Source organism: Kribbella sp. VKM Ac-2568, from assembly GCF_004345365.1.
Classification (GTDB): Bacteria; Actinomycetota; Actinomycetes; order Propionibacteriales; family Kribbellaceae; genus Kribbella; species Kribbella orskensis.
The window spans coordinates 169,694-226,118 of sequence record NZ_SLVF01000013.1 but is presented as its reverse complement, the minus strand read 5'-3'; the positions used below and the strand labels follow the sequence as shown (position 1 = coordinate 226,118).

The window sequence follows — 56,425 nt, the reverse complement described above, 5'->3', positions numbered from 1 at the left end:
CCGATGAGAACGACGACTCCCCGGGGAAGCGCCCAGGAGTCACCCGTCGGCGCCGGAGCCGGCGCCGACGTCGCCGCCGGCAGCTGACCGTCAGGTGGTTCCAAGGAGCCTGCAGTCATTCTCGAAACCCCTTTCCCGACCGGTCCCGGGCTTCGAAGATCGCTCACATCGCGACCGGCAGCATCACCCGCCCCGGATGATCCTGGCGGTGGCTGTCTCCTCGAGAGCGGTTCGGCGCCGCTGCCCCGGGTCATCCGGTTGGGGTGAGGCGTTCGGCGGACGGCTGCGGGAGGCTGCCGGTGATCCCGTGTCATCGACATGTCCGCCACCACGGCGACGACAGACAGCGGCGCCGTGAGGAGGCCGGATGGAAGACGGGTCGAGTGCTCGCGCGCCGAAGTCGGACCAGGGAAGGCAGCCGTCCGACTACGCCGGGGCGATCTACGGATCGCTGCTGGCCGCATCGGTCGTCGCCGGCACCAGCCCGGGCCATGAGCCGGCACCCGTAGGCCAGTTGATCGTCCTGCTGCTCGCGACCGGCGTGGTGTTCTGGCTCGCCCACGTCTACGCGGCGATGGTCGGCGAGCGGTCGGCCGAGTTGCTGTCCCTGAGCAAGTACCGCGCCTCTGCGAGGCGGGAATGGCCGATCGTGCAGGCCGCAGTACCACCCGCCGCCGCGGCGGGTGTCGGCGCGCTTCTCGGTCTGTCGGACGCGGGAGCCGCGTGGCTGGCGCTCGCGGTGGCGGTGGGATCCCAACTGGCCTGGGCCCTGTACGTCGCGGCCAAGGCGGGGGCCACCCGGTGGGGCATGGCCGTCTCCGGCCTCGTCTATCTCGTGCTGGGTCTCCTGATCGTCGCACTGAAGGCACTCTTGTCGCACTAGTCGTCCGCCAAGGGTGACGCGGGCCTGGCAACCGCGGTCCTAGGGTCGATGGGCACCCGACGTTCGTCGAGGGCCGAGCAGGAGGGGTGGGCTCACAGATGACCCAAAACCACGGCATCGAGCCGCAGGCCGAATCGGGCTGGGCCATGACCGGTGTCGCGTTCGCCGCCGCGATGATGTTGATGATCGGCCTGTTCCAGGTGATCGCCGGCCTCGCCGGGATCATCAACGACGAGTTCTTCGTGCCCGTCAGGGGTTACGCGTTCCATCTGGACATCACCGCCTGGGGCTGGCTGCACCTGGTCCTGGGCCTGGGCATGATCGTGGTGGGCATCGGTCTGTTCTCCCGGGCTGTCTGGGCGGGCGTGATCGCCGTGTTCCTGACGGTGCTCAGTGCCATCGACAACTTCTTCTTCATTCCCTATGCGCCGTTCTGGTCCCTGCTCCTGATCGCTCTCGACGTCTGGGTGATCTGGGCCCTGACACGTCCGCGCGCGCTCCGCACCTGACGGCGGGGTCACCATGTCCGTGCCCGCGGCCCGCCTCGGTGATCTCGGCCGGATCCTCGCCACCTGGATCACATCGGTCCTGGCTCTCGCCTTCGCCGCGGCCGTGCTCCCCGGCCTCAAGTTCAGTTCGTTCCCGCAGTTGCTCCTCGCGGCGGCGGCGACGCTGGTGGTCGGTGCTCTGGTGCGTCCACTGCTGGTCGTCGCCAGTGCGGCAGTGGGCTGGCTCGCGGTGCTCCTGCTCGCGGTGCTCGGACAGGCAGTGATTCTCGCTCTGACTCTCACCCTGATCCCAGGGGTTGAAGCCGACTCGTTCTGGGTGGTGCTGGCGGCCGCCTGGATCGCGGCGGCCGCGGCGACGGTCGTGGCGTGGTTGTGCACCTCGGGCACGCCTGAGGCGTTCACCGCTGCGCTGGTACGCCGGACCCGGCGGCGACGCCAGGAGGTCAAGGATCCGGAGGCTCCCGGTGTCATCTTCGTCCAACTGGACGGAGTGCCCTTCCCGGTCATGCAGTGGCAGCTTCTCGCCGCCACGCTGCCCACCGTGGGTCGCTGGATCCGCAACGACGGGTATCGCCTGGTCGAGTGGACCCCGGTGCTCCCGCCGACCACACCGGCCAGCCAGCTGGGGATTCTGCACGGCCGCATCGACGGAGTACCGGCGTTCAGATGGTACGACCGGCAGCTGGGGCGGGTGCTGGTGGCCAACCGGGCCGCCGATGCCACCGAGATCGAACGCCGCGCCTCCGACGGCCGCGGTCTGCTGGCCGACGGCGGGGTCAGCATCTCGAACCTCTTCAGCGGTGACGCCGAACGAGCAATGCTGACGATGAGCAAGATGCAGCTGGCCCGTGGCACGGCAGACACCCGGCGCCGCGTCGCCTGGTACCTGGCCAGGCCCGACGGTTTCGCAGGCAGCTTCTTCGGCGCGCTCGCGGAGATCGGCCGGGAGCGGTTCGAGGCACGCCGTCAACGTCGTCGCGACGTTCAACCACGCCAGCACCGCGGTTGGCTCTTCGCCGGCATGCGCGCTGTCACGAATGTCGTACTGCGCGACCTCAACACGGCTCTGGTCGCGGAGGAGATGATCCGCGGCACCCGGGTCGTCTACGTGGACTACGTCGACTACGACGAGGTGGCTCACCACGCCGGCGCCCTTCGGCCCGAGTCGTTGGCCGCCCTGGACCGGCTCGATCACGTACTCGCCTGTCTGGAGGCTGTCGCCGCGGCAGCACCCCGGCGGTACCGGCTGGTCGTCCTGTCCGACCACGGCCAGTCCCAGGGAGCGATCTTCGCCGACAAGTACGGCGTCGACCTCGCCGCTGTCTGCTCGCAGCTGACCACAGCCCGGGTCGAAGCGGTCGAGCAGTCCGTCGAGGGCTGGGGGCGTGTCAACGGTCTGCTGGCCGATCTGTCCGGAGCTGACACCAACACCGGACGGATGGCCAACGGCGCCGCGCAGCGCGTGCAGCGCCACTCCGCGCCACCGGAGGTGACGGCCGGCTCGGAGCTGGTCGTGCTCGGTTCGGGCAACCTCGGCCTGGTGTACGCCGCATCGGAACGCCGGTTGACGATGGAGGACATCACCGATCGCTGGCCTCCTCTGATCCCCGGACTGGTGAACCACGAGGGGATCAGCTTCATCGCGGTGCTGAGTTCGGAGTACGGCCCCTTGGCCGTCGGGCCGGACGGCGTGAACCAGCTCTCCGACGGGAAGGTGACCGGCGAAGACCCGCTGGCGCCGTTCGGGCCGCTGGTTCGGGCGGACCTGCTGAGGGCGGCGTCGATGCCGGAGGCACCTGATCTCTACGTGAACAGCTCTGTCGACCCGGACAGCGGGGAGGTCTCGGCGTTCGAAGGTCTGGTCGGCAGCCATGGCGGACTCGGCGGGTGGCAGGGACGGGGACTGCTCCTCGCCCCGTCCGATCTGGTAATCCCCGACAAGCCGATCCGCGGCGCGGACGAGCTCCACCGTGTGCTGGTCGGCTACCTCGAGCAGCTCGGACAGCGCAGCGGGATCACCCGCGACGCAGCCGAGGTCTGAGATGCCGGCCGAGCGGGTTGCCGCACTAGCGGAAGGCCGCCCAGGAGGCGGGCACGTCCGCACCACCCTCTTCGGCGGTCCGGGTGTCGAAGCGCACGTAGCCGGCGTGCGGCATGACCTTGCCGGCGACCAGCGCGTGGCCCTGCTGGAAGGTCGTGGCCCGATCGAGCAGTCCGGTGGGCACGAACAAAGGATCTGGCTCGTACTGCGCTGGCTCCATCTGTCACGTGTATCACCGTGGGTCCGACCAAGGCTCACCCATAGCGGATGAGCAACCACAGCGGCCAGGAAGCAACACTCGACCCGGAGGCGTGACGATGATCGACCAGAGCGCCGGGCAGTGGTTCCTCAGTCCGGAGGAGCGCGGCAACCCCGGCACGGATATCGACCGGATGGGGGACGTGGACGGCTCCTGGGTCGAGGGCAACCTGGTCCGGCCGCTGATCCACGGCGCGACCTACTTCCGCCGGCTGTACGAAGAACTCTGTGCGCTCCGGCCCGGAGACCACGTCTACTTCACCGACTGGCGTGGCGACTCCGACGAGAAGTTGCTGCCCGAGGGCCCCTCGGTCGGCACTGTGCTGGCCGATCTGGCCAGGTCGGGGATCGAGGTCAGGGGGTTGCTCTGGAGATCGCACTCGGACCACCTGAAGTTCAGCGCCCGGGAGAACCAGCGGCTGGGGACGAAGCTCAACCGGGCCGGCGCCGAGGTCCTGCTCGACCAACGCGTCCGGCGGATGGCCTCGCACCACCAGAAGCTGTTCGTCATCCGGCACAAGGGCCGACGGGAACTCGACGTGGCGTTCGTCGGCGGTATCGACCTGTCGCACCAGCGGCGTGACGATCGCGAGCACCGCGGGGATCCGCAGCAGGCGCCGATGGACCGCCGGTACGGCGACCAGACACCGTGGCACGATGCGGCGCTGGAGTTGCGGGGACCGGTGGTCGGCGACCTGTTCCGCACCTTCGTCGAACGGTGGGACGACGGGCACCCGCTCGATCGGCGGACGCCGTACCGGATGATCGTGCAGCGGCTGGCCCGGATGCCGCGCCATCCGAAGTCACTGACCGAGGAGTTCCCCGATCCGCCCAAGACCGGGCCGCACGCAGTACAGGTACTGCGAACCTATGCCTACAAGCACCCCGGCTATCCGTTCGCGCCGCTGGGGGAGCGGAGCATCGCCCGTGCTTATGGCAAGGCCTTCGGCAACGCGCGCAAGCTGATCTATCTGGAGGACCAGTACCTGTGGTCCGAGCTGATCGCCCAGGACATCGCGGATGCCCTGGAGCGTTCTCCCGAGCTCCGGGTGATCATCGTCGTGCCGCGCTACCCTGCCAACGACGGTGCGCTGAGCGGGCCGCCGGCGCATTTCGGTCAGTTGCGGGCGGTGCGGATGCTGCGGCGTACCGCGCCGGGGCGGGTCGGGATCTACGACCTGGAGAACAAAGCCGGGGCGCCCATCTACGTGCACTCCAAGATCTGCATCGTCGACGACATCTGGTTCACCTGCGGCTCTGACAATTTCAACCGCCGCTCCTGGACCTCTGACAGCGAGCTCACCTGCGCGGTGCTGGACACTACTCCCGACGACCGGCACTCGGTTGCCGACGGCACCCGTCGACTGGCTCGGGACCTGCGGCTGGAGGTGTGGTCCGAGCACCTCGGCCTGCCGCGCGAGGATCTGGCCGGGCTCGATCTGGACGCCGGCTTCGAACTCTGGCGGTTGACCGCGGCGAGCCTCGATGCGTGGTGCGCCGGTGGACGGAAGGGTCTACGGCCACCCGGGCACATCCGCCCGCACGAGCCGGGACACCTGACCCGGCTGCAGGCGCTCTGGGCGCAACCGCTCTACCGGCTGATCTACGACCCGGACGGCAGACCGCGCCGGATGCGTCGCCGAAGGGAGTTCTGAGATGAGTGTCGAGGTGGTCTTCTGGACTGTGGTGCTGGCGCGGTTCGCGCTGCCGTTGCTGATCCCGCTGTTCCCGTTGCCGGCGATCATCGGCTGTCTGCTGCTCGACGGTGTCGACCAGACGATCTTCCAGACCTTCGGCTACGACCCGCCGTTCTACCAGAGCTACGACAAGGCGATGGACGTCTTCTACCTGTCCGTGGCCTATCTGGCCAGCCTGCGGAACTGGACCAACCACGCAGCGGTCCAGGTGAATCGCTTCCTGTTCTTCTACCGCCAGATCGGCGTGGTCGCCTTCGAGCTCACCGGTCTGCGGTGGCTGCTGCTGGTGTTCCCGAACACCTTCGAGTACTTCTTCATCGCCTACGAAGGAATCCGGACCCGGTGGAATCCCGCGCGGTACGGGCTCAAGTTCTGGGTGGTCGTCGCCGGTGCCATCTGGATCTTCGTCAAGCTGCCGCAGGAGTACTGGATCCACATCGCCCAGCTCGACCTGACCGACACGATCCGAGACGTCTCCTGGTTCCTCCCGGTGCTCGTGCTCGCCGTGCTCGTCCTCGCCGCGATGCTGTACTTCGTCGTCCGTCCGCGACTGCGACCTGCTGACTGGTCCTGGCGGTTCCGCGCGGACCCGCTGCCGGTCGAGATCGACGAGGCCCACGAGCGGGCGGCGTACCAGGCCGCACATCGCAAGGTCTTCGACGGGACGGCGCTGGAGAAGACGTTCCTGATCGGGCTGATCAGCGTGATCTTCGGGAACGTCCTGCCCGGGGTCGAGGCGAGGCCCTTCCAACTGTTCCTGGCGATCGCGTTCTTCGTCGTCATCAACTCGGCGATCGGTCTGTGGTCGGCAAAGCGCGGCTATTCGTGGGACTCCGTCCTGATGTCGTTCGGGGTGGTCTTCGGGACGAACGTCGTGCTGGTCGTGGTCACCGATGTGCTGACGTCGCGCCGGGAGGACCACATGTCGCTGGTCGACACGCTCTTCTTCGTCCTCCTCTTCAGCGTCCTGACCACGCTCTACGACCGCTACCGCCCGGTCAGCGACTTCCGTGCCGCCGCCGCTGAGCGGAAGGAGGCGGAGCACTGACGGTGCCGGACCTCAAAGGGCTCGCGCAGCGGCTGGAGGAGACGTTCCCCGGCCGCTGTGCCAGGTCCTTCCTGCGCTTGAGGGGTATCGACAGGGCGATGGTGATCTCCTCCCAGGCGCTCACCGCCCTCATTCCCTTGCTGCTCCTGGTGTCGACGCTCGCGCCGGCGAGCCGCCGCGACGTGGTTTCAACAGCGCTCATCCGGAGATTCGAGCTCAAAGGCGACGCCGCCGACGCCGTCCGGGAGGTGTTCGCCCAGCCTGTCGGTGCGTCGAGCGTCGGTGTCCTGAGCATCGTGATCCTGGTCTTCTCCGGGGTCTCCCTCGCCCGCCGGATGCAGCGGATGTACCAGGACGCCTGGCGGCTCGAGCCTCTTCCGGGTGTCCGCGGCTCGTTCAACACGTTCCTCGGCCTGGGCGCCCTGCTGCTGGATATCGCGTTGCTCTACCTCGCGCGCTCACTTGTGCGGGCGCTGCCACTGGAATGGCTGCTCGGCGTTCCTGTCTCGCTGGTGACCGGCCTGTTGCTGTGGACCTTCATCCCGTGGCTGTTGCTCGACGGCCGCGTTCGCTGGCGGAGGCTGATCCCCACCGGAGCCGTGGCGACCTTGTGCAGCGGTGTCTACGGCGTCGCGTCCACCATCTACATGCCGCGGATGATGGAGAGCTACAGCGAGCGGTACGGCCTCTTCGGTGTCACGTTGGCACTGGTGGGGTGGCTGCTGTCCATCGCGCTCATCGTGGTCGGTGCGACCGTGGTGGGCGCCGAGTTCGATCGCAGCCAGGGGTGGTTCGCCCGCCGCGTGCGCTCCTGGCTCGGCGTGGAGGCGGAACCCGAAGACCGCGCCGTCCAGGTGTGAGCCCCGCGGAACTTCCCCCGCCAGGGGTGATGCCGCGCCACGATGATGCGCAGATCATGGTGGGGTGGGTACTACAGAGCAATCCGTGAACCCGCCTGACGCGCCGCCGACGAGCCGAGACGCGATCCTCGTGCTCGACGCGGCAGTCGGGGCCACCCTGCTGGCTGCGGCCACCGCGCGGATGGTCGGGCGCCGGGCCCGGGGAGTCGTCAAACCGGTCGCCGTGGTGTTCCTGCGGCCGCCGATGCTGACGGAGCGGTACCAAGCGGGCACCTACCTGGACGCCCTCGCACGACAGGGTGTCCGAGGGCGCGGCGAAGTGGAGCGCCAGGTTTCCGCGTTGCTCGACAAAATGGTCCCCCCGCTGGTCGCCGCAGTAGTCCAGCGGATCGACCTGGGGCAGCTCGCCGAGGGCGTGATCGCGGAGATCGACCTCGCCGAGATCATCCGCCAGTCCACCGGTTCGGTTGCCTCCGAGACCGTCCGCGGGGTACGCATGCAGAGCATCTCCGGCGATGAGGCGGTCGGCAACGCAGTGGGTCGGCTGAGGGTCCGGTTCAGCCGGAAGGCAACTCCCAAACCTCCGACGGCTGAGCAGCCTCCGGCGGAACCCGCGTCGGCGGCTGAACCCGAGATGACCGCCACGTAGAGATGACGATGGACGAAGTCGTCCCGATCGTCCCGCGGGAGGCCCGCCCCTACCAGGGACGGCGAGCCGGCCTGGTGACGCGGCTGATCGCCGGCGTGATCGACGGGGTGCTGGTGGTGGTCTCGTTGCTGGTCGGCTATGTGGGCGTCAACGGACTGATCTTCCTGTTCGATCCCCGCGGCTTCCAGTTCAGTGAGGCCTCGCCGATCCTGAGCGTCGCGGCGGGCCTGGTCCTGCTCGTCCTCTACCTCACCGTCGCATGGTCCACCATCGGACGGACCTACGGCTGCCAGGTTATGGGGCTCCGGGTCGTCAGCCGGCGGGGAGAGCGGCTGCGGCCGCTCGTCGCCCTGCTGAGGGCCGTCCTCTATGTCATGTTCCCGATCGGGCTGTTCTTTTGTGCCGGCGGCGTCGGGCGCCGCTCACTGCAGGACCTCGTACTGCGGACGTCGGTCATCTACGACTGGCTGCCTCGTCATCCGTGACGGGGGGATCACCTGCTTCGGCCGGTGTCGACTACGCCTCGGGCCGTGACGGCAACAGGCCCAGCTCCCAAGCTCGCCGGACGGCTTCGTTGCGTCGCGAGGCGCTCAGCTTCCGCAAGATGCTCCGCACGTGGCTGCGGACCGTGTTGACCGAGACGTACATGGCACCGGCGATCTCTTCGGTGGTCAGCAGCTCGGCGAGGTACTCCAGCACCTCGTGCTCCTTGCTGGTCAAGGAGGCGGTGACGACCAGTTCGGGTCGGATCCGGCTCGACGGATCGACAGCGTGGTCGCGCCGTGGTCCCGGCGCGCGGAGCCAGGGATGACGCCTCATCAGTTCGCCGGTTGGCTGGAGCAACCTTCGCAGCGATGGCGGCGCCTCCGAGAACGGACGGCGGAGGTGCTCGGGCGCAGCCAGTCTCAAGGCGCGCTCGACATAGAGCCCGCTGCGGCCGGTGTCGCCGGTGCTGATCGATAGCGCGGCCTGAACCAGCCAGCTGTCGACCTGAGTCTCCAGGGGTGCGTGCTGCGCGGCCGAAGGTGGCAGAGCCGGACCCTGCTCGCCGGTCTCGGTAGCAGCTCGTTGCAGCACCAGGATCGATTCGACCTGGTCGCGGCCGGCCGAATGCTCGATCACGGCGATGGCCTCGCGTGGCAGGTTCTGAGCCACGAGCAGCTTCGCCTCGTCCACGATCAGGGACTGGCCGAGCCAGCCGTCGTGCTGTACGCCGTAGCTGTTGCTCGCGGCCCGCAGTTCGGCGCTCGCGAGACCGGTCTCTCCACCGGCATGGAGCAGTCGGGCGCGGACCAGGGCAAGCGCAGCTGCCACCACGCGGGCGTCCTGGGTGGGGGTGGTGGCCGCCGCGGCGCGGTCGACCAGCTCCTGGGCTCCCGCCAGATCGCCTTGGTCCGCGCTGACCCAGGCTTGGGCCACGATCGCGGACTGAGGTTCCTGTGGCTGCACCCCCGACTCGGCCAGCGCGATCGCATGCGCAGCGACCTCAGCAGCCCGTCTGAGGTGTCCCCACACCGCCTCCACCAGTGCGGCCATGCCGAGGAAGTTCGCCAACGCGTCGTGCGCCCCCGCCCCCTCGGCGACTTCGATGCCTTCGGCAAAGGCTGCCAGGGCAGCCCGGAAGTCTCCGCGCTGGAGCAGGACCCGGCCCTTGCAGCCGGCGACGAGCAACCTCAGCTCCGGGGGCGCGACGACCGGGCCCGGCGATACGGCTCTGAGGGCCGACTCTGCCGCGAGGGTTGCGTCCAGTCCGCTGTCGACGTTCTCTCCGAGGCTCGCCGCGACCGCCTGCAGCATCGTGATCGCCAGCTCGGACGATGGTGTCCGGGTGGGAAGGTGGTCGAGCGACTCCCGGGCCCTGCGGAGTTCCGACGTACAGCGAGTGACATCGAAGTCGCCGAGTGCTCGGGCCGCCCGCACGACCGCGGCCTCCGGCCCGTCCAGGTCGTCGGGCAGGTCCGCGAACAACGCTGCGAGGAGCCGGCGTCGGCGCCCGACGAGTAGACCCCCGAAATCGAGGTCCTCGACCAGGTACCGGGCCGCGTCGCTCCACCGACGAGCTGTGATGGCATGCCGGATCGCCTCGAGCTGCTGACCATGCTCGGAGAACCAGACCGCAGCAGCGCGGTGCAGGCCGGGGACCAGGTTCGGCCGCTCGAAGAGCAGCTGGGTGCGAAGGAACTCCCGGAACAGCGGCTGGTAGCCGTAGCAGTCGTCGGTCCCGGGCACAGGCTGGATGAACGCGTTGCCATGTGAGAGGAACTCCATCGACCGCAGGTCGCAAGGGCGGCCGGTCAGCGCTTGGGCCAGTGCGGGCCGGACCTCGTCCACGATGGAGGTCCGCAGCAGGAACTCCCGCAGCGCCGGCGGCTGCGCGTCGAGCACCTCGGTCATCAGGTACGCCGCGACGTTGCCGGCGTCGCCGCGGAACTCACGGATCGCGTGCTCCGCGTCCCTCTTGCCGGCCAAGCCCATGGCCGCGAACATGAGGCCCGCGGGCCAGCCATCGGTCCGTCGCTGGAGTTCGACCACCTGCGCGGGAGCCAACTCGAGTTTCTGATACCGCATCAGCGCTGCGGCCTCGTCCACCGTGAACGCCAGATCAGCGGCCCGGATCTCTGCAAGGGTGCCCCCCAAGCGGTAGAGGTGGAGGGGGAGAGGTGGATCCGACCGGGTCAGGAGGATGAACCGGACCTGCCCCGCCGTCCCGCGAATGAGGCGATGGAGACTGTCTCCGAGCTCCGGGGTGACGGTGAGATCGCCGCAGTCCACCACGACTACCAGCGCGTCCTGCTCGCCGAGGGTCGTTCGGCTCGGCGACGGTTCGCCAGGCTGGTCTGCCGGCGCGAACAGCACGGGGCCGTCGGATCCGGTCGAGCCGCTGCCGTGCAAACCGCCGAGCACGGATTCCAGCAAGGACGCGGGGTGCTCACTGGTGACGTCCAGCGCGATGTGCCTGATGATCGTCCGCTCTGTGGCGAGCGCCTCCCACGAGGCCAGCAGAACGGTCTTGCCGTACCCGGCCGGTGCGCTGACCAGTGTCAGCGGTCGCTGAACTCCCTCGGTGACGCGATCCAGCAGACGACGCCGCAGTACTGTTCCTGGCGCGATCACAGAGATCCTGGAACTCGCCTGCTCCTCGAACGGCGCCGACGATGCGGTACGGCCCGTTTTCACCCCCGCGTGCTGATCGCTTGGCATTTCCCCTCCTAGCGATTCGCGGGCGCGACCGATCATCTGAGGGGTGGTGCACGGCGAGTCCGCATATCGACGACACCACGGATTCGTCTTTAAAACCAGCGTTTGCCGTCCGATTGCCGGACGTGTCCCGACCTCGCGACAGCGGTACGTACACCCGCTCGGTCGTCGAAGCGCTTCGCCCCTGCGAGGCCAGTTCACCCCGGAGGGATGAAGCCGCGCCACCCGCTGTTTGCGACCGTCGAACGTACACGCTGGGAACGGAGTGGGGCGATGGCCGAGGCGACGTACGAGATTCGCGTGACGGGCGCCGTGCCGGAACAGGACCTCCGCGACATGGGCGCGGTGACGCTGGCCGTCGACCAGGTGAACACCGTGCTCTACGGCATCCCCGATCAGTCGGCGCTCTACGGTCTGCTCGCACGACTGCGGGCCCTGGGCATCGAGGTCGTCGAGGTGCGCCGGATCCCGGATGCGTCGCCGGCGGCATCGATTCCCGTCGTGCCTGGAGAGGGAGAACATGAGAACGAGTGAGGTACACAAGTCGTCGTACGAGGTCGTAGTGCTCGGCGAACTGGGGCCGGCCGTACTCGCCTTCTGCGCCCGGCCACCGACTCACAGCGAGACGTCACGCGCCTTCCAGCTGCGACTCCACGACGGCCAGAGCATCGCTGACCTGGCCGCGATGCTGCAGGCACACGACCTGGTCATCCTGAGCATCCGGCTGGTCTCACCGCGCGAGACCAGGGCTGCCGAAAGCGTCTCCGCCTGAGCTCATCCGGTAAGGGTGATGACGCCATCCACGGCTCACGGCAGGGTGGCGCACAAAGAACACGCTGGGCCCGCGAGGGTCTGGTAGAGGGGATGGAGAGCCATGCCGGAGACAGAGGTTCACGGACCCATCGACTTCGTACTCATGGAGTTCACCGGCGATCGGCTGACCGGCCGGGCGGCCGAGGAAGTCGTCAGTCTGATGCAGCGCGGCATCATTCACGTCTACGACGTGATGATCGTCGGCAAGGACGCCGACGGCGCCGTCTATGCGGTCGACCTGGCGGAATCGTCCGACCGCGCTGGTGGTTTCGCGGAACTGGAGGGGGCCCGGACAGGCCTCCTGGCTGACGACGACCTCAACGCAGCGGCCGGCGCGATGCAGCCGGGCACGCTGGCGGCGCTGATCGTCTACGAGAACACCTGGGCGATTCCGTTCGTTGCCGCGGCGTTGGAGTCCGGCGGCACCCTGATCGCCGGTGGACGCATCCCGGCGGAGGACGTGATGGAAGCACTCGAAGCCATGGAAACCGTGGAAGCGACCTGAGGAGACTGACATGCCAGGACTGTTGCGAGGAATTGCGCGAACCGCGGCCGTCGCGGGGACGGCGACCGTTGTCGCCGGCCGGGTGCAGCGTCATCAAGCCTCGAAGTTCGCCCAGCGCGACGCCGAGACGGCAGCACAACGTGATCAGGCGTACGACGAGCAGGTCGCGCCGCAGCAGTACGACGCACCGCCGCCGCAGGAAGCCGCGCCGCCACCTGCGCCGGCTGCCGACCCGTTGGAACGGCTGAAGACCCTGGGTGAACTGAAGGAGTCGGGTGTGCTCACCGAGGCGGAGTTCCAGGCACAGAAGGCCAAGATCCTCGCCGGCTGAGTGGCTGACGCGCGGGGCCGGCGAGGGCATCACCTTCCACCCATCTCCTGACCGGATGACCGAGGAGCAGGAGCGTTTGCCATGACAGAGGAAGCGGGCCGCGCTGCCGAGGAGACCAAGGGCAATCCGCGGCTCGCCATCCTGCTCGCGATGGCGATGTTCGTGCTGGTGGTCGACACGTCCCTGATGAACGTCTCGATCGCCTCGGTGGTTCGTGACCTGGACACGACGGTGAGCGGCGTCCAGTCCGCGATCGCGCTCGAGGCGCTGGTGTCTGCCGCGTTCATCCTGATCGGGAGCAAGATCGGGGATCTGTTCGGGCGCAAGCGGGCGTATCTCCTGGGCCTGACCGGCTACGCGATCGGCGCACTGGCGATGACCGTGGCGCAGAACCTGCTGACGATCATCATCTTCTGGGCCGTGGTGGGTGGCATCGGCGCCTCGCTCCTGCTGCCGGCGATGCAGTCCCTGATCCACGGGAACTTCGAAGGAGCTGCTCAGATCCAGGCCTACGCCCTGGTCGGGGCCGCGGCCGCGCTGGCCGCGGCGGTCGGACCGCTGCTCGGTGGCTTCATCACCACCTACCTGTCCTGGCGCCTGGGGTTCGCGCTCGAGGTCGTCGTGATCGCGGTCGTGGTCCTCGGTCGGGGACTCATCCACGACGTGCCGTACACCGGATCTCGGCGTATCGACGGGGTCGGTGCGGTCCTTTCCGCGGTGGGCATGGGCGGTGTCGTGCTGGGCATCCTGGTGTGGCAGGAAGGCGGCGAGTCCGTCGGCGCGATCATCCTCATCGGCGTGATCGGTCTCGTCGGTCTCGTCTACTGGCTGAGGCGCCGCAAGCGGCAGGGGAAGCCGACACTGCTCGAGCCGGATCTGTTCAAGTCCGCGGTCTTCCGCTTGGGCATCAGCCAGCAGTTGCTCCAGCAGATCGCGCTGGGCGGCAGCATGATCGCCCTGCCGATCTACCTGCAGATGGTGCTCGAGTACGACGCGATGCAGACGGGCCTGTCCCTCGCCCCGCTCTCGCTCAGTATGTTCGGGACGGCGATCCTGGCGGAGCGGAAGGCCGGGGACCGGCTTCCGAGCCATATCATCAGGTGGGGATTCGCGCTCCTCACGACAGGACTGCTGCTGATCATCCCGATCGTGCCGCGGGCAGACTCTGGCTGGTATCTGGCGGGCCCGCTGGTGCTCGCCGGTGTCGGGTTCGGTCTCCTGGTGTCCCAGCTCAACAACTACACGCTGGCCCCGATCTCGCAGGAGCGCGTCAGCGAGGCCGCCGGCGTGAACTCGGCAGCGGGCTCGTTCGGCTTGTCGTTCGGGTTGGCGTTCGCCGGCGCCATCATGCTGGCCACCCTCTCCTTCGCCTTCACCCACGAAGCCGAGTCAAGTGCCGTCCTCGGACCGGCCGAGCAGGAACGTGTCGCGATGGGGCTGGAGGAGGACGCGCAGGTGATGAGCAACACCGAGCTCGAAAAGCTACTCGTCAAGGAACCCCAGGCGATTCAGGACGAGATCATCCGCATCAACACCACCGCACGACCGTTGGCCCTTCAGGTGGCCCTGGGCATTCCGATCCTCGCCGGTCTGATCGGCCTGCTGAACTCCTTCCGGATGGTGCGCCTGCCCGTCCTTCCACCGTCCGGCTCCAGCGACGTGATCACTTAGCCACCGGCACTCATTCCTTCCGACGGCTGATGTTGGTCTGCACAGCCCCGAACAAGGCTCGGGCGACGAGACCGACCATCACGAGGCCGCCGATCATCTGCACGGTGACGACAGTGCGAGCTGGTTCCGACGTGGCCACGATGTCGCCGAAACCGACCGTCGTGAAGACGGTCACGGTGAAGTACGCCGCGTCCATCCGGCTCATCGGCTCGGAGAAGCTCTCCGGCTGGGTCGCTCCCATCAGGTGGTAGGTCGTGGCGAAGATCACGAGGAACAAGGGCACGGAGGTCGCCAGTGCGCCGATCGCCCTGATCCGGGGGTACGGCGACCGGGTGATCGCGCGGAGCTGCCAAGCGATCAGGAGCGCCACGACGACAAGTCCGATGACCAGGCCAAGGCCCGAGGCCGCCGTCAGATTCCTCATGGGCAGCAGGAAGTAGCCGACGACGATGGCCACGGAGACGAGGAGGGAGCGCAGCAGTGACCTCACGGCGAGCCGTCGCCGGGCTCTCACCGGGAGCTCTTCGTAGCGGAGGTCGGTGTCTGTCACAACCTCAGTGAAGCGCGGACCGAACACGGTCGGCTCATCCATCGGGGGTGATGCTGATCGGCCGGTCCGCGGTGTTGGCTGGGATGCTCAGGGAATTGAGCCGGATGGGGGCGGCTCGAGACGACCGGAGGGCCTCATGAGTGCACGAAGCGCGATGGCAGAGACGATGACTGCGGTACCCGCACCGAGGCGAGCCGACGCCAACGGCGGACCGGTCACCGCGGCCCGTCACCTGGCGCCTTCCGAACGGGCCCGCCGCGGACTTGAGGCGCGCGTCACGCTGCCGCCGCGCAAGCAGGCAGAACTGGTGCTCCCTGCGAACCGTCCTGATCCCGTCGCCCTGATCGAGGAGCAGGCCCGGTCCCGGGTCCCCGAACTCGTGCCGGTGCGGCACGGCAGGATGATGGTGTCGCCTTTCACCTTCTTCCGGGGCAACGCCCTCGGGATGGCCAGCGACCTCGGCGCGGGCCCGGTGTCCGGCCTCGGAGCGCAGCTGTGCGGTGACGCCCACCTCTCGAACTTCGGGCTCTTCGGATCCGCTGAGCGGCGCCTGCTCTTCGACATCAACGATTTCGACGAGTCGATCGCCGGTCCGTGGGAGTGGGACGTCAAACGTCTCGCCGCGAGCGTCGCGGTGGCCGGTCGTGGCAACGGCTTCTCGCGGAAAGAGCGCCACAAGTGCGTCCTGGAGACGGTGCGGCGCTATCGCGATGCCACCGCGGAGTTCGCCACCATGCGCTCCCTGGACGTCTGGTACGCCCGCGCGGACGTGGACGAGGTCCAGGAGACGCTCCGCAACAAGATGAGCTCCAGCCGCCGCAAGAGTCTCGACCAGACCACGCTCAAGGCGCGCGGCAGCGGGAACCTGAAGGCCTTCGCCAAACTGACCGAGATCACGGACGACGGGGTGCGGATCAGGGCTGATCCTCCCTTGATGATTCCGATCGCCGATCTCCTGCCCGAGGTCGGCCGCGAAGAGCTCGAGACCCAGATCAAGGGGCTGCTGATCCGCTACCGCGGGTCTCTGCCGGCCGAACGCCGGGTGCTGTTCGACCAGTTCGAGTTCGTCGACATGGCCCGCAAGGTCGTTGGAGTAGGAAGCGTCGGCACCCGGTGCTGGATCGTGCTCCTGCGCGGTAGGGACGACGGTGATCCGCTGTTCCTGCAGGTCAAGGAGGCCGGTCCGTCGGTGCTCAAGACGAAGGTGCCGATGGCCTTGCGGCAGCGGTCCGCACCCAGGAACGAGGGGGAGCGGGTGGTGGTCGGCCAACGGCTGATGCAGGCCTCCAGCGACATCTTCCTCGGCTGGCAGCGCGTCGGCGGTATCGACGGACGGCTCCGTGACTTCTACGTGCGGCAGTTGCGCGACATGAAGGGTTCCGCCGTGGTGGAGCGGCAGGACCCGCGCACCATGATGATGTTCGGCCAGCTCTGCGGCTGGACCCTGGCCCGCGCGCATGCTCGTTCCGGGGACCGGATCGCCCTGGCGACCTACCTCAACAGCGACGACGCCTTCCCCGACGCGATGGTCGAGTACGCCGAGGCGTACGCGGACCAGAACGAGAGCGACTACCAGGCCTTCCTCGACGCCATCAAGAGCGGACGTCTCGAAGCCGAGACCGGACTGTAGTAGGCGGAGGCACAAGTAACCCTGGCCCGAGATCAGGCCAGGGTTGTTTGTGTGTCCGGCTCAGGCAGGAGCACTGGGACCAGGTCCGCCGGCCACGGAGGCTGCCGCTGGTGGACGCCCCAGGAACTCGATCACCGCGATCAGGAACAGGACGATCACGGCGATGACCACGACGACGGAAACCGTGGGCTGTGACCAGAACGTCAGCACGAGGGCGCCGCCGATGATGCTGGCGATGAGCAGCATGCGCTTGTGGGCGAAGGTCCAGGCGCCGAACCGGCCGGTGTTCAGCCCAGCCGATTCGGCGTTGCCGCGCAGGGCCCCGATGCCCCTCGTGAGCCCTGCGCGAGTCTTGACGGCGGAGACGGACGGCCCGGTGAAGAAGGCCGCGAAGGCGACGATCAGCGCGAGCACCCCGACAGCTCGCAGGCTGTAGCGCAGGTAGCGCACGATGGTGTCGAAGACGACGCCGCCGGTCTCGCGGGAGATCACATCGGACGGCAACGCGTTCAGGTAGAGCGCCCGGCCGAGGGCCAGGCCGACCCCCAGCGCGAGCATCGAGCCGGCGAACCCCAGCGCGCCGATCAACAGGGCGCGGCGGTGGTTGCGGGCGACGTACACCCCGGCGGCGAACAGGAGCAGGCAGATGATCGGCAGCCAGACGCCGAGCGTGTTGAGCAGGCGGTAGAAACCTTGTGCCTTCGTCACTCCGTCCGACTGCACCAGGACGATCGACTTGTTCACGACCGGGATGTTCTCGGCCACGCCGAAGCCGCGCGCCACCAGCCGTTCCTTCACCTGAGCGATGATCGGGGCGAGGTTCAACGTCACCGTGTCGTTCTGGGCGCTGAGCGCGCCGCCCTGATTGCCTTCCAGCAGGTTGACCAGTTCCGAGTGCGCGGTCTCGTTCGCCTGTCTCCACACGGCGGCGAAGTCGGGGCTCGCGACGAAATTGGCGACCTGGTCGCGGATGAAGCTCTGCACCCCGCTGACGAGCGGTCCGCTCAGCGCTTGCAGATTGGCCGCCACTCTCGGCGGCAGGCCCTGCTGGGAGATCGCGTTGAGCGCCTCGTCGGTGATCCCCTCGATGTCGATGGCCGCGAGGATCTCGTTGGTGACGGCGTCGGAGATGGTGGTCTGAACGGACGGGTCGTCCGCCAGCGGGGCGACGGTCTTGAGGTACTGGTCGGTGTCGCTGACCTGCCTGCTGGCCCAGACGGCCGTCGCCGACAGAGGTGCGAGCAGGCAGGCCAGCGTGATCAGGATGGCGGACGCGACGGTACGCCAGATCACCCGGCGTTCCCTGGGCTGAGGAGAATCCTGCGTCCGCGGCCGTGGACCTGTTGCGAGTTCGAGTTCGAGTTGCGCGACACGTTCGCGCAGCCGCCGTACCTCGTCTTCGTCCGTCATCGCCGGATCTCCTCTCGGGTGGGACAGGTCAGACCGCGAGAGCCTTCGCCTTGAGCGTGTCGAACTCCGACTGCGAGATGGTGCCCTTGTCGAGCATCGCGCTGGCCTGCGCGATCTGGTCGGTGGGACTCGCCTTGCCGGCCACCTGCTTGATGTACTCCTCCTGCTGCTGCTGGGCAGCGAAGTGGCTGGTGGCGGTCCTGCGCGCCATGTCGCCGCCGTGCACGATGACGTAGATGAGCGCGACGAACAGCGGCACGAAGAGCAGGCCGATGAGCCAGAGCGCCTTCACCACGCCTGACATATCAGAGTCGCGGAAGATGTCCGCGATGATGGAGAACAGCATCATCAGGTAGGCGGTGAAGGCGAAGGCGATGATGATGAACCAGACAACATCCCAGAATGACATTGCAACGTCCTCTCTGCGAGCGCTGAACGCGTCGGATCAACACTCGCGCTTCGGACGGAGAACGGCCTCACCTCTACCGGATGATCTTGGCCGCCTTTCAGGCGGTCGCCGGAGTCGCGGGGGATGGGTTGACCTGTCCGCGGCGCACGATCAGGCCCATCGCCACGAAAACGAGACCCCAGCACAGCGCGATCAGGCCGAGCCAGACCGCGATCCCGACGGTGCCGCGGCCGGGGTTGGCGACGAAGAAGATGCCCAGCAGGAGCGAGAGCGCGGCGCCGAGCAGGAGGAGCCAACGAGGGGTGAGCCGGTAGCTGCTGAAGGCGGCGAAGACCTCGAACACGCCGCGGATGATCAGCCAGATGCCGAAGATCAAGGTCAGGGTGTTAGCCGCCACCGAGGGACTGAAGATCGCGAAGAGCCCTACGATGATCGCGATGACGCCCATCACAGCCAGTCCGAGCCGGCTTGTCTGCGTCTCCGACCGGAACGCCTCGACCAGCGAGCTGATGCCGTCTATCAAGGCCCAGAATCCGAACAGCACCATCAGTGCTATCGCGGTCTCGATCGGCCAGATGATCGCCAGCAGCCCGAAGACGATCCCGATCACCCCGCGAACCACCAGCATTTTCCAACTCTCGGCGAACAACTCGCGATCCATGGCACGACCTCCCAGGCCTCCACGCAACAAGACGCACGTCACCCCTCATAGTTCTCCGATTCGGTGCTGCAGACAACGGCCGGCCGCATTTCCCTCGCGGCTGAACCCGGCAGGTTGCGCCTGCCGGGTCAGCCGCCGGTCGGCAATCTCGTTGCTCCGGGCAAGCTCGAGTTGACAGCGACGGGTCAGTGGCGAGGTTGGAGGTAGCTGTGGACTGTCAGTTGGCCGATCTTGGTGCCGTGCTTGACGCCTTCGGTGGTGGCGTGCTTGAAGTGGAAGCCGACCAGGATCCGGGAGTGGGCGTTCTCGTTGGAGGCCTGGGAGAAGCTGGTGTAGTGGCGGATCGCCGGGTTGGCGTCAGTGCAGGTGCTGCCGGGCAAGGCGGTGAAGCTGCACAGAGAGAAGCTCATCCGGTCCGTCTTGAAGAAGCCACGCAGTACTGCGGCCGCGGCGCCGCCTTCGACGCTGTGGCCCGAGTCGTGGTCCGGGATCGGCGGGGTGGGCACCAACGGGGTCCAGGTCGGGTCGGCCGCTGTGTTGGGGTTGCCGTCCGTCGCGGCCAGCTGGATCGCGGTGACCGGGCGCCAGAACAGGAGCTTGTACTTCACGTCGAAGGTCGAGATGTAGCCGTCTGTCAGGGCCATGTCGAGCAGGCCGAACAGGCGGGCGCTCTGCCAGAGATCCAGGTGCCGGGTCGTCGCCAGCTGGCGGGCGAGGCGGTTCCACAGCAGAGGAGAACTCTCCACCCAGAAGCGGGCCATCTGCGTCTCGTCAGCGGTGCGCGCGCTCGGCGTGGTGATGCCGTCGCCACCGAGTCGCTTCACCTCGTTGAAGTCGGCGGTGTACCGCTTCGAGCCGAGCGCGAAGGGCGGCTCCACCGGGAACTGTCCGGCGGACCTGAGCGCGAACGGCTTCACCTCTCCCCAGGTGGGTGCGAAGGCGAACGGGAAACCGGGAGTGAACCGGTACTCGCCGGGGTTGACGCCCTGCGGGAAGCCGGAGTCGATCAGCAGGATCGTTGAGGCGCGGTCGTCAGCCCGCTTGGCCAGGATCGTGTAGGCCGACTTCTTTCCCAGTTCGATGCCTTCTTGCTTCGCTGTGCTGTCGGGAATGGCAGCCAGTGCCGCGGTGTATGCGGTCTCGACGCCTGCGATGGCGGCTTGGGTGTCAGTGAACGGCGGTGTCAGATCCGTCAGGGCAGCGACCAACGAGGTCCTCGCGGCGGCAGCGATCGCGGCCTCCGGAGATGCGTGCCGCGCGCGGCCTTGGAAGGCGTAGGGACGCGAGCGAGGAGAGATGGCGTTCAGCGCATCATGGATCGCGATGTGCATGATCGCGTACATCCGGGACTCGTGCAGTGGGTTGAGGGTCGGTGCGAGCGTGGCCGCGATCGCGGCGGTCGCGGCGGTCTCGTTCCACCGGACTACCGCGTTGCCACTCATCGCCGCATTGCCGCTCGTCACCGCGGGACTCTGCGGTACCGCAGAGACGGCGGCTCCGGTGGTCGGCGTGAGGAGAGCGACTACCAGAACCGCTCCGATCGCGAGTTTGGTGCGGGACAGGGCAGTGCGAATTCCGGCCACGATGGGCCCCCCTTGAGATGTGCCCGGAGCATCGGACCACGGGCATCGTTTCGACGCTACGAGTGACCCATGGACGGGTCAACGCGTCGCGGTCGGGCAATCACTCACGACTTCCGGCCATCTTTCGAAGGCAGGGAGTTGCTCAGGCCGTCGAGGATCAGGTCGAGGCCGAGTTCGAACTCGTCGCCGAAGTCGTAGCCGGGCTGGAGGTAGTACTTCGTCGACATCTCGGTCAGGTGCGGGTACTCGCCGGCGGCGATCTGGTCCATGATCGGACCGGCGACCTCGGCCCCTGACTCCGGATCCTGGAAGGGCAGAGCGGCCTCCTGCAGCGCGAACCCGTAGGTGTAGCTGTCGATCAGGGCGTAGGCGTGGGCGGTCATCGCGAGTGAGAAGCCTCCGTGGAGAAGCGTGCCGAGAACCGCGTCGTGGTGTCTCAGCGTTGCCGGCCCGGGCGTGGTGCGGGTCTCGAGCAACCCGATCGCCCAGGGGTGCTTCCTCAGCACCTGACGGGCCGAGACCGCCCGCCGGTGGATCTCCATGCGCCAGTCGCCGCCCACCGACGGCAGGTCGATGTCGGTGAAGACGAGGTCGACGATGCCGTCGAGGATCTCGTCCTTGGTCGCGACGTAGTAGTAGACCGACATGGGCTTCGCGCCGAGGGCCTCGGCGAGTGAACGCATCGTCAGCGACGCAATGCCGCCCTTGTCTGCGACCTCGATGGCGGCACGCAGTACCCGCTCGCGGCTCAGGCGAGGACGACGGCCGGCTGGCTCTGGCATGTGACTCCTGACCCCTAGTGGTTTCGTACTTAGTACTATACCTTGGCCGTACTAAGTACGAAACCCGGCGCGCGGCTGCGGCCAGCGCGTCCTCTGGAGGGGATCCCGATGACGAACGACACCGTTCCACCGCCGACGCAGCCGACGACTCCTGTCACGCCACCCGCGGAGGGCAGCCGGTCGCTTCGCGGCGCAGCCATCACGGCGGGCGTGGGGATCCTGGTGATGGCCGCGCTGGCGCCGTTCGGCGTCTTCTTCGCCGTCGACGGACTCGTGACCCAGGGGGATGCGGCGCAGACCGCCGCCGACATCACGGCGTCCGAGGGCCTGTTCAGGGCCGGTATCGCCAGCCTTTTCCTGGTGATCGCACTCGACGTGGTGATCGCCTGCGCGCTCTACCGGGTGTTCAGCCCAGTGAACAAGGGCGTCTCGCTGCTGGCGATGGCGTTCAGGCTGGTCTACTCGGGCATCTACCTGGTTGCCGTCGGCCACCTTCTCGCAGTACTCCGGCTACTCGACGGCGACGCTGGTCCCTCGGTGTTCAGCCCGGATCAGGTGCACGCGCAGGTTCTCTCGGAGATCAACGCCTTCAACGACGTCTGGGCCCTGGCGCTGGGACTGTTCGGCCTTCACCTGTTGACGGCCGGCTACCTGGCCTTCCGATCCGGATATGCCCCCAGAGTCCTGGGCGTCCTGCTCGCCATCGCCGGTCTCGGCTACGTCATCGACACCTTCGGGGCCATCGCGGTCCAGGACTCCTGGACCGACGTCTCGTCCTTCACCTTCCTCGGCGAGCTCTTGCTGGCGTTATGGCTGGTGATCCGCGGCCGGCGGGTGAGCGTTCGGTCAGCTCGAGGGCTGCTTGCGGAAGACGAGTAGCTCGGTCCTGCCGCCGCTCAGCGGTTCGAAGTGCTGGCCGAGGAGCGTCAGGCCTCGCTCGGCGAGCAGGTCGATGGTCCAGGCGCGGGGCGTCACCATGTAGATGGCGGCGCTCTCGCTGACCCAGGTCCGCGTCGCCTGCTCGTCCATACAGTCTTCGGTGACGATGTCGAACGCGACGATGCCGCCGGGGCGGACGACTCTCGCCATCTCCTCGAGGTAACCGACGGTCGTCACGAAGGGCACGTAGGTGAACAGTTTGTGCGAATGCACCAGGTCGACGGTCTCCGAGCCGGTGGCCGCCAGCGTATGTCCGTCGGCCGGCCGCGTGACAAGGTTCGGCAGCGACTGGAGGTAGCGGATCCAGTCGGGCGCGGTCTCGTAGATCTCGTAGGCGTCAGGACGCAGCGCGGCGATGACAGGCTCGGCGTACCGTCCCGATCCGGGACCGATCTCGCAGATCCGGCTGACATGATCACCGAAGTCGCACAGCCGCAGCATGGCCTCCACCGCCACTCCGGTCGACCCGGGCTCGGCACTGAAGCGATCGATGTACTCGCCGAGCGGGAGGCCCGCCCGGTTGGCACCCGCGATCGTCCGTCGGGCCGACAGGAACGGCTGGATCGCCGGGTCCGTGCTCCTGCCGTGGGTCACCTGCACCCCGAGTGGTCGCAGTGCTCGGTTGACTCCATTGCGTGCATGTGTCGCCAAAGACATCTCATCGCCCCCATGAGCCCCTCGTGCGATCTGCAGGCAGCAGATCGGCGGTACACGCAAGCCCCCTCGCGCGTACCGCCACCCACAGTACGGCGCACGCAAGGCGTCTGGCGATGTAGTCGCTGTCTGACACTGGCTGTTCGCAATCGGTTCAGCACAACGAAGAAATTTGTTGCTCGCGGCAAGCAGTGAGATACCGGCCGTGTGCGCCCGATGATCGGACAAGTCGGTTGCGGGAGGGCGAGGCTTTCAGAGACTGGACGGATGCGGACAGTGTTCAGGGCTGTGGCTGAGCCGGTCGGGACGCGGACGGCGTACCGGAACGAGGTTGTGGCGGACCGACTGGCCGGTCTCGATATTCGGCTGGACGACCTGCCAGACGCGCGGGATGAGCTCGTGGTGGGGGACGTGGGCCCGCTACAGGTGGTGGTCAGGGCGCCGGAGACGACCCCGAACCGTTCCTCGTACCGGCTGTGCAGGCTCGACCTGGCTGTCCGGTGAGCTGCGCCGGGGGAGAGCGACGTACAGAGGGGGGTGACGTACAGGGATGGCGTCATGTGACGGGCGCGAGGGTGGTCCCGGCGTTCCTACGGTGGCCGTACCACCGAGGGAACAAGGAGAAGCACCTGATGGATCTGAAGCTCGAAGTACTGGTCATCCCGGTCAGCGACGTCGACAAGGCGAAGGCCTTCTACGAGCAGCTCGGCTTCCGCCTGGACGCCGACTACCCGGTCGGCGATAGCTTCCGGGTCGTGCAGGTCACGCCGCCGGGGTCGGAGGCCTCGATCATCTTCGGCAACGGTGTGTCCGCCGGCGAGCCTGGCTCGGCGCAGAGCCTGCACCTCGTCGTCACCGACATCGAAGCGGCCCGCGAGGAGCTGCTGGCCCGCGGCGCGGAGGTCAGCGAGATCTGGCACGACGCCGATGGCGTCTTCCACCACTCCGGCGAGGCGAACCGCGTTTCCGGCCTGCACCCTGAGCGTGCCAGCTACGGTTCTTTCGCGTCCTTCAGCGACCCGGACGGCAACGGCTGGACCATTCAGGAAGTCGTCACCCGGGCCCCTGGTCGCTGACCGGACGAGGATGAGCACTGAGACGAGCGGGAACGAGGAGTCGGGCATGGAGTCGGGTATGGACAGCGAGTACGACGTCATCGTGCTGGGTGCCGGTGCGGTCGGGGAGAACGTCGCCGACCGTGCCGTCCAGGGCGGGCTGACAGCCGTCATCGTGGAGAGCGAACTCGTCGGCGGCGAGTGCTCCTACTGGGCGTGTATGCCGTCCAAGGCCCTCCTCCGCTCCGCCCAGGTACTCCGCGCCGCGCGGGCAGTCCCCGGCGCCGCCGAGGCGGTGACCGGTGAGCTCGACGTCCAGGCCGTGCTCGCCCGGCGCAACTGGTTCACCAGCAACTGGAAGGACGACGGCCAGGTCCAGTGGCTCGACAGCGCCGGTATCTCGCTGGTCCGCGGCCACGGCCGGATCACCGCTGCGAAGGAAGTCACCGTCACCGCCGGGGACGGCAGCGCGACCGTGCTCACCGCACGCCACGCGGTCGTCGTCTCGACCGGTTCGAACGCGTTCGTCCCGGACATCCCGGGCCTGCGGGAGGCGAGTCCGTGGACCAGCCGGGACGCGACGAGCACCCAGTCCGTGCCGGCCAGCCTCGCGATCATCGGCGGTGGCGTCGTCGCCGTCGAGATGGCGACCGCGTTCGCCGGTTTCGGTACGGCGGTCACGGTGATCTCGCGGAGCGGGTTGCTCACGAACTTGGAGCCCTTCGCCGGTCAACGGGTGGCCGAGGCGCTCCGGGCGCAGGGTGCCACGGTCCTGCTCGACACCAAGACGAACCAGGTCACCCGCACCCCGGACGGTGTCGTCCTCGAACTCGTCAACGGAACCACCGTCGAAGCCGAGCAGGTGTTGGTCGCGACCGGCCGTACGCCGCGAACCGGTGACGTCGGCCTGGAAGCGATCGGACTCGAGCCAGGCTCCTGGCTGGAGACCGACGACACCATGCTCGTCCCTGGCTTCGACTGGCTGTACGCGACCGGCGACGTCAACAACCGCGCGCTGCTCACCCACCAGGGCAAGTACCAGGCACGCGCCGCGGGTGACGTCATCGCTGCCCGCGCGAAGGGTGCACCCGTCTCGGACGCTCCGTGGGGCACGCACGTGGCGACCGCCGACCACCAGGCCGTTCCGCAGGTCACGTTCTCCGAGCCAGAGGTCGCGTCGGTCGGCCTCACCTCGGCGGCCGCGCGCGAGGCCGGCTACGACATCCGCGTCGTCGACTACGAGATCGGCCAGGTCTCCGGCGCGAAGGTCCGCGCCGACGGCTACCGCGGTACTGCGCGGATGGTGGTCGACGAGCGGCGCAAGGTCATCCTCGGCGTCACCTTCGTCGGTCCCGACGTCAGCGAGTTGCTCCAGGCCGCCACCTTCGCCGTCGTCGCCGAGATCCCGCTCGACCGCCTCTGGCACGCGGTACCCGCCTATCCGACCGTCAACGAGATCTGGCTCCGCCTCCTCGAGACCTACGGCCGCCCGGCCTGACGCCGGTGGTATCGGAAGCGAGTTGGGGTCTTTCGGCACCCAGGTAGGTGACCACGGCCTCTGCCTGGGAGACGGGTGGCGGGGACACGTTGGGAGGTGGTCCACCCTCGCAGCGGAAGGAACATTCGTGGCCCCAACGACCCAGCGGCCGGATTTCGCCGCAACCACCTGGGAGCGATCTGCCGGCGGGGCGGCAAGGGCTTCCGTTCGACCAGTGATCCACGTCGGCATCGATGGATCCTGGCGTGCAGCGGGCGCGCTCGAGTGGGCGCTGCAGGAGTCCCTGTTGCGGCACGAACCGCTCCGCGCCGTGCACATCATCGAGCAGACGCACCACACCCGGTACTACGAGCCGGCCGAGATCGCGCAGACAGAACTGGACCTGGTCGAGGATGTCCGGCAGCGGATGCGGGACAGCGGGGACGACCTCGACCACCGCGCCGATCTGGTGGCTGGTTCACCGGCTGTGAGTCTGACCCGGCTGGCCTCGGGGAGCCGGATGCTCGTGGTCGGGCGCCGTGGCACCGGGACCTTCAAGCGGCTGCTGCTCGGATCCACCTCGGAGGCGGTCGCGAACCTCGGCGACGCGCCGGTGGTCGTGGTCCCGGCCGGCTGGCCGGCTGCGCCGAGCCGCAGCCCGGTGATCGTCGCTCTGGACGACTCGGGCGAGAACGACCCTGCGATCGAGTTCGCGGTGGAGGCTGCCGTCGAACGCAACGTGCCGCTGCGGCTCGTGAACGTCTGGGACATGCCCGCCGTCTACGGCTGGGACCCCGCCATTGACGCCACCCAGGGAGATGACTGGGCGGACGCTGTGCAGGGTCACTTCGAGCCGCTCGTCGATCGGTGGCGCCGCAAGTACCCCGAGCTCGACATCGACCTCGACGTCCGCCGTGCTCACCCGGTGGACGGTGTGCTGGAAGCGGCTCAGGAGGTCCAGGCCCAGCTCGTCGTACTCGGCGGACGTCATCGTCCCCGGTTGTCCGTCCTGGTACTCGGCTCGGTCGCCCGGGGAGTTCTGCAGCATGCGATCTGCCCGGTCGCGGTTGTCCACCATCCGGAGTCCCAGGAGCAGACCTTGTGACGCGCACGCGGGTCGGGTCGGGAGCGGTGGTCGTCGAGGTCGACGGATCCGCTGAAGGACTGCGAGTGCTCGACTACGCGGGCACGGAGGCGATCCGGGGTGGCGCGGAGTTGGTGCTGGTGGCATCGCGTCCGGTCCACGATCCGCACCTCCCGGCGGACTCGGCACGGCAGCCTTGGCCGCCGGCGGAGCGGTCCGTCGCACGCCGGGTGCTCGGGGTGGCGGACTGCCCGGTCGCGATCGTGCGACGACTCCGATGACGGTCACCAGGGGCCACGTGGGGGTCGCTTGCGGACTGACGGTGGGTGGTGCGGTGTTCACCCGGTTGTACCGGCCGTGGCATCTGCGGTGGGGATCCACGGACTCCGAGGTCGACGCCACGCTGCCGGGGGACGAGATCGTGGACGCGCCCACCTTCGCGGCAACGCGAGCGGTGTCGATCGACGCACGGCCAGCCGATGTGTGGCCGTGGATCGTCCAGCTCGGCTTCAACAGGGCCGGCTGGTACAGCTACGACCTTCTCGACACAGTGGGCCGCAACGGCCCGGTGAAGATCGTGTCGTCGTTGCACCATCTTCGTCTCGGCGACCTGGTGCCCCTCGGGCCTGGTGGGGGAGGCCTGTACGTGACGGGTCTCGTCCCCGGCCGCTGGTTGCTGTGGGGAGACAAGCACGGCTACACGACCTGGCTATGGGCCATCGAGCCCGTGGGCATGTCCTCCAGCAGACTGCTGACGAGGGTTCGTAGCCACTATCGCTGGACCCACCCGGAGATCCTGTTCAGCCTGCTCCTCGCGGAGCCCTTCGACTTCCCGATGATGCGCAAATGCCTCCTCGGCATCAAACACCGCGCCGAGTCCCCCCACCCGCCAACCGGCTGATTCGCGTTCGTCCGGGCGTCCATGGGGGTCTCCGCAGTAGGCGTCGGTCCCGACCGGACAGGGCTTTCGGCACCTTCGCGGGTGACCACAGGCCCTGCTGCCAGGCGGCTGCCGGGCAGCAGTATTCGAGGTGTCCTAGCGAATCTGAAGGAGCGACCATGACCCTCACCCCCAACCGCCACGGCAGCCCGGTCTCCACCGGGACCTCGGCAGCCACCGGCACCGCGCCGAACCTCGGCGTCGCCGCCGGCCGCGCGGTCGCAGTACTACGGATCGCGTACGGATTCACCTTCCTGTGGGCCTTCGTCGACAAGGTCTTCGGACTCGGCTTCGCCACCAAGTCCGGCAAGGGCTGGCTCGACGGCGGCAATCCCACCGCCGGATTCCTCAAGGGGGCCGAAGGCCCGTTCGCCGGGTTCTACCACTCACTGGCAGGTGACTTCTGGGTCTCGCCGCTGTTCATGATCGGCCTGGCCGGGATCGGTCTCGCCCTGATCCTCGGTGTCGCGGTGCGGCTCACGGCCGTCGCGGGAACCGTTCTGTACCTGATGATGTGGAGCGCCGCTCTGCCGCCGACGACCAACCCGCTGATCGACGACCACATCATCGGCGCCATCACCCTGGTGGCTCTCGCCCTGCTCGCCGCCGGCCGCACCTGGGGCCTGGCGGACCGCTGGAACAACCTCGACATCGTCCGCCGCTACCCGTGGCTGCGATAACAGCAGCGACCCACCCACAGCAGTAAGCACCGACAGCGGCCGGACATCCGGCCGCTGTCGGTGGTTTCGACCGAGTTGGTCTCAGGCTCGGGCGGGAAATCAGTGGTGACGGCCCTCGGCCAGCAGGGCCAGGCGACGGAGGGTCTCGTCGTTGCGGGCGTGCAGGATCGGGTCGGCGACCGCCTCGGGGATGAGGGCGGCCGGGCCGTTGAGGGCCTTCTCCCGCATCACCAGGTGACATTGGCCGGCCCGATCCGTCGCCTCGAACTCCACCTGCCCTTCGCCGGTCGGCCAGGCGCGCACCTTCAGCCGAAGGAACCGCAGCGGTTCGTACTCCTGCACGGTCGTCGTGTCGTTGAGCAGCAGCGGCCAGGCGCCTACCGAGTGGTGAATGCTCCGCCCAGCCTCCGGCCACCCCGCCTCCACGTCCCGGATCCGCGAGGCGCCGACCACCCACGCCGCATAGCTCCACCCATCACTCAGTACCGCGAACACGTCCGCCGCCGAGGCCCGCACCAAACGCTCGTTCTCGCTCATCCCCACCCAGTACCCACTCCCCACGCACCGTCGACGCCCGGCGCCGGCTCCGGATCGGGGTGATCCTGGGCCGGGCCGCGAGTCGGCGGTCCGTCAGCCTGTCAGGGCGGCGAACATGCCGGGCTCGTAGGAACCCGCCGGGTTGCGGACGATCACGTTCATCCGGTTGGCGGCGTTGATCAGGGCGATCAGGCCGACCAGCGCGGCGATCTGGTCGTCGTCGTAGTGCTTGCGCACCTGGGCCCAGGTCTCGTCGGACACGCCCTGGTGGGTGTCGGCGAGCCGGGTGGCCTCCTCGGCGAGCGCCAGCGCTGCCCGCTCCGCATCGGTGAACACAGTCGCCTCACGCCAGGCCGCGACCATGTTGACCCGGACCGGGGGTTCACCGGCGGCCGCGGCCTCCTTGGTGTGCATGTCGACGCAGAAGCCGCAGCCGTTGATCTGGCTGGCGCGCAGACTCACCAGTTCCTGGGTGGCCTTGGGCAGCGTGGATTGAGCGATCACCAGGCTGGCGTTGGCGAACCGCTTGCCGAACTTGGCGGCGAGCTCGTTGTCCATCAGGTTGAACCGAGCGCTCATGACTTCGTCCTCACTCGTGGTGTTGTGCAATGGCACTGAACGAACACGAGATGCCGGCGACCCGGTCCTTGTGACACCGCGGGCCACGTGACGTGGGCCACAAACACGTGTCTGTCCCGGTGTGTCACAAAACGGCCGTGACCGGTGTCTGATGGGTGCCACAGTCGAGACTGAAGAGGAGCCACCCCTTGCCGGCACGTCGCAGACCGCGCCCGAAGGATCGCGGGGGAAACATGAGCGAGGACGACCGCCCGGACCCCGCGACCGAGGCGTTCCTTGCCCACCGCAACCTGCTCTTCACCGTCGCCTACGAGATGCTCGGCTCCGCCGTCGACGCGGAGGACGTCCTCCAGGAGACCTGGCTGCGGTGGGCCGGGGTCGATCTCGGCACCGTGCAGGCTCAGCGTGCCTACCTGGTCCGGATCACCACCCGCCAGGCGCTGCTCCGGCTGCGAACGCTCGGCCGCCGCAAGGAGTCGTACGTCGGCCCCTGGTTGCCCGAGCCGCTGCTCACCACGCCCGACGTGGCCGAGGACGTCGAGCTGGCCGACAGCGTCTCGATGGCGATGCTGCTCGTGCTGGAGACACTCGCGCCGACCGAGCGGGCGGTCTTCGTTCTGCGCGAGGTGTTCGCGCTGGCCTACGACGAGATCGCGGAAGCCGTCGACAAGAGCCCGGCCGCGGTCCGCCAGATCGCACACCGAGCCCGGGCACACGTAGCGGAGCGCCGACCCCGCGGAGCCGTCTCCGCGGCCGAGACCCGAGAAGCGCTCGCGGCGTTCCAGTGGGCGCTCGAGACGGGTGACATGCAACGCCTGTTCGACATCCTCGCGCCGGATGTCGTGCTCCTGGGCGATGGTGGCGGACTCGTTCAGGCCGCCGTGTCGCCTATCGTGGGAGCCGACAAGGTGGCCCGCGTGATGGCCGTCGGGCTGCCGCGGATGGCCGAGGCGTCACTACAGCTCGCCCAGGTCAACGGCTACCCCGCGCTGATCCTCCGGCTCAACGGCGAGATCGACACGGTCACAGCGCTGCGCATCGACGACGGCCTGATCACCGGGCTCTACGCCGTGCGCAATCCCGAGAAGCTGTCGCACATGGAGAAGGAGACCTCCCTGCGCCGCTGAGCGCGTCCTGTCAGTTGTCCCTCGCGTGCTCGGAGGCGTCTTCAGCAGGCGGTTCCGGTACTGCGAGGGCAGCGGTCGGGTCCCGGTCCGCAGGAGCCGCCGGAGTCCAGGTGTTGTCGACCAGGCGGTACGGGTGCCAGCGGCCGATCCGATCCAGGCGCACCTGGCAGACGACGGCACCCGAGGTCGTCAGCCGATTGTGCTCGGTGGTGATCTCGAGTACCTCGTCCGCGGCCGCCTGAAGCTCGGTACGGGCCCTCGCCAGATCGCCTGGATCCGGGTCCCACGAGTGTTCGAGCACGTCGAGCCCCGGCGCTCCGCCGTACGACCACGCCTGTACGCCGCGCGCGAGGTCGACGGTCTTCCCAGTAGCCGCGGCTAGGCGGTTGGCCAGCAGGGGATAGTCCGCGGCGAGACGAACGGCGTCCTGCCACTCATCGAGCACCCACGGATCAGGAGCACCCGACAGCAACGCACTGAGCTGAGCCCGAGCTCGGCGAGCCGCGTCGAGCACCAGCAGTGGCAGGAGCGTCGACTGCAGCCCAGGCACCGGCTCTGTCCCGCTGACGACCAGGTCATCCAGCGCGACCTTCCCCGGAACCACCGGCACCTCGGGCAACACACCAGGCACGTGCTCGAACACCGCAGCAGCCAACACCCCCGTACCGCGGGATCCCGACCCGCTGAGGCCGGAGCCGCTGGCGGTCGACGCCACGCCGCCCACCGAGGCTGATCCGCTGCTCGCACCAGCGCGGTGCTGGAGGTCCTCGAGCAGGGCGTCGCGCGACCGGCCGCGGATCAGCAGGAGGACGAACGGGTCTTCGTCCAGAAGCCAGCCGGTCTGGTAGCTGAGGCCGGCTGCGTGTTGGCAGGGGAGTTCCCAGCTGTCGCAGGTGCACGATGGATCGAGGTCCCCGATGCCCGGCAGCAGCGGCACTCCGGCATCGGCGGCCGCCTCCACCAGGTCATGCGGCATCTCGCCGTCGAGAAGCGCCGCGATGTGACCGGCGCGGGCGGCAACCTGGTCGAGGAACAGCCGCCAGTCGTCGTCGCTCAGCTGATCGACGAGCACCACCGCGTCATACGTGTCGTCCGGCGAGTAGACCGTCGCGGCGATCCGCCCCGGGCTGATGGTGATGGTGCCGACCTGCCCCGAGTTCGCGGTACGGCGGCCCTTCCGCAGCTGGTCGGAATCGAGCGCGGTGTCCTCGAGCGCCTGCACCCACGCGCGTCCCCACCACGACGTCCCGCACGTACTGCGGCGCCCGGCCGACGCGGGGAACGCCGGGAACCCGCGGGCCTCCTCGCCACTCATCGGGCACCTCGCAGCTCGACGAGATCGGTCAGCTCGCTGTCGGTGAGTTCGGTGAGGGCGGCTTCGCCCGCGGTGAGGACGGCGTCGGACAGTTCGCGCTTGCTGCTGAGCATCGCGGCGATCCGGTCCTCGATGGTGCCCTCGGCAATCAATCGGTGCACCTGCACCGGCCGGGTCTGGCCGATCCGGTACGCCCGGTCCGTCGCCTGGTCCTCGACGGCCGGGTTCCACCAGCGGTCGTAGTGCACGACGTGGTCCGCGCGGGTCAGGTTGAGCCCGGTCCCGGCCGCCTTCAGCGAGAGCAGGAACACCGGAACCTCCCCGGCCTGGAACCGCTCGACCATCTCCTCCCGCTTGCGGACCGGCGTCCCGCCGTGCAGCAACTGGGTACCGATGCCGCGGTCGGCCAGATGCCGCTCGAGCAGCCGCGCCATCGCGACGTACTGCGTGAAGACGAGCACCGCCCCGTCCTCGGCGACGATCGTGGCGAGCAGTTCGTCGAGGAGTTCGAGCTTGCCGGATCGCCCGGCGAGGCGCGCGCCGTCGGGCTCCTTGAGGTACTGCACGGGGTGGTTGCAGATCTGCTTCAGCCCGGTCAGCAGTTTCACGATCAGCCCTCGGCGCGCCATCTGGTCGCTCGCCGCCACGGCGTCGAGCAGTTCCCGGACGGTCGCCTCGTAGAGCACGGCCTGCTCGCGGGTGAGTGACACCGCCTGGTCCGTCTCCGTCTTGGGCGGAAGCTCCGGCGCGATGCCCGGGTCGGACTTCTTGCGACGCAGCAGGAACGGCCGGACCAGCTTCGCGAGCCGTTCGGCGACCTCCTCGTCCTTGTCCGCCTCGATCGGCGTGGCCCAGCGGCTGCGGAACGTCCCGAGCCGCCCGAGCAGCCCCGGCGTCGTCCAGTCGAGGATCGCCCAGAGCTCGGACAGGTTGTTCTCGACGGGGGTGCCGGTCAACGCGACCCGCGCCTGCGCCGGCACCGCACGAAGCGCCTTCGCCGTGCCGGACGTCGGGTTCTTCACGTGCTGCGCCTCATCGGCGACCAGCAGCGCCCAACGGTGATCGGCAAGCCTGGCCGCGTCCCTCCGCAGAGTCCCGTACGTCGTGAGGACGAACCCGGTGTCGGCCCCGTCGAGGGAGCGCCCGGAACCGTGGAACCGGCGCACCGCAGTACCGGGCGCGAACCGCCGGACTTCGCGCTCCCAGTTCCCCAGTAGGGAAGCGGGACAGACGACCAAGGTCGGTCCGGAGGTCTGGGCAGACTGCTGGCGATGAAGGTGCAACGAGATGAGCGTGATCGTCTTGCCGAGACCCATGTCGTCGGCGAGGCAACCGCCGAGCCCGAGCGAGGTCATCCGGACCAGCCACTGGAGACCGCGCAACTGGTAGTCGCGCAAGGTACCCTGCAAGGCGGCAGGTGCCTCGACCAGCTCGTCCGAACGGTCCGGGTCCGCGATCTTCGAGCGGAGATCGTCGAGCCAGCGGGTCGGCGTGACCGTGATCTGCCGGCCGTCGAGCTCGGCCGTGCCGGTGAGCGCGGCGCTCAGGGCGTCGATCGCCGTCACCGGTTTGAGCACCCGCTCGCGGGCCTTGCAGGCCAGGTCCGGATCGATCAGCATCCACTGGTCCCGCAGCCGAACCACCGGTCTGGTCGCCTCGGCCAGCTTGTCCATCTCGGCCTCGGTCAGCGGGTCATTGCCCAGGGCAACCTGCCAGCTGAAGTCCAGGGTCGCACCGCCGCCGAAGAACTTCGGCATGTCCGAAGGCGGTCCGTCGGCGGAGGTGATCGCGGCCCGCGCGGTCAGTTCGCGGCCGAGGCTACGCGGCCAGTGCAAGTCGACACCGGCAGCAGTCAACCGTTGCGCGCCGGTCACCAGCAGCCCGGCAACCTCCTCGTCAGACAGCTCCATCCCATCCGGTACTGCGGAGTCGAGCAGGCGGGCCAACGGCGCCCAGACCCGGGCAGCACGACGGATCGCCAGAGTCGCGTCGATGCGCGCCCTCGGACCGAAGCCGCTGACATCCTCCGCCCAGACATCGGCGGCATCTCGCACCAGGGTCGGGTCGTTCAGGCTGTGCAACTGCACGACAACGCGGAACCCGAGCGACTCGGCCACCTCGAACGACTCGACCCGCAGCGAGATCCGTACGCCGGTGTCGAGCCCGGCCGATACCTCGTCGGCCCACGACCGCAACCGCGATGCTTGCTGAGGTGCCTTCGCCGTGAACAGAGGAGTCCCGTGAGCCTTGGCAGCCGCCGGCGACCGAGGCATCCCGTCAGCCACCGCATCCAGAAACCCCCGCACCAACTCCTCACCCACCGGCAACCACACGCTGTCGGTCGAAGCTGCCGAGGCGTTGGTTGGTGGGTGGGGGAGAGGTAAGGCTCGGGCATCTGGGGGGATGGATTCGGCGAGGGTGAGGATTCGCTCGATGTCCGAGGTGTCCAGCGGGCCGACTCGCCAGGCGTCGTGGCCAGCGGGGGAGACGCCGGGAAGCAGCCGGCCGCGGGCCACCAACTGGAGGGCTCTCAGGGAGGCTGCGCCCCAGAAGGCTGCGGCGGGGTGGGACTGCGGGGCTGTCCGGGCTCGGCCGAGAATCGGGACAGCTTCATCGACGGGCAGCTCGATCATCCGGACCGACTGGAGCTCCACGCCGTCGGGGCCGTTGACGACCAGGTCGCGGGATGTCTGCTCGCCGACCCCGAGTGGCAGCTCACCCCCAGTTGGATCCCAGAAGGCCATCCGGCCATCCCGCGGAGGATCCGCTGGAACGAACACCGCTGCCAAACCGGCCAGCGCCCCCGTGTGCACCGTCGCTACCAACTCCACACCCTCCGTGAATCCACCTTGGTTGTACGACCCCGAGACCTGCTCGAACGACTCCGAGACCTGCTCCACCGCCCCCGGGATCCGCACGAGCGGCCCGCGAACTGCTCTGATCACCTCGGCCTGCGTTCCCCAATCCCTTCACCGCAAATGTCAGCCACTACTACTTACACGTGCGGATCAAGGCGCCCCGACCGCGACCTCGCCCTTGTCCTTCTGCTCGAACTGGGTGCGGTGGAGCTCCTCGTAGCGACCCGCGGCGGCGAGGAGTTCGGTGTGGGTGCCCTGCTCGACGATGCGGCCGTCCTCGATCACGAGGATCTGGTCGGCGGCGCGGATCGTGGAGAGCCGGTGCGCGATCACCACGGCCGTCCGCCCCGCCAGCGCCTCACCCAGAGCAGCTTGCACTGCCGCCTCCGACGTCGAGTCCAGCGCGGCGGTCGCCTCGTCCAGGATCACCACGCGCGGCTGAGCCAGCAGCAGCCGCGCGATCGTCAGCCGCTGCCGCTCACCACCCGACAGGCGGTACCCGCGCTCACCCACGACCGTCTCCAGTTGATCGGGCAACGACCGGATCAGGTCACCCAGCCGCGCCCGGGTGAGCGCTTCCCACAGATCCTGCTCACTGGCCTCCGGCCTCGCGAGCAGCAGGTTCTCGCGAATCGAATCGTGGAAGAGATGTCCGTCCTGAGTGACCATGCCGAGCGTCGCCCGCAGCGACTCCGCCGACAGGTCCCGCACATCGACCCCGGCGAGCCGCACCGCGCCCGAGTCGACGTCGTACAGGCGGGGGATCAACTGCGCGATGGTCGACTTCCCGGCCCCGGACGAACCGACGAGGGCGACCATCTGCCCGGCCTCCGCACGGAACGAGACGTCATGCAGCACCTCGACCCCGCCACGGGTGTCGAGCTTCGCGACCTCTTCCAGCGATGCCAGCGACACCTTGTCCGCCGACGGGTAGGCGAACCGGACGTTCGAGAACTCGACCGACACCGGACCGGCCGGCACCGTCTCCGCGTCCGGCTTGTCCTTGATCAGCGGTTCCAGATCGAGCACCTCGAAGACGCGCTCGAAGCTGACCAGCGCGGTCATCACCTCGAGCCGCGCGCTCGCCAGCGCGGTCAGGGGGGAGTAGAGCCGGGTCAGCAGCAGCGCCATCGACACCACGGCACCCGCGTCCAGCTGGTCGCGCAGCGCGTAGAAACCACCGAGGCCGTAGACAACGGCGAGCGCCAGCGCCGAGACCAGGGTCAGCGAGGTGACGAAGACCCACTGCACCATCGCGGTCCGCACGCCGATGTCGCGCACCCGGCGAGCCCGTACAGCGAACTCGCTCGACTCGCGCGCGGGCCGTCCGAACAGCTTCACCAGCGTCGCGCCCGGCGCCGAGAACCTCTCGGTCATCTGCGTGCTCATGGTGGCGTTGTAGTCGGCGGCCTCGCGCTGCAGGCCGGCCAGCCGGTTGCCGATCCGCCGCGCCGGGATCACGAACACCGGCAGCAGGACCAGCGCCAGCAAGGTGATCTGCCAGGACACGCCCAGCATCACGACGAGAGTCAGCACCAGCATGACCAGGTTGCTGACGACGCCGGACAACGTGTCGCTGAAGGCCCGCTGGGCGCCGATCACGTCGTTGTTCAGCCGGGAGACCAGCGCGCCGGTCCGGGTCCGGGTGAAGAAGGCGATCGGCATCTTCTGGATGTGGTCGAACACGGCCGTGCGCAGATCGAGGATGAGACCTTCACCGATGCTGGACGACAGCCAGCGAGTGATCAGGCCCAGCCCCGCTTCCGCCACCGCGATCAGGGCGATCAGGATCGCCAGCCGGAACACCAGGCTGAAGTCGTCACCCGCGACGATCGCGTTCACCACCTGGCCGGCCAGCACCGGCGTGGCCACCGCCAGAGCGGCGCCGACGACGCTGAGCACCAGGAACGCGATCAGGTAGCGCTTGTGCGGCCGGGCGAAGGCGAGGATGCGTTTCAGCGCCGCGCGGGAGAACGGACGCTTCTCGTCCTGGGCGTGCATCGCGTGGTACATCGACGTCCACGCGGTCATTTCCATACTCACGGCGACACTCCAGCTAGGTTGGCCAACGTAGAGCGATGGTCCCGCGGACCACCGACACTTTCCGAACGTAGAACCTCAACGTTGCTAGAGGTCAAGCTCACGCCTTTACTGAGTACGCTGTACGGGGTAAGCCGTCGAGTGTAGCCAATCCGGGAGAGTCGCGCACATGAATCAGGAGTACAGCGGCAGCGGTGACCCCGCCAAGAGCCTGGAGCTGCTCTGGGGACTGCAGTCCCGCCCCACCCGCGGACCGAAACCGGCGCTCACCGTCGACGCGATCGTCGAGGCGGCGCTGAAGATCGCCGACGCCAAAGGACTCGCGGCGATGTCGATGCGCCGGGTCGCCGACGAGCTGGGGGTCGGCGCGATGACCCTGTACCGGTACGTCCCCGGTAAGGGCGAACTGATCGACGTCATGCTCGACACCGTGTACGGCGAACTGCCCCGGCGCGAGGTGGACGGCGACTGGCGGGCCAAGCTGGACGAGGTCGCCCGGGAGAACCGCCGGCTCTACCTGAACCACCCGTGGCTCCTTCACGTCGCCACCAGCCGGCCGCCGCTCGGCCCGAACCTGATGGCGAAGTACGAGTACGAGCTCAGGTCGATCGAGGGGATCGGCCTGACCGATGTGGAGATGGACGCCGCCATCGCCCTGGTGAACGGCTACGTCCACGGCGCGGTGCGCAGCGCGGTAGAGGCCGCCCAGGTGATCCAGCGGTCCGGGATCACCGACAAGCAGTGGTGGCTGGCGCACGAGCCGCTGCTGGAGAAGATCGGCGACGCCGCGAAGTTCCCGCTCGCCTCCCGGGTCGGGTCCACCGTCGGCCAGGAGTTCGACGCGCCGTACGACTCCGAGCACAGCTTCGAGTTCGGCCTCGCCCGGGTGCTCGACGGAATCGCCGCGCTGCTGCGGAGCCGATGAATGCAGTTGTGAGTGAGTACTCACTCAGTTAACCTCGATCAAGTGAGCCCACGAGCGACACCTCTGCCACCCGACGAACGGCGCGCCGCGCTGGTCGCCGCGACGCTGCCGTTGCTGGAGCAGTACGGCCGGGACGTGAGCACCCGGCAGATCGCCGAGGCGGCGGGGGTGGCCGAAGGCACGATCTTCCGCGCTTTCGGCAACAAGGAGGCCCTGATCGATGCCGCGATCAGGACCGCGTTCGAGCCCAGCCCGCTGATCAAGGAGCTCGAGTCGATCGACACCACCCTGCCGCTGCGGGAGCGGCTGATCGCCGCCATCGACGTGAGCCAGGTCCGGTTGGCCCGGGTCTTCAAGCTCTTCATCGCGCTGCGGATGCAGCGTCCGCCGGTCTGGAAGTCCGATCCGGAGGAGGAGGCTCGCCGCAAGGCCGACGAGCAGCGCAGTATCGAGGCCTTCGTCGCCCTGATCCGGCCCGACGAGCACCTGCTGCGCCACTCGGCGGACGAGGTCGCCCGCCGGCTGCGGCTGATCACCTTCTCCGCCACCCACCCATTGATCTCGGACGGTCGGCCGCTGACCGCCGAGGAGATCGTCGACTTCGCGCTCGACGGTGTCCGCAAACACGAACCTGGGGACCACTGATGCTTCTTCGCCTGTTGCGTACGCACCTGCGTCCGTACGCCGGCAACCTGTCCATGGTCGTCGTCCTGCAACTGATCGGGACGATCGCCTCCCTCTACCTGCCCAGCCTGAACGCGGACATCATCGACAACGGGGTGGCCCAGGGCGACACCGCCTACATCGTCCGCACCGGTGGCTGGATGCTCGGCGTCAGCCTGGTGCAGATCGTCTGCACCATCGCCGCGGTGTACTTCGGCGCCAAGACCGCGGCTCTGTTCGGCCGGGACGTCCGGGCCGCGGTGTTCCACCGGGTCGGCGAGTTCTCCGCTCGTGAGGTCAACCAGTTCGGCGCGCCGACGCTGATCTCGCGCAGCACCAACGACGTGACCCAGGTCCAGATGCTGGTGGTGACGACCTGCACGATGCTCGTCGCCGCCCCGATCACCATGGTCGGCGGCATCTTCATGGCGGTCCGCGAGGACGTCGGGCTGTCCTGGCTGGTGGCGGTCGCCGTACCGTTGCTGGCGGCATCGATCGGCCTGATCGCCAGCCGGATGGTGCCGCAGTTCCGCAAGATGCAGGTGAACATCGACTCGGTCAACCGGGTACTGCGCGAGCAGATCACCGGCATCCGGGTGGTCCGGGCCTTCGTCCGCGAGCCGCACGAGGTGGAGCGGTTCGCCGAGGCGAACACCAACGTCACCGACACCGCGATCCGGGCCGGCCGGCTGATGGCGCTGGTGTTCCCGGTGGTGATGCTGATCCTGAACATGTCCACCGTGGCGGTGCTCTGGTTCGGCGCCTCCCGGGTGGAGAGCGGGGCGATGGAGGTCGGCGCGCTGACCGCCTTCATCAGCTATCTGATCCAGATCCTGTTCTCGGTGATGATGGCGACCTTCGTGATGATCATGGTGCCGCGGGCCACGGTCTGCGCGGACCGGATCACCGAGGTGCTGGGCACCGAGTCCTCGGTGCGTCCGCCGGTCACCCCGATCAAGGACTTCGTCGGCCGCGGCGAACTCGTCTTCGAGCACGCCGGCTTCCAGTACCCCGGTGCCGCCGAGCCCGTACTCCGGGACATCAGCTTCACCGCGTCCCCAGGCAAGACGACCGCGATCATCGGCAGCACCGGCGCGGGTAAGACCACGCTGCTGTCGCTGGTGCCGAGGTTGTTCGACGCCACCGAGGGCCGGGTGCTGGTGGACGGCATCGACGTCCGCGACATCGAGCCGGACGCCCTGTGGGAGCGGATCGGCCTGGTCCCGCAGCGGCCGTACCTGTTCTCCGGGACGGTCGCGAGCAACCTGCGCTACGGCAACCCCGACGCCACCGACGAGGAGTTGTGGGAGGCGCTGGAGATCGCGCAGGGCCGCGACTTCGTCCAGGGGATGGCCGAGGGGCTGAACGCGCCGATCTCGCAGGGCGGCACGAACGTGTCGGGTGGTCAGCGGCAGCGGCTGGCGATCGCCCGGGCGCTGGTGCGCAAGCCCGAGATCTACCTGTTCGACGACTCGTTCTCGGCGCTCGACCTGTCCACCGACGCCAGACTGCGGGCCGCGCTCGCTCCGGTGACGGCCGACGCGTGTGTGGTGATCGTGGCGCAGCGGGTGTCGACGATCATCGACGCCGACCAGATCGTGGTGGTCGAGGACGGAGCGATCGTCGGCAACGGCACCCATGACGAACTACTCGAGACCTGTCCGACGTACGTCGAGATCGTCGAGTCCCAGCGGTCCGCGGAGGAAGCAGCATGAGCGACGAGAAGCAGACGCCGCCCGCCGCGGCCTCGGTCAACGGCCAGCCCGCCGCGCCCGCCGAAGGCGGTGAGGGAGCGGCGACGGTGAAGGCCACCGAGCGGCCGACGACCGGGCGTGCGTTCGGCCCGCCTGGCGGCATTCCCGGCGACAAGTCGATGAACTTCGGGCCGTCGGCGAAGCGACTGCTGCGCCGGTTGCGGCCGCACCGGGTGCACGTCGGCGCGGTGATCCTGCTGGCGATCGGCAGCGTCTCGCTGGCGGTGCTCGGCCCGAAGATCCTCGGCCGCGCCACCGACATCATCTTCGCCGGCGCCATCGGCAAGCGGCTGCCGAGCGGGGTGAGCAAGGAGCAGGTGATCGAGCAGACCCGCGCGGCCGGCAACGGCCGGCTCGCCGACCTGCTCGGCGGGATCGACCTGATCCCGGGTGTCGGCATCGATTTCGATGCTCTGCGCAACGTCCTGATGCTGGTGCTGGCCCTCTACGTGGGGTCGTTCTTCCTGTCCTGGATGCAGGGTTACATCCTCAACGGCGTCGTCCAGCGGACCGTCTACGAGCTGCGCTCCGAGGTCGAGGACAAGCTGAACCGGCTCCCGCTGAGCTACTTCGACGGCGCGCCGCGCGGTGAGCTGCTCAGCCGGGTCACCAACGACATCGACAACATCTCGACCAGCCTGCAGCAGACGCTCAGCCAGTTGCTGACCTCCCTGCTGACGGTGATCGGCGTGGTCACCATGATGTTCGTGGTCTCGCCGCTGCTGGCGCTGATCGCGCTCGTCACCATCCCGATCTCGATGGTGCTGACGGCGGCGATCGCCAAGCGCTCGCAGACCCGGTTCGTCGCCCAGTGGCGGCACACCGGCGCGCTGAACGGCCAGATCGAGGAGGCCTTCACCGGCCACGAGCTGGTCAAGGTGTTCGGCCGGCAGAAGGAGATCGAGGAGAGCTTCGCGAAGAAGAACGAGGAGCTCTACCAGGCCTCCTTCGGCGCGCAGTTCATCTCCGGCCTGATCATGCCGTCGATGATGTTCATCGGGAACCTGAACTACGTGGTGATCGCGGTGATCGGCGGTCTGCGGGTCGCCTCCGGCACGATGTCGCTGGGTGACGTGCAGGCCTTCATCCAATACTCCCGCCAGTTCACCCAGCCGCTCACCCAGGTGGCGTCGATGGCGAACCTGTTGCAGTCCGGGGTCGCATCGGCCGAGCGGGTGTTCGAGGTACTGGACGCGACCGAGCAGGTGCCGGACGACGCGACGCCGGCGAAGGTGCTGGAGTCGCGCGGCCGGGTGGAGTTCGAGCACGTGTCGTTCTCCTACACCGAGGACAAGCCGCTGATCACCGACCTGAGCCTGGTCGCCGAACCAGGTCAGACGGTCGCGATCGTCGGCCCGACCGGAGCCGGCAAGACCACCCTGGTCAACCTGATCATGCGGTTCTACGAGCTGAAGGGCGGCCGGATCACGCTCGACGGCGTGGACATCACCGAGCTGACCCGGCACGACCTGCGCGCCCGGATCGGCATGGTGCTGCAGGACACCTGGCTGTTCGGCGGCACGATCCGCGACAACCTCATGTACGGGAACCTGAAGGCGACCGAGGACGACATGCTCGCGGCGGCGAAGGCGACGTACGTGGACCGGTTCGTGCACAGCCTGCCGGACGGGTACGACACGGTGATCGACGAGGAGGGCAGCAACGTCAGCGCCGGTGAGAAGCAGTTGCTCACCATCGCCCGGGCGTTCCTGGCCGATCCGCAGCTGCTGATCCTCGACGAGGCGACCAGCTCCGTCGACACCCGGACCGAGGTCCTGGTGCAGCGGGCGATGGCGGCGCTGCGGTCGGACCGGACCAGCTTCGTGATCGCGCACCGGCTGTCCACCATCCGCGACGCGGACCTGATCCTGGTGATGGAGAACGGCTCGATCGTGGAGCAGGGCAACCACCAGCAGTTGCTGGCCGTCGACGGCGCCTACGCGCGTCTCTACAACGCCCAGTTCAGCGGCGCCCTCACCGACGTCGACGAGGAGGAAGGCGTCACGGCCCCGGCCTGACCCGACGGAGAGGGGGCGCCACCAGACCTGGTGGCGCCCCCTCTTTCATCCCCTGTACTCCGAGCCTGGTCTTGTCTCTCAGTCCTTCGGCGTGACGAGCTCCGGCTTGAGGGCGAGCAGAACGCCGAGCGTGGCGTAGCCGATCAACAGGTGGCCGCCGCCGACCCACCGGCTCGCGGCGTCGCCGAAGATCACCATCGCGGGGATCGTCACGAACACCCAGCTCTCGGCGATCAGCGGCCACCAGCGCAGCAGACCCCGCCAGCGTCCGGTGATCGCGAGCTTGATGCCGATCACCATCATCCCGAGCATCGACAGCGGCCAGCAGAAGTCGAGCACCATCAGCCAGGTGGCGTCCTGCAGGCTCCCGGGCAGTACTCCGTGCAGCAGCGACCAGATGCTCGCCAGTCCGAGGACCACGGCCTCGACCTTGAGCATGGCGACCGCCGGCCGCGACAACCCGGTGGCCCTGGTCCGGAACTGGATCGCCAGCAGGCAGAACAGCCCGAGCTGGAACGCGAGCCCGGTCAGATCGCCGATCCGCTCCTGCACGCCTTCGTTCACGGTGGCGAACGCGAAGATGCTCGCCGCCCAGGCCAGCGTGCCGGCGGTCAGCCCGAGCCCGAGCCGGCGGATCCTCGTGAGCTCGGCCGCGCCGGAGCGCAGTACTCCGGACCCCGGGAGCGCTGCGTTCGAGAACCCAGCCTCCGGGTCGGCGGTCAGGGCGACGTCGGTCCTGGCCCGCGCCGGTGTTTCGGTCATGACGGTTCCTTCCTCCCCTGGAGCACACGCCGTGCCCCTGACCAGAACTCTCGGCGCCGGTGCGACCCGGGCGGCAGGGCCGCCGGTCCTCCGTGAATGCCCGAAGTTGTCCCGTCCGGATCCGGGACAACTGACCCGCGACGGCGGGACAGGACCTGGGTGACAATGCAACGGTGACCGAGGTGGGGGAGCCGCGCTGGTCCACACGCGCGGGATGGGTGCCGGTGGCGCTGGCGACGGCCGCGCTGCTGATCTCTGCTGCGACCGTGGTGCTGGACCTGCGCAACCGCGGCGGGGTGCCGGAAGCAGCCGAGCTGGACTCAGGCTGGGCCGCAGTGCTCTCGGGACTCGCCCAGACGATCCCAGGCCTTCTACTGCTCAACAGACTGCCTCGGCACCCGATTGCTTGGATCCTGACGATCTCCGGCCTGCTGTGGATCGTGGACGGCTTCGCGTCCAGCTGGGCGGCGTACGCGATCTATACGAACCCAGGACTGCCCGGCGCCGCAGCGGCGTACTGGTTCTACTCCCGCTTCGGCGCCGTGTTGCTGCTCGGCCTGCCCTTGCTCATCCTGCTGTTCCCCGACGGCCGGCTGGTGACCGCGCGGTTCTGGCGCTGGCTGTCGATCGTGAGCCTGGCGCTGACGGCTCTCCTGCCGCTGGTGCTGATCGTGGTTCCGATGGAGGTCATGACGCGGTACCACGACGCCGCGCTGCCGCCGGAGATCGCCGACCTCGCACTGGACCCGTTCAGCATCAACCTCCCGTACGAGGTGTGGCAGCCGGTGCTGGCCGTCGCCTATGCGGCGGTGGTCGTGAGCCTGGTCGTCCCGTTCGCGGTCACCGTGCACCGGTACCGCGCGGCGTCGGCCGATCGCCGCGCGCAGATCCGCTGGTTGATGTGGGCCGCTCTGGTGGACATGTTCGTGCTCCTCATACCGCTGGAGAACCCACCGGTCGTCTCGAATCTGCTCTTCGGCCTCGCCATCGCCCTCACCTCGGCGGCGGTCGTCATCGCCGTCACCAAACACCGCCTGTACGCCGTCGACCGGTTGCTCTCAGCAACCTTCCTGTACGGCGTCCTCGCGCTCCTCGTGGTGGCGGTGGATCTCGCAGTATTCGCGGTGGCCGGTGGTGTGCTGGGGGAGCGGGACGCGGCGCTGGCTGCGATCGCTTTCGTCGCGGTGATCTATGCGCCGCTTCGGAGTCGTCTGTGGCGAGCGGTACGGCGACTGGTTCGCGGGTCCCGGGACGATCCCTACGCGACCGTGTCGGCGCTGGCCGAGAGGCTCGAGTCGGCGGCCGATCCCGACGAGCAACTGCGCGCGGTGGCTCGGACCTTGGCCGAGGCGTTCCGGCTGCCCTATGTGCGAGTGGAGATCGAGCGGTCGAGCGGACAGCTGGCGATCGTCGAGCACGGCCGCCAGTCCGGCCAGACAATCTCCTTGCCAGTCGGCTATCGGGGTTCGTCTGTCGGCAGGCTGGTGATCTGCCCGGGCGATGGAACGGCCTTGTCCGAGCGGGACCAACGGCTGCTGGGTGATCTGGTCAGGCAGGCAGCCGCCGCGGCTCATGCGAGTGAGCTGACCACCGAACTGCAGCGCGGCCGCAGTCGCTTGGTGGCTGCTCGCGAGGAGGAGCGCCGCCGGATCAGGCGAGACCTGCACGACAGCCTCGGGCCGAGCCTCGGTGCGGTGGCACTGCGGATCGAGACCGCGCGCAACTTGGCCGGATCTGCTCCTGAGAAGGCCGACGCGATGCTCGAACAGGCGACCACCGAGGTGGCTGCCGCCTTGGCCGATGTCCGGCGGCTCGTGCACGACCTGCGGCCGCCTGCGCTGGACGAGCTCGGACTGGTGCGGGCGATCGAGCAGCAGGCCGAGCGGTTCCGCCTCGGCGGTCTTCAGGTCTCCGTGGATGGCTCGCCGGGTGCATTACCCGCAGGCGTCGAAGTAGCGGCGTACAGGATCGCCTCGGAGGCGTTGACGAACGTGGCTCGGCACGCGGCTGCTTCGCGGTGCGACATCACCTTGCGGCTGGCAGACGGTCCCGCGCTGGAGGTGACCGTGACGGACGATGGCGTCGGGATCGGCGAGGACGTCGTGGCCGGCGTGGGGATGTTGTCGCTGCGGGAGCGGGCCGCTGAGCTCGGGGGAGTCTGTAGTGTCACCTGTCCGGCGGAGGGCGGCACCGTCGTACGGGTCCGGTTGCCGCTCGACGCGGTACCGGAGGTCGCGCATGTCTGAGGCGGTGCGGGTGATGCTGGTCGACGACCACCCGGTCTATCGGGACGGTCTGGCCGCGCTGCTGGGATCGCTCGACGGCGTCGAGGTGGTCGGGACGGCCGCCGACGGACTCGAAGCCGTCCGGCGGGCCGCGGAGTTGCAGCCGGATGTCGTGGTGATGGACGTGCAGATGCCGGAGCTGGACGGGATCGAGGCGACGCGGCGGATCACTGCCGACAGCCCGCACGTCGGCGTCGTCGTGCTGACGATGGCCGAGGAGGACCAGACGCTGTTCGCCGCGATGCGAGCGGGGGCTCGCGGCTATCTGCTGAAGGGCGCCAACCAGGCGGAGATCGTGCGCGCGATCACCGCGGTCGCCCAGGGCGAGGCGATCTTCGGGCCGGCGGTGGCGCGGCGGGTGGCGGAGTTCTTCGCCGCCGCGCCGGTGGCGACCGAGCAGAGCGTGTTCCCGCAGCTCACCAGCCGGGAGCGGGAGGTGCTCGCACTGGTCGCGGCCGGCCGCTCGAACGCCCAGATCGCTTCCGAGCTGTTCCTCTCACCCAAGACCGTCCGCAACAACGTCTCGAACATCTTCGCCAAACTGCACGTCGCCGACCGCGCCGAAGCCATCATCCGGGCCCGCGACGCCGGCCTCGGCCGCTAAGTCTCGTTTTTGACTGGCCGGGTCTGGGCGCTCGCGCCATCTACCTAGCCGCCGCGGCGGTCACTCTGGCCGGCCTCGGGCTCACCGCCTACGCAAGCTCCAGTGCCCGCCAGAGAGGGGCCGTGAGCTTGATCGACGGCTAGGCGGGATCAGGGCGTCGTCGGGAGGGAGCGGAGCCGGAGCGCGAGAGCCCAGTCCTGGTCGTTCGAGAGTGGGTCGGGGCGGTCCGCCGGGCGGCCGTCGATACAACTGGGGAAGACATAGGCGCAGGTCGGAAAGTCTGCTGCGGCGAAGTCGGTGAGCGAGGCGTCCCAGATCCGTCGTACCTGCTCGGTCGACGCATCGGTGATCGCCCAGTCGGGCAGGGCCGACAACGCCGTCGCGGTCACGACGCTCCAGTAGTGCGGGAAGACATCGCCCCAGAGCTTCTCCCGGCCGAACCAGTAGCCGTCCCAGTGCCGGATCGGCACCGAGTTGAGCCGGATGTGCGGCTGCGGCCCGCCGAAGGCCATCAACCAGCGGACGGCGTTCTCGAGTGCCGTGCGGTGCTCCTCGTCGTTTGGTCGGCCGTAGAGGGCGAGCAGTGTGACGAGCGGGGACACGATCGTCTGCTCGTAGTTCACCTCGTGCGCGGCCAACTCCACGCCCTGGCTGACGAACCAGTCGGCCGAGTCGCGCAACGGCTGCTCCACCTGGTCCGCCAAGGCGTCGTCCCCGGCTTGTCTGCAGAGTTCGGCGACCCGGCCCGCGGCCTCGGCCCAGCCGATCGCGAGGAAGTGGGTGCCGCCTCGCTCGGCCAGGCGATGCAGGATCCGTACGGCGAGGTCGAGGTCTTCGGACCGGCCGAACATCACCGCGTGATCGGCGAAGAAGTGCGCCAGCCACGGGTAGTTGTAGAGCCGGGATCCGTTATGGGCGCCGACGCTGCCGCGGAGGACTGTGCCGTCCGCCTCGATCAGATGGGTCCTCGCGAAGCGGGCGTAGCCGTCGAGCGCGGCGGCAGACTCTTCGGCGTCGACCCAGTCGAGTCTGCGGGCCTGCTGGACCAGGACCGCCATACCGACTCGCTCGGCGCCGTCCGTCCAGTCCGGCCAGTCGGGCGAGTGCATGGTCAGCCCGGTACTGCTGTCGACCGGCAGGAATGCGAACCGTCGCAGCCCGTCGGCCTGCTGATCGCGATGCGCGGCCAGGAGCACCCCGACCCGACGACGGACAATCGCCTCGAGACCGTCGGTGAAGAGCACCATCGCCCGCGCTGTGCGACGACTCTCTTCGACCACGTCGACGAACGCCGTCCCCGCACGCGATCGTTCGAGTCGTACTGCGTTCCCGTCCGTGGCGACCGGCACTCCGTCAATGGCGACCGTGGCGGGCCGTTGGAGGACGCCGGTAATGGTCTCGTCGGGGCCGGCGCTGTAGCTGTCGAAGGAGATCGGGGGATCGGTCGTCGCGAGGAAGGCCGCGCGGTCTTCGTGGAAGCCGACTGTCCAACTCCACGACAGCGCCTCGCCGGGCGGCACGGAGTACACGGGCTGGCCGCCGTTGGCTGTCGGGTTCCGAGCGTGGTCGGTGGGTTGAAGCATGAGGTGGCCGCGGATGTTCGAGCCGGTATCGGGATTGCGCGACTCGACCGAGTACGACCACAGGGCACCCTCGCGCAGCGTCAACCCCAGTACAGGTCCGAGGCCGTCCATCGGTTCGGCCAGCACCCAGGCCCAGGATCCGCCGGTCCAGATGTGGGCGTGGCAGGCACGTTCGAGGCTGTCCTGCGCTGAGTCGTAGACGTCGCGCCACGGGGTGGAGATCGCCAGGCTGCGAACTTCGATCGGCGCCGCCCCGCGATTCCACAGCTCGTAGGTCTCGGCCAGCGCCGCACCGCCGCGTCGGGTGACCACCAGCTCGAGACTGTCTCCGAGCTTCGTGTGCGTCGTTAGCCCGACCTCGCCTTCATGGACGGAGTCGGGCGCGCCCCATCGGAACGTGCCGTGATCCGTGATGACGAAACCCCGACCCCAACGATGCAGCACGGTGTGCCAGCGATCGGCGCCCTCCTGCAGGAGCCAGGGCGTGGTCGGCCGTCGCGGATGCCGGAACGCGAGAGGCGCTCCGTCCACCTGATCCAGCTCCACCTGGCCGACCCCGACGTCCCACAGGATCGGCCCGGCCTCGCCCTTGTCGTCCACGCTTAGCTTGCTGCGGAGATCAGCCACGCGCCAGGCGGCGTACGGCGAGCTCGGCGAGCAGAGCGGACGCGTCCGGGAGGACGGAGTCGTCGAAGTCGGCGAGCGGGGAGTGGTTGTCGGCCGCGTTCTCCGAGTCGGCGGCACCGCACGCGCTGAGGTTGACGTAGGCGCCGGGCACCTCGTTCAGCACGTACGACATGTCCTCCGCACCGCACTCCGCGTGCGCGCGCTCACGGAACCGCTCGGTGCCGAACAGGTCGACGATCGCCTGCCGGGCGAACAGGTACTCGGTCTCGTCGTTGACCGTCACCGGATAGCCGACGCGGTAGTCGGCCTCGGCGGTCAGCCCGTGCGCGGCGGCCAGGTTCTCGATCAGCCGGACGCTCGCCTCCTGCATCCGGGCGCGGGACTCGGCGGAGAACATCCGCACGGTCGCGTCGAAGAACGCGTCGTCCGGGATGATGTTCTCCTTCGTGCCGCCGGAGATCCGGCCGACCGTGAGCACCACCGGGTCGAAGACGTCGAACTGCCGGGTCACCATCGTCTGCAGCGCGACCACCATCTCGCATAGGACGGGGATCGGGTCCTTGCCGCGGTAAGGCTCGGAGCCGTGCGCCCCGGCGCCGACGACCCGCACGCTCAACTGGTCCGCAGCGGCCATCAGCGGCCCGGCCTTGCTGCTCCAGACACCGAGCGGATCACCCGCCGACTGCACGTGCAGGCAGTACGCCGAGTCGACCCGGCGACCCGCGGCCTCCAGGAGGCCCTCGCGAATCATGATCGGCGCGCCGCCGGTGGTCTCCTCGCCCGGCTGGAACATGAACACCACGTCACCGGCGAGTTGGTCGCGCAGGTCGTGCAGGATCTTCACCGCGCCGACCAGTCCCGCGACGTGCAGATCGTGGCCGCAGGCATGCATCAGCCCCGGATGCGTCGACGCGAACGGCACGTCGACCCGCTCGGTCACCGGCAACGCGTCCATGTCGCCGCGCAGCAGCACGACCGGACCAGGTCCGCCACCGCCCCGCAGTACGGCGGTCACCGACGAGAGCTCCTTGCCCAGAGTGATCTCCAGGTCGAGGCCCTCCAGGGCTTCGAGGATCAGGCCCTGGGTCTTCGGCAGGTCGAGGTCGTACTCGGGGACCCGGTGCAGGGCTCGGCGCAGTTGGATGATCTCGGTGCCGTAGCGCTGGGCGAGTTCGAGGGTGCTGGTCACGCGTTTCCTTCCACTTCGGCGAGCAGATCCGTCTGCCGGAACATCCAGGCAGGGAGGATCCCGGCGATCCCGGGATCGGTCATGCCTGGTTCTTCGGGCCGAGTTCGAGCGCGGCCATCACTCGCTGGGCGCTGCCGCCGAGCTCGAGCAGCTCGACCAGGTCGAGCCACCGCTCCGGGTCCGCCACCTCGGTCGGCAGGGTCGCGTCGAAGGTGCCGACCGGCGCGTCCGTCGCCACGGCGACCACCTTGGGGGCCACGTCGAGGTAGTCGCTCGCCTCGATGATCTTGCGTTTCACCGCCGGCGACATCGGCGTACCGGGGTCGGCCGCGGCGGCGCGGATCGCGTCGAGGTCGCCGTACGTCGTGATCAGCGAGGCGGCGGTCTTCTCGCCGATGCCCTTCACCCCGGGGAGCCCGTCGGAGGCGTCGCCGCGCAGGGTGGCGTAGTCGGCGTACCGGCTGGCGGGGATCTCGTACTTCGCCAGCAGCGCCTTCTCGTCGAGCACATCGGCCCGGCCGACGCCCTTCGCCGCGGTGTAGACGATGCGGATGTCGCGGGAGTCGTCGATCAGCTGGAACAGGTCGCGGTCGCCGGTGACCACGTCGACCGGCATCTTCGAGCGGTGCGACAACGTGCCGATCACGTCGTCGGCCTCGTGGTCAGCGGCGCCCACGATCGCGATGCCGAGCGCCTCCAGCGCGGCCCGGATGTAGGGCACCTGGACCTCGAGGCGGTCGGGCACATCCTCCACCTGGTCGCCGCCGGAGGTGACGAACTCCACCCGCTGCGCCTTGTACGACGGGATCAGCGCGACCCGCCACGACGGCCGCCAGTTGTCGTCCCAGCAGGCCACCAGGTGGGTCGGCCGGTGGTTCTCCACCAGCCGCGCGATGAAGTCCAGCAACCCCCGGATCGCGTTGGTCGGCGTCCCGTCGGCGGCCTTCATCGTGTCCGGCACCCCGAAGAACGCCCGGAAGTACAGCGAAGCCGTATCCAGCAACATCAACCGCTGCCCGGCAGCGGACCTCGTCTCACCCATGCCGCGATGCTTTCACAACCCACCGACCATTCCCACGCACCTCCTCCGTCTCACCCCTACGCATCCGGTGACTGGAGGGTGGGTGGTGTGGGAGCGCCTTCCTCGGCGGTGTCCAGCGGCGGGTGGATGAATGCTTGGGAAGGGTTTCCCAGAGTAGGGTCTGCGGAATGGAGGATCTGGATCGCAGGATCGTGGCGTTGCTGGCGTCTGACGGGCGGATGAGCTTCACCGACCTGGGCAAGGCGACCGGGCTGTCCACGTCGGCGGTGCACCAGCGGGTCAAGCGGCTGGAGCAGCGGGGCGTCATCCTGGGGTACGCGGCAACCATCGACCACACCGCGCTCGACCTGCCGCTGACCGCGCTGATCTCGATCCGCCCGATCGACCCGTCCCAGCCGGACGACTCACCCGAGCGGCTGCGGGACGTCCCCGAGATCGAGTCCTGCTACTCCGTGGCCGGCGACTCCAGCTACATCCTGATCGTCCGGGTCGCCACCCCGGCTGCCCTGGAGAACCTGCTCGCCGTGATCCGCGCCCGCGCGAACGTCTCCACCACGACCACGATCGTCCTCAGTACGCCGTACGAGCGGCGCCCGCCGGCGCTCTAGTTGGTGATTCGGCGGACCGCCACCACTCAGCAACCTCGCCGCTAGCTCACAGACGCGGCGTCGCCAAGCGGCGCGCCCGAGTTTCGTGTGTGGTTGGTGAGTGCTGGCGGTCCGGGGTACCCACTAACCGTCACGCCCGTCCAGGTGGCTGCTCCGCGCAGCGCCGGTGGCGGGTCCGAACACCATGCCGGGACCGCGGACATGAAACGGGGGCCTCGGACAAGAAATAGCCTGTCCGAGGCCCCGACTAGGTGTCCCCACCATCCATAACCACCGCTGCATCGCTCAGCCGGAGCGTCACCAACGCCCTGGCTGAGCACCTCTAGTCCTTCTGCGCCACCAAGATGCTGACGGACCGGCCGGGCTTGGCGGGGTACGGCTGGTGCATCTCGGCCGTGAGCGTGAAGCCCGCTGCAGCCAGCAGTGCTGACAGGCGGGGGAGCGGCAGCAGATGCAGCTCGTACGAGACCGGGTGCCCGTAGGCCTGCTCCGGCGCTTCCAGACCGTCGCCCGAGTGGGTGGCGACGAGCAGCTGACCACCGGGCGCAAGGACGCGATGGAACTCCCCGAACACTGTCGGCAGTTCGTCGGCCGGCGTGTGGAAGATCGAGAACCAGGCGATCACGCCGCCCAGTTGCCCGTCCGGCAGGTCCAGCGCAGTGACGGACCCGACCTCGAACCGCAGCGACGGGTAGCTCCGGCGAGCGATCTCGATCATCCGCGGTGACAGATCGACGCCTACGGTATCGAGCCCGAGCGATGCCAGGTAGTCGCTCACGCGCCCCGGCCCGCACCCGAGGTCGGCCACCCGAAGGTTGCCGTCGGCCCGCACCAGGTCGGCGAACACGGTGACCAGAGCCTTCTCCCACGGATGCCCCGGCAACTGGTCCTTGAACAGTTCGGCGTAGTCGGCGGCGACAGCGTCGTACGACGCCCTGGTGGCGGCTAGGTGGTCGATCACCGGCAGGACTCTAGTCAGGCGGGGAGCTGTGGCGCTGGTGCTCGGTCCCGGTGTCGAAGAACTCGTCGAGGTACTCCTCCGGTGTGAGGTCGCTGTCGCGGATCAGTGAGAACACCTCGATGCCCGGCACGATCTTGTCCACGTCGTCGCCGAGGAAGAAGCACTGCGCCAGGCCGAGGTACGCCCAGTCGGTGTCCTCGATGTACTCGAGTGCCTCCCGCTCGGCCAGCTCGATCGCGGAGTCGAAGTCGTCGGCCCGCCACAGCGTGACCCGTTCCTCGTACGCCGAATCAGCGTCCCGCCCCTCGTCGAGCCGGAACACACACCTGACGCTGTACCACCCCATTGGACCCACTCCCCGCCAGCGCCGCCGTCCCCTGTGCGACGACACTAGTGCCCCTCACCCGCAATCCGCACGTTATCTCCGGCGCCCAGGCACGCGCCTCGCGGCGTTGGAGCAAAGAACAAGATGGAAAAGCTTCGAGTCCTTCGCTCCGCCTTGCGATGCACGCACCTGAACACCGGAGCTGACGTGCGGATTCCGGGTGAGGGGCACTAGCGGGAAACCCTCAGCTGATGTGCAGCAGTTTCTGGGACTCGGCGGCGTTGCGGGAGGCGGCCGCGCGCTTCTCGGCTTCGGCGAGGGAGTCGCCGGCGTGCTGCTTCCACCAGTTCTGGCCCTCCGTCGGGAGGGTGTCGATCGGGTCGTAGTACTCGTAGGTGCGGTTCAGGGCCTGGGGGTCCTGCCGCTCGATGCCGGTGCGGTAGTTCTTCTTCCAGTACGAGATGCCACGGACCTCGTCGTACTCCGACAGCTGGTGCACCCAGCGCTTCCCGACGTACGGAACGTCGCAGACGATGCGGGGGGTCGCGAAGCCGGGGAGGTAGCCGAGGATGCCGTGCTGCAGGTGCTGCGCCTCCTTGACCGAGACCCGCCAGTGCTCGGAGAACGGGATCATGTCGCACATGTAGAAGTAGTACGGCGTGATGGTGGCGCCGTCGAGCAGCGCGAAGCACAGGTCGAGCAGCTGCGGCACGGAGTCGTTGACGCCGCGCATCAGGACGCCCTGGTTGCGCACGTCGCGGAGGCCGGCCTCGAACATCGCCTTGGTCGCCTCGGCCACCAGCGGCGTGACCGACTGGGCCGCGTTCACGTGCGTGTGCATCGCGATCATCACGCCGCGCTTGCGGCCGAGCTGGGCGACTCGCTCGACACCCGCGCGGACGTCGTCGGCGAGCCAGTGCTGCGGCATCCCCATCAGGGCCTTGGTGGCCAGCCGGATGTCGCGGATGTTCTCGATCTCCAGCAGGCTGGTGAGGAACGACTCCAGTCGCGGCCAGGGCATGTTCGCCACGTCGCCACCGGACACCACCACGTCGCGGACACCCGGCGTACGGCGCAGGTAGTCGAGCATGTCGTCGAGGCGCTGCTGCGGCTTGATCGTGAACTTCAGCTTCTCGATCACCGGCGTCGAGTTCCCGACCAGGTCCATCCGCGTGCAGTGGCCGCAGTACTGCGGGCACGTCGGCAGGATCTCCGCCAAGACCTTGGTCGGGTACCGGTGGGTCAACCCCTCCGTGGCCCACATCTCGTGCTCATGCAGGGAGTCCCTCGTCGCGTGGGGATGCGACGGCCAGTCAGCGCGGCGGTCACTGAACATCGGCAGCATGTAGCGGCGAACCGGATCGGCGTAGAACGCCTCGGTGAAGGTCCCCGCGTAGTCATCGTTGGGAACGATGGTGTTGAGCATCTGCGGGGGCAACAGCATGGACATGGTCGCGCGCTCGGCCTGGTCGCGGGCCAGGTCCTCGTAGACGCGCTCCTCGAGCAGGTGGCCCATCACGTCGCGCAACTGCTTGACGTTCTTCACGCAGTGCGAGCGCTGCCACTGGGCGGATCGCCATTCCTCGGCGGTCACGTCTTTGAAGCCGGGAATCCGGGTCCAGTCAGGCTCGACCAGTTCGGCCCGGGTATAGGCGTACGGCTGCCCGTTCAGTTCGGCAGCTGCAAGCTCCGGGCTGATCAGATCGGTCACGAGTCCTCCAGGGGGCTCCACTACGGCGTCGGTCTCATGTGAGGATAGCGATAGAACTTATGGTAGATCCATTAGAACACCGCAAGATTTCCTCTCTGTATCAGCCACAGTAGTATTTTGCCCGGCTCAACCGAAGTCTGGCCACATTTGCCCCAAGGAGGCCCCGTGTCGGACACCCCCGGTTCGCCGGTAGGACTGCACCGTGTGATCGAGCCCGCCGGCGTGTTGCCGCAGGCGGCCCAGCGGCTGGACGCGCGGGCCGAGCTGTGGCCGGACGAGGTGCGGATCTCGGTCGAGCGGCTCAACCTGGACGCGGCGTCGTACCGGCAGTTGGCCGAGGCGCACGGGGGAGACGGTGACGCGGTGCGAGCGGCCGTGCTCGAGATCGTCCGGACGCGGGGCAAGATGCAGAACCCGGTCACCGGCTCGGGCGGCATGCTCGTCGGCGTCGTCGCCGAGGTCGGCCCCGAGTCGCCCCTCGGAGTACAGAAGGGTGACCGGGTGGCGACGCTGGTGTCGCTGACTTTGACGCCACTGCAGATCACCGACGGCCTGGCCGACTGGGACGGGCGCGGCGAGCAGGTCCCGACCGCCGGACACGCGATCCTCTTCGCGCGATCGATCGTTGCCAAGCTCCCGGACGACCTGGTTCCCGAGCTCTCGCTCGCGGTGATGGACGTGTGCGGAGCGCCCGCGCTGACCGCTCGCGTAGTACAGCAGTATGTCGACAAAGACATAAAGCCTGTCGTGTCAGTTATTGGCGGCGCAGGTAAAAGCGGGTCGCTGTCGCTCGCGGCGGCGCGTCGTGCGGGGGCAGCCCGGACCATCGGCATCGTGCCGGTTCGGGCCGAGGCGGATCGCCTCGCCGCCGCGGGTCTGGCGGACGTCGTCGCGCTCGCTGATGCTCGTGATCCGGTCGCTCTGGCGAAGGCTGTGGAGGAGGCCGGGGGACCGGCGGACATCACCGTCGTCTGTGTCGACGTGCCAGGCTGCGAGCACGGCGCAGTACTGTCGACGGCGGCCGGCGGCACAGTGATCTTCTTCTCGATGGCGACCTCGTTCTCGGCCGCCGCACTCGGCGCCGAGGGGCTGGCCGCGGACGTCACAATGCTTGTAGGCAACGGATATGTGCCCGGTCACGCGGACTACGCGATCGACCTGTTGCGGTCCGAGCCCGGTGTGCGCAACCTCTTCGAGGGCAGGCTGAAGGCCGAGGGGCAGGATTAGGCCTGTGCGCACACTTCTGACGAACGGTTCCGTCTACTCACCCGCCGATCCCCACGCGACCGCGATCGCGTTCGACGACGGCGTGGTCACCTGGCTCGGCGACGACAGCAGCGCGGCCTCCTACGCGAACGGCGCGGACGAGGTGATCGACCTGCACGGCAAGCTCGTCACACCCGCCTTCGTCGACGCCCACGTGCACACCGCGCAAACCGGCGCCCTGCTCACCGGCCTCGACCTCGCCGGCGCGACCAGCCTGGCGGAAGCCCTGGACCGACTGGCCGCCTTCGCGAAAACTCTCGGACCGGACGAGATCATCGACGGCCAGGGCTGGGACGAGACCAGGTGGCCCGAAGGTCGTCCGCCCACGAGTGAGGAGTTGGACCGTGCTGCCGACGGCCGTCGCGTCTACCTCTCGCGTGTCGACGGTCACTCTGGCGTCATCTCGTCCTCCCTCGCCGCCGCGGTCGAGAACCTCAGCGCGCAAGCCGGGTACGACGCCAGTGGCCGCGTCGAGCGGGCCGCCAACCACGCCGTACGGGACGCGCTCGGCGAACTCGTCGGACCGGATCAGCGGCTGCAGGACGCGCGCGCAGCGGTGAAGTCGATGGCCGAGCGCGGCATCGGCGCTTTCCACGAGATGGCCGCGCCGCACATCGGCCCGGTGTGGGAGCTGCCGCTGGTTCGCCAGGCCGCCGAGGAAGCCGGTCTGGCCGCCACCTTGTACTGGGGTGAGCCCGGCATGTTCGACCGCATCGACGAATTCGGCCTCGCCGGACTGGCCGGAGACCTCAACGCCGACGGCGCTCTCGGCTCACGCACCGCCGCGCTCCGCGACCCGTACGCCGACCGGCCGGACCACCGCGGGCACGCGTACCTCACGGCGGAGCAGATCGCCGAGCACGTCGTCGCGTGCACCGAACGAGGAGTCCAGGCGGGATTCCACTGCATCGGCGACGCCGCCCTCGACAACATCGCCCGGGGCTTCGAGCTCGCCGCCGAGAAGGTCGGCGTACAGGCTCTCGTTGCCGCGCGCCACCGGCTGGAGCACGTGGAGATGGTCGACGACGCGGCGATCGCCACGTTGGCCCGGTGCGGCGTCGTCGCGAGCGTCCAGCCGATGTTCGACCGGCTCTGGGGCGGCCCGAGCGACATGTATGCCGAACGCGTGGGCGACCGCTGGGCAGGGATGAACCCGTTCGGCTCACTGGCTCGCTCCGGGGTGGTGCTGGCCTTCGGGTCGGACTCGCCGGTGACGGAGCTCGGTGGCTGGGAGGCTGTTCGCGCGGCCGCGTTCCACCACGAGGAGTCCCAGCGGATCACCGTGCGGGCGGCCTTCGCGGCACACACCCGCGGTGGCTGGCGAGCCGC

General features: G+C 68.5%; 54 protein-coding genes (2 of these 54 cut by a window edge). 32 read left to right on the top strand and 22 right to left on the bottom strand.

All coding sequences use genetic code 11. The annotated features are described in order from the left end of the window. Positions 1–119, bottom strand: the beginning of a protein-coding gene (locus EV648_RS33200; protein WP_132299063.1) for an AI-2E family transporter. 1,075 nt of this gene lie to the left of the window's left edge; the window shows 119 of its 1,194 coding nt (coding positions 1–119); its start codon is at positions 117–119; its stop codon lies off the left edge, out of view. A 248-nt stretch (positions 120–367) separates the two neighbouring features. Here EV648_RS33200 and EV648_RS33195 point away from each other — a divergent pair, with 248 nt between their 5' ends. From EV648_RS33195 to EV648_RS33185, 3 genes are all read left to right on the top strand, one after another. After that, positions 368–883, top strand: a complete 516-nt coding sequence (locus EV648_RS33195; protein ID WP_132299062.1) for a hypothetical protein — start codon at positions 368–370, stop codon at positions 881–883. Positions 884–981: 98 nt separating this feature from the next. Beyond that, positions 982–1,392, top strand: coding sequence for a hypothetical protein (locus EV648_RS33190; protein WP_132299061.1), 411 nt, complete (start codon positions 982–984; stop codon positions 1,390–1,392). A gap of 13 nt (positions 1,393–1,405) precedes the next feature. Further along, complete coding sequence (locus tag EV648_RS33185; RefSeq protein WP_132299060.1) at positions 1,406–3,433, top strand: alkaline phosphatase family protein; 2,028 nt, start codon at positions 1,406–1,408, stop codon at positions 3,431–3,433. A gap of 25 nt (positions 3,434–3,458) precedes the next feature. On the opposite strand, the gene EV648_RS33180 is transcribed toward EV648_RS33185, so the two are convergent. Beyond that, a complete protein-coding gene (locus tag EV648_RS33180; protein WP_132299059.1) occupies positions 3,459–3,653 on the bottom strand; it encodes a hypothetical protein in 195 nt (64 codons plus the stop codon). Between the two features lie 97 nt (positions 3,654–3,750). On the opposite strand from EV648_RS33180, the gene EV648_RS33175 reads away from it, so the two are divergent. The 5 genes from EV648_RS33175 (at position 3,751) to EV648_RS33155 (ending at position 8,430) form a co-directional block, all read left to right on the top strand. Next, entirely contained in the window at positions 3,751–5,346 is a 1,596-nt protein-coding gene (locus tag EV648_RS33175; RefSeq protein WP_132299058.1) for a phospholipase D-like domain-containing protein, read from the top strand. Position 5,347: 1 nt separating this feature from the next. Continuing rightward, a complete protein-coding gene (locus tag EV648_RS33170) occupies positions 5,348–6,436 on the top strand; it encodes a hypothetical protein (protein WP_132299057.1) in 1,089 nt (362 codons plus the stop codon). Positions 6,437–6,438: 2 nt separating this feature from the next. After that, positions 6,439–7,296: a YhjD/YihY/BrkB family envelope integrity protein gene (locus tag EV648_RS33165; RefSeq protein ID WP_132299056.1), complete on the top strand. Its 858-nt coding sequence runs from the start codon at positions 6,439–6,441 to the stop codon at positions 7,294–7,296. Positions 7,297–7,381: 85 nt separating this feature from the next. Further along, positions 7,382–7,945, top strand: coding sequence for a hypothetical protein (locus EV648_RS33160; RefSeq protein WP_132299055.1), 564 nt, complete (start codon positions 7,382–7,384; stop codon positions 7,943–7,945). 8 nt (positions 7,946–7,953) lie between these two features. Next, positions 7,954–8,430 (top strand): RDD family protein, encoded by a 477-nt coding sequence (locus EV648_RS33155; RefSeq protein ID WP_132299054.1) that lies wholly within the window; start codon positions 7,954–7,956, stop codon positions 8,428–8,430. A gap of 31 nt (positions 8,431–8,461) precedes the next feature. On the opposite strand, the gene EV648_RS33150 is transcribed toward EV648_RS33155, so the two are convergent. Further along, positions 8,462–11,146 carry a LuxR C-terminal-related transcriptional regulator gene (locus tag EV648_RS33150; protein WP_158294130.1) on the bottom strand — a complete coding sequence of 895 codons (2,685 nt, stop codon included), beginning with the start codon at positions 11,144–11,146 and terminating at the stop codon, positions 8,462–8,464. 270 nt (positions 11,147–11,416) lie between these two features. Here EV648_RS33150 and EV648_RS33145 point away from each other — a divergent pair, with 270 nt between their 5' ends. The 5 genes from EV648_RS33145 to EV648_RS33125 all read left to right on the top strand — a co-directional run bounded on the left by EV648_RS33145 (position 11,417) and on the right by EV648_RS33125 (position 14,463). Continuing rightward, positions 11,417–11,677: a hypothetical protein gene (locus EV648_RS33145; protein WP_132299052.1), complete on the top strand. Its 261-nt coding sequence runs from the start codon at positions 11,417–11,419 to the stop codon at positions 11,675–11,677. Next, positions 11,664–11,915, top strand: coding sequence for a hypothetical protein (locus tag EV648_RS33140; protein ID WP_132299051.1), 252 nt, complete (start codon positions 11,664–11,666; stop codon positions 11,913–11,915). Before EV648_RS33145 ends, EV648_RS33140 begins: the two co-directional genes overlap by 14 nt. A 102-nt stretch (positions 11,916–12,017) precedes the next feature. Next, complete coding sequence (locus EV648_RS33135; protein WP_132299050.1) at positions 12,018–12,461, top strand: DUF6325 family protein; 444 nt, start codon at positions 12,018–12,020, stop codon at positions 12,459–12,461. Positions 12,462–12,471: 10 nt separating this feature from the next. Then, complete coding sequence (locus EV648_RS33130) at positions 12,472–12,792, top strand: SHOCT domain-containing protein (RefSeq protein ID WP_132299049.1); 321 nt, start codon at positions 12,472–12,474, stop codon at positions 12,790–12,792. An 81-nt stretch (positions 12,793–12,873) separates the two neighbouring features. Continuing rightward, positions 12,874–14,463 carry an MFS transporter gene (locus EV648_RS33125; protein WP_132299048.1) on the top strand — a complete coding sequence of 530 codons (1,590 nt, stop codon included), beginning with the start codon at positions 12,874–12,876 and terminating at the stop codon, positions 14,461–14,463. A 10-nt stretch (positions 14,464–14,473) separates the two neighbouring features. Here the strand turns inward: EV648_RS33125 and EV648_RS33120 are convergent, their stop codons facing one another. Then, on the bottom strand, positions 14,474–15,055 hold the full coding sequence (locus tag EV648_RS33120; RefSeq protein ID WP_132299047.1) for a potassium channel family protein: 582 nt from the start codon (positions 15,053–15,055) through the stop codon (positions 14,474–14,476). Positions 15,056–15,149: 94 nt separating this feature from the next. On the opposite strand from EV648_RS33120, the gene EV648_RS33115 reads away from it, so the two are divergent. Continuing rightward, the gene (locus tag EV648_RS33115) at positions 15,150–16,643 is read left to right on the top strand and encodes a DUF2252 domain-containing protein (RefSeq protein ID WP_241995833.1); all 1,494 of its coding nucleotides are present in this window, start codon (positions 15,150–15,152) and stop codon (positions 16,641–16,643) included. Positions 16,644–16,703: 60 nt separating this feature from the next. On the opposite strand, the gene EV648_RS33110 is transcribed toward EV648_RS33115, so the two are convergent. The 5 genes from EV648_RS33110 to EV648_RS33090 form a co-directional block, all read right to left on the bottom strand. Next, positions 16,704–18,053, bottom strand: coding sequence for a hypothetical protein (locus EV648_RS33110; protein ID WP_132299046.1), 1,350 nt, complete (start codon positions 18,051–18,053; stop codon positions 16,704–16,706). A gap of 28 nt (positions 18,054–18,081) precedes the next feature. Then, positions 18,082–18,462 (bottom strand): SHOCT domain-containing protein, encoded by a 381-nt coding sequence (locus EV648_RS33105; protein WP_132299045.1) that lies wholly within the window; start codon positions 18,460–18,462, stop codon positions 18,082–18,084. 97 nt (positions 18,463–18,559) lie between these two features. Next, positions 18,560–19,123 carry an HdeD family acid-resistance protein gene (locus tag EV648_RS33100; RefSeq protein WP_132299044.1) on the bottom strand — a complete coding sequence of 188 codons (564 nt, stop codon included), beginning with the start codon at positions 19,121–19,123 and terminating at the stop codon, positions 18,560–18,562. A gap of 185 nt (positions 19,124–19,308) precedes the next feature. After that, positions 19,309–20,706: a vanadium-dependent haloperoxidase gene (locus EV648_RS33095; RefSeq protein WP_132299043.1), complete on the bottom strand. Its 1,398-nt coding sequence runs from the start codon at positions 20,704–20,706 to the stop codon at positions 19,309–19,311. Positions 20,707–20,810: 104 nt separating this feature from the next. Next, positions 20,811–21,488 carry a TetR/AcrR family transcriptional regulator gene (locus EV648_RS33090; RefSeq protein WP_132299042.1) on the bottom strand — a complete coding sequence of 226 codons (678 nt, stop codon included), beginning with the start codon at positions 21,486–21,488 and terminating at the stop codon, positions 20,811–20,813. 108 nt (positions 21,489–21,596) lie between these two features. On the opposite strand from EV648_RS33090, the gene EV648_RS33085 reads away from it, so the two are divergent. Continuing rightward, positions 21,597–22,367 (top strand): DUF4386 domain-containing protein, encoded by a 771-nt coding sequence (locus tag EV648_RS33085; RefSeq protein ID WP_132299041.1) that lies wholly within the window; start codon positions 21,597–21,599, stop codon positions 22,365–22,367. Here the strand turns inward: EV648_RS33085 and EV648_RS33080 are convergent. After that, the gene (locus EV648_RS33080) at positions 22,335–23,021 is read right to left on the bottom strand and encodes a methyltransferase domain-containing protein (protein ID WP_241995832.1); all 687 of its coding nucleotides are present in this window, start codon (positions 23,019–23,021) and stop codon (positions 22,335–22,337) included. The two genes, EV648_RS33085 and EV648_RS33080, sit on opposite strands and share 33 nt — an antisense overlap. 327 nt (positions 23,022–23,348) lie before the next feature. On the opposite strand from EV648_RS33080, the gene EV648_RS33075 reads away from it, so the two are divergent. From EV648_RS33075 to EV648_RS33045, 7 genes are all read left to right on the top strand, one after another. Continuing rightward, positions 23,349–23,585, top strand: coding sequence for a hypothetical protein (locus EV648_RS33075; RefSeq protein ID WP_132299039.1), 237 nt, complete (start codon positions 23,349–23,351; stop codon positions 23,583–23,585). A 128-nt stretch (positions 23,586–23,713) separates the two neighbouring features. Further along, complete coding sequence (locus tag EV648_RS33070) at positions 23,714–24,157, top strand: VOC family protein (protein WP_132299038.1); 444 nt, start codon at positions 23,714–23,716, stop codon at positions 24,155–24,157. Between the two features lie 10 nt (positions 24,158–24,167). Further along, entirely contained in the window at positions 24,168–25,634 is a 1,467-nt protein-coding gene (locus EV648_RS33065; protein WP_241995831.1) for an NAD(P)/FAD-dependent oxidoreductase, read from the top strand. Positions 25,635–25,848: 214 nt separating this feature from the next. Then, the gene (locus EV648_RS42815; RefSeq protein ID WP_158294128.1) at positions 25,849–26,718 is read left to right on the top strand and encodes a universal stress protein; all 870 of its coding nucleotides are present in this window, start codon (positions 25,849–25,851) and stop codon (positions 26,716–26,718) included. Beyond that, positions 26,715–26,978, top strand: coding sequence for a hypothetical protein (locus EV648_RS33055; RefSeq protein WP_132299036.1), 264 nt, complete (start codon positions 26,715–26,717; stop codon positions 26,976–26,978). The genes EV648_RS42815 and EV648_RS33055 overlap by 4 nt, the downstream gene beginning before the upstream one ends. A gap of 53 nt (positions 26,979–27,031) precedes the next feature. After that, positions 27,032–27,598 (top strand): hypothetical protein, encoded by a 567-nt coding sequence (locus EV648_RS33050; RefSeq protein ID WP_132299035.1) that lies wholly within the window; start codon positions 27,032–27,034, stop codon positions 27,596–27,598. Between the two features lie 158 nt (positions 27,599–27,756). Beyond that, positions 27,757–28,317 carry a hypothetical protein gene (locus tag EV648_RS33045; protein WP_132299034.1) on the top strand — a complete coding sequence of 187 codons (561 nt, stop codon included), beginning with the start codon at positions 27,757–27,759 and terminating at the stop codon, positions 28,315–28,317. A gap of 99 nt (positions 28,318–28,416) precedes the next feature. Here EV648_RS33045 and EV648_RS33040 read toward each other — a convergent pair whose 3' ends face one another. Further along, complete coding sequence (locus EV648_RS33040) at positions 28,417–28,854, bottom strand: SRPBCC family protein (protein WP_132299033.1); 438 nt, start codon at positions 28,852–28,854, stop codon at positions 28,417–28,419. A gap of 93 nt (positions 28,855–28,947) precedes the next feature. Beyond that, the gene (locus tag EV648_RS33035; RefSeq protein WP_132299032.1) at positions 28,948–29,433 is read right to left on the bottom strand and encodes a carboxymuconolactone decarboxylase family protein; all 486 of its coding nucleotides are present in this window, start codon (positions 29,431–29,433) and stop codon (positions 28,948–28,950) included. 233 nt (positions 29,434–29,666) lie between these two features. Between EV648_RS33035 and EV648_RS33030 the strand changes: the two genes are divergently transcribed. Continuing rightward, complete coding sequence (locus tag EV648_RS33030) at positions 29,667–30,560, top strand: RNA polymerase sigma-70 factor (RefSeq protein ID WP_132299031.1); 894 nt, start codon at positions 29,667–29,669, stop codon at positions 30,558–30,560. 10 nt (positions 30,561–30,570) lie between these two features. Here EV648_RS33030 and EV648_RS33025 read toward each other — a convergent pair whose 3' ends face one another. The 3 genes from EV648_RS33025 to EV648_RS33015 form a co-directional block, all read right to left on the bottom strand. Further along, positions 30,571–31,875 (bottom strand): hypothetical protein, encoded by a 1,305-nt coding sequence (locus tag EV648_RS33025; RefSeq protein ID WP_132299030.1) that lies wholly within the window; start codon positions 31,873–31,875, stop codon positions 30,571–30,573. Beyond that, positions 31,872–34,820 (bottom strand): DEAD/DEAH box helicase, encoded by a 2,949-nt coding sequence (locus EV648_RS33020; protein WP_241995830.1) that lies wholly within the window; start codon positions 34,818–34,820, stop codon positions 31,872–31,874. The genes EV648_RS33025 and EV648_RS33020 overlap by 4 nt, the downstream gene beginning before the upstream one ends. Before the next feature lie 63 nt (positions 34,821–34,883). Then, entirely contained in the window at positions 34,884–36,764 is a 1,881-nt protein-coding gene (locus EV648_RS33015; RefSeq protein WP_199234945.1) for an ABC transporter ATP-binding protein, read from the bottom strand. Positions 36,765–36,942: 178 nt separating this feature from the next. On the opposite strand from EV648_RS33015, the gene EV648_RS33010 reads away from it, so the two are divergent. From EV648_RS33010 to EV648_RS32995, 4 genes are read left to right on the top strand one after another with little or no spacing between them, the layout of a single operon-like run. Beyond that, entirely contained in the window at positions 36,943–37,698 is a 756-nt protein-coding gene (locus tag EV648_RS33010; RefSeq protein ID WP_132299028.1) for a TetR/AcrR family transcriptional regulator, read from the top strand. A 42-nt stretch (positions 37,699–37,740) separates the two neighbouring features. After that, positions 37,741–38,343, top strand: coding sequence for a TetR/AcrR family transcriptional regulator (locus EV648_RS33005; protein WP_241995829.1), 603 nt, complete (start codon positions 37,741–37,743; stop codon positions 38,341–38,343). Further along, positions 38,343–40,076: an ABC transporter ATP-binding protein gene (locus EV648_RS33000; protein WP_132299027.1), complete on the top strand. Its 1,734-nt coding sequence runs from the start codon at positions 38,343–38,345 to the stop codon at positions 40,074–40,076. The genes EV648_RS33005 and EV648_RS33000 overlap by 1 nt, the downstream gene beginning before the upstream one ends. Next, entirely contained in the window at positions 40,073–42,133 is a 2,061-nt protein-coding gene (locus EV648_RS32995) for an ABC transporter ATP-binding protein (protein WP_370452757.1), read from the top strand. Before EV648_RS33000 ends, EV648_RS32995 begins: the two co-directional genes overlap by 4 nt. A 78-nt stretch (positions 42,134–42,211) precedes the next feature. Here the strand turns inward: EV648_RS32995 and EV648_RS32990 are convergent, their stop codons facing one another. Next, complete coding sequence (locus tag EV648_RS32990; protein WP_132299026.1) at positions 42,212–42,895, bottom strand: hypothetical protein; 684 nt, start codon at positions 42,893–42,895, stop codon at positions 42,212–42,214. Between the two features lie 173 nt (positions 42,896–43,068). Between EV648_RS32990 and EV648_RS32985 the strand changes: the two genes are divergently transcribed. Both EV648_RS32985 and EV648_RS32980 read left to right on the top strand, forming a co-directional pair. Beyond that, complete coding sequence (locus EV648_RS32985; RefSeq protein WP_132299025.1) at positions 43,069–45,141, top strand: sensor histidine kinase; 2,073 nt, start codon at positions 43,069–43,071, stop codon at positions 45,139–45,141. Continuing rightward, the gene (locus tag EV648_RS32980) at positions 45,134–45,784 is read left to right on the top strand and encodes a response regulator transcription factor (protein WP_132299024.1); all 651 of its coding nucleotides are present in this window, start codon (positions 45,134–45,136) and stop codon (positions 45,782–45,784) included. Before EV648_RS32985 ends, EV648_RS32980 begins: the two co-directional genes overlap by 8 nt. 149 nt (positions 45,785–45,933) lie before the next feature. Here the strand turns inward: EV648_RS32980 and EV648_RS32975 are convergent, their stop codons facing one another. The 3 genes from EV648_RS32975 to EV648_RS32965 form a co-directional block, all read right to left on the bottom strand. After that, complete coding sequence (locus EV648_RS32975) at positions 45,934–47,994, bottom strand: hypothetical protein (protein WP_132299023.1); 2,061 nt, start codon at positions 47,992–47,994, stop codon at positions 45,934–45,936. Beyond that, a complete protein-coding gene (locus EV648_RS32970; RefSeq protein WP_132299022.1) occupies positions 47,987–49,183 on the bottom strand; it encodes a M20 family metallopeptidase in 1,197 nt (398 codons plus the stop codon). Before EV648_RS32970 ends, EV648_RS32975 begins: the two co-directional genes overlap by 8 nt. 79 nt (positions 49,184–49,262) lie before the next feature. After that, positions 49,263–50,189 (bottom strand): 5'-3' exonuclease H3TH domain-containing protein, encoded by a 927-nt coding sequence (locus tag EV648_RS32965; RefSeq protein ID WP_132299126.1) that lies wholly within the window; start codon positions 50,187–50,189, stop codon positions 49,263–49,265. Positions 50,190–50,392: 203 nt separating this feature from the next. Here EV648_RS32965 and EV648_RS32960 point away from each other — a divergent pair, with 203 nt between their 5' ends. Further along, positions 50,393–50,833, top strand: a complete 441-nt coding sequence (locus tag EV648_RS32960) for an Lrp/AsnC family transcriptional regulator (RefSeq protein ID WP_132192114.1) — start codon at positions 50,393–50,395, stop codon at positions 50,831–50,833. Positions 50,834–51,155: 322 nt separating this feature from the next. Here EV648_RS32960 and EV648_RS32955 read toward each other — a convergent pair whose 3' ends face one another. The 3 genes from EV648_RS32955 to EV648_RS32945 form a co-directional block, all read right to left on the bottom strand. Beyond that, a complete protein-coding gene (locus tag EV648_RS32955; RefSeq protein ID WP_132299021.1) occupies positions 51,156–51,794 on the bottom strand; it encodes a bifunctional 2-polyprenyl-6-hydroxyphenol methylase/3-demethylubiquinol 3-O-methyltransferase UbiG in 639 nt (212 codons plus the stop codon). A 10-nt stretch (positions 51,795–51,804) separates the two neighbouring features. After that, positions 51,805–52,140 carry a DUF4288 domain-containing protein gene (locus EV648_RS32950; protein WP_132299020.1) on the bottom strand — a complete coding sequence of 112 codons (336 nt, stop codon included), beginning with the start codon at positions 52,138–52,140 and terminating at the stop codon, positions 51,805–51,807. Between the two features lie 223 nt (positions 52,141–52,363). Next, positions 52,364–53,830 (bottom strand): KamA family radical SAM protein, encoded by a 1,467-nt coding sequence (locus EV648_RS32945; protein ID WP_132299019.1) that lies wholly within the window; start codon positions 53,828–53,830, stop codon positions 52,364–52,366. Positions 53,831–53,995: 165 nt separating this feature from the next. On the opposite strand from EV648_RS32945, the gene EV648_RS32940 reads away from it, so the two are divergent. Together EV648_RS32940 and EV648_RS32935 are read left to right on the top strand one after the other, a co-directional pair. Further along, positions 53,996–55,057 (top strand): L-erythro-3,5-diaminohexanoate dehydrogenase, encoded by a 1,062-nt coding sequence (locus EV648_RS32940; protein WP_132299018.1) that lies wholly within the window; start codon positions 53,996–53,998, stop codon positions 55,055–55,057. 4 nt (positions 55,058–55,061) lie between these two features. Further along, positions 55,062–56,425: the 5' portion of an amidohydrolase gene (locus EV648_RS32935; protein WP_132299017.1), read on the top strand. Its footprint extends 238 nt past the window's final position; only the first 1,364 of its 1,602 coding nucleotides appear in the window; its start codon is at positions 55,062–55,064; the stop codon falls past the right edge of the window.

What these genes read in the sequence shown, in the direction of transcription:
- EV648_RS33195 (WP_132299062.1), top strand. Translation starts at nt 368, where the DNA reads ATGGAAGACGGGTCGAGTGCTCGCGCGCCGAAGTCGGACCAGGGAAGG.
- EV648_RS33190 (WP_132299061.1), top strand. Translation starts at nt 982, where the DNA reads ATGACCCAAAACCACGGCATCGAGCCGCAGGCCGAATCGGGCTGGGCC.
- EV648_RS33185 (WP_132299060.1), top strand. Translation starts at nt 1,406, where the DNA reads ATGTCCGTGCCCGCGGCCCGCCTCGGTGATCTCGGCCGGATCCTCGCC.
- EV648_RS33180 (WP_132299059.1), bottom strand. Translation starts at nt 3,653, where the DNA reads ATGGAGCCAGCGCAGTACGAGCCAGATCCTTTGTTCGTGCCCACCGGA.
- EV648_RS33175 (WP_132299058.1), top strand. Translation starts at nt 3,751, where the DNA reads ATGATCGACCAGAGCGCCGGGCAGTGGTTCCTCAGTCCGGAGGAGCGC.
- EV648_RS33170 (WP_132299057.1), top strand. Translation starts at nt 5,348, where the DNA reads ATGAGTGTCGAGGTGGTCTTCTGGACTGTGGTGCTGGCGCGGTTCGCG.
- EV648_RS33155 (WP_132299054.1), top strand. Translation starts at nt 7,954, where the DNA reads ATGGACGAAGTCGTCCCGATCGTCCCGCGGGAGGCCCGCCCCTACCAG.
- EV648_RS33150 (WP_158294130.1), bottom strand. Translation starts at nt 11,146, where the DNA reads ATGCCAAGCGATCAGCACGCGGGGGTGAAAACGGGCCGTACCGCATCG.
- EV648_RS33145 (WP_132299052.1), top strand. Translation starts at nt 11,417, where the DNA reads ATGGCCGAGGCGACGTACGAGATTCGCGTGACGGGCGCCGTGCCGGAA.
- EV648_RS33140 (WP_132299051.1), top strand. Translation starts at nt 11,664, where the DNA reads ATGAGAACGAGTGAGGTACACAAGTCGTCGTACGAGGTCGTAGTGCTC.
- EV648_RS33135 (WP_132299050.1), top strand. Translation starts at nt 12,018, where the DNA reads ATGCCGGAGACAGAGGTTCACGGACCCATCGACTTCGTACTCATGGAG.
- EV648_RS33130 (WP_132299049.1), top strand. Translation starts at nt 12,472, where the DNA reads ATGCCAGGACTGTTGCGAGGAATTGCGCGAACCGCGGCCGTCGCGGGG.
- EV648_RS33125 (WP_132299048.1), top strand. Translation starts at nt 12,874, where the DNA reads ATGACAGAGGAAGCGGGCCGCGCTGCCGAGGAGACCAAGGGCAATCCG.
- EV648_RS33120 (WP_132299047.1), bottom strand. Translation starts at nt 15,055, where the DNA reads ATGGATGAGCCGACCGTGTTCGGTCCGCGCTTCACTGAGGTTGTGACA.
- EV648_RS33115 (WP_241995833.1), top strand. Translation starts at nt 15,150, where the DNA reads ATGAGTGCACGAAGCGCGATGGCAGAGACGATGACTGCGGTACCCGCA.
- EV648_RS33110 (WP_132299046.1), bottom strand. Translation starts at nt 18,053, where the DNA reads ATGACGGACGAAGACGAGGTACGGCGGCTGCGCGAACGTGTCGCGCAA.
- EV648_RS33105 (WP_132299045.1), bottom strand. Translation starts at nt 18,462, where the DNA reads ATGTCATTCTGGGATGTTGTCTGGTTCATCATCATCGCCTTCGCCTTC.
- EV648_RS33100 (WP_132299044.1), bottom strand. Translation starts at nt 19,123, where the DNA reads ATGGATCGCGAGTTGTTCGCCGAGAGTTGGAAAATGCTGGTGGTTCGC.
- EV648_RS33090 (WP_132299042.1), bottom strand. Translation starts at nt 21,488, where the DNA reads ATGCCAGAGCCAGCCGGCCGTCGTCCTCGCCTGAGCCGCGAGCGGGTA.
- EV648_RS33085 (WP_132299041.1), top strand. Translation starts at nt 21,597, where the DNA reads ATGACGAACGACACCGTTCCACCGCCGACGCAGCCGACGACTCCTGTC.
- EV648_RS33075 (WP_132299039.1), top strand. Translation starts at nt 23,349, where the DNA reads ATGCGGACAGTGTTCAGGGCTGTGGCTGAGCCGGTCGGGACGCGGACG.
- EV648_RS33070 (WP_132299038.1), top strand. Translation starts at nt 23,714, where the DNA reads ATGGATCTGAAGCTCGAAGTACTGGTCATCCCGGTCAGCGACGTCGAC.
- EV648_RS33065 (WP_241995831.1), top strand. Translation starts at nt 24,168, where the DNA reads ATGAGCACTGAGACGAGCGGGAACGAGGAGTCGGGCATGGAGTCGGGT.
- EV648_RS33045 (WP_132299034.1), top strand. Translation starts at nt 27,757, where the DNA reads ATGACCCTCACCCCCAACCGCCACGGCAGCCCGGTCTCCACCGGGACC.
- EV648_RS33040 (WP_132299033.1), bottom strand. Translation starts at nt 28,854, where the DNA reads ATGAGCGAGAACGAGCGTTTGGTGCGGGCCTCGGCGGCGGACGTGTTC.
- EV648_RS33035 (WP_132299032.1), bottom strand. Translation starts at nt 29,433, where the DNA reads ATGAGCGCTCGGTTCAACCTGATGGACAACGAGCTCGCCGCCAAGTTC.
- EV648_RS33030 (WP_132299031.1), top strand. Translation starts at nt 29,667, where the DNA reads ATGAGCGAGGACGACCGCCCGGACCCCGCGACCGAGGCGTTCCTTGCC.
- EV648_RS33025 (WP_132299030.1), bottom strand. Translation starts at nt 31,875, where the DNA reads ATGAGTGGCGAGGAGGCCCGCGGGTTCCCGGCGTTCCCCGCGTCGGCC.
- EV648_RS33015 (WP_199234945.1), bottom strand. Translation starts at nt 36,764, where the DNA reads ATGACCGCGTGGACGTCGATGTACCACGCGATGCACGCCCAGGACGAG.
- EV648_RS33010 (WP_132299028.1), top strand. Translation starts at nt 36,943, where the DNA reads ATGAATCAGGAGTACAGCGGCAGCGGTGACCCCGCCAAGAGCCTGGAG.
- EV648_RS33000 (WP_132299027.1), top strand. Translation starts at nt 38,343, where the DNA reads ATGCTTCTTCGCCTGTTGCGTACGCACCTGCGTCCGTACGCCGGCAAC.
- EV648_RS32995 (WP_370452757.1), top strand. Translation starts at nt 40,073, where the DNA reads ATGAGCGACGAGAAGCAGACGCCGCCCGCCGCGGCCTCGGTCAACGGC.
- EV648_RS32990 (WP_132299026.1), bottom strand. Translation starts at nt 42,895, where the DNA reads ATGACCGAAACACCGGCGCGGGCCAGGACCGACGTCGCCCTGACCGCC.
- EV648_RS32980 (WP_132299024.1), top strand. Translation starts at nt 45,134, where the DNA reads ATGTCTGAGGCGGTGCGGGTGATGCTGGTCGACGACCACCCGGTCTAT.
- EV648_RS32965 (WP_132299126.1), bottom strand. Translation starts at nt 50,189, where the DNA reads ATGTTGCTGGATACGGCTTCGCTGTACTTCCGGGCGTTCTTCGGGGTG.
- EV648_RS32960 (WP_132192114.1), top strand. Translation starts at nt 50,393, where the DNA reads ATGGAGGATCTGGATCGCAGGATCGTGGCGTTGCTGGCGTCTGACGGG.
- EV648_RS32950 (WP_132299020.1), bottom strand. Translation starts at nt 52,140, where the DNA reads ATGGGGTGGTACAGCGTCAGGTGTGTGTTCCGGCTCGACGAGGGGCGG.